General features: G+C 39.5%; 61 protein-coding genes and 1 pseudogene (2 of these 62 running past the window's edge). 26 read left to right on the top strand and 36 right to left on the bottom strand.

Annotated features, from left to right (window positions below; genetic code table 11):
- Positions 1-728: the 3' portion of a DUF58 domain-containing protein gene (locus ACZ5B7_RS14035; RefSeq protein WP_464494219.1), read on the top strand. It extends 631 nt beyond the left edge of the window; only the last 728 of its 1359 coding nucleotides appear in the window; its start codon lies beyond the left edge, outside the window; its stop codon occupies positions 726-728.
- Here the strand turns inward: ACZ5B7_RS14035 and ACZ5B7_RS14030 are convergent.
- Positions 679-1680, bottom strand: a complete 1002-nt coding sequence (locus tag ACZ5B7_RS14030) for a stage II sporulation protein M (protein ID WP_464494218.1) — start codon at positions 1678-1680, stop codon at positions 679-681. The two genes, ACZ5B7_RS14035 and ACZ5B7_RS14030, sit on opposite strands and share 50 nt — an antisense overlap.
- A 101-nt stretch (positions 1681-1781) precedes the next feature.
- Here ACZ5B7_RS14030 and ACZ5B7_RS14025 point away from each other — a divergent pair, with 101 nt between their 5' ends.
- Positions 1782-2585, top strand: coding sequence for an RDD family protein (locus ACZ5B7_RS14025; RefSeq protein WP_464494217.1), 804 nt, complete (start codon positions 1782-1784; stop codon positions 2583-2585).
- Between the two features lie 59 nt (positions 2586-2644).
- Here the strand turns inward: ACZ5B7_RS14025 and ACZ5B7_RS14020 are convergent, their stop codons facing one another.
- Positions 2645-3010: a spore coat protein gene (locus tag ACZ5B7_RS14020; RefSeq protein WP_464494216.1), complete on the bottom strand. Its 366-nt coding sequence runs from the start codon at positions 3008-3010 to the stop codon at positions 2645-2647.
- A gap of 32 nt (positions 3011-3042) precedes the next feature.
- Positions 3043-3327 carry a ferritin-like domain-containing protein gene (locus ACZ5B7_RS14015; RefSeq protein WP_423802371.1) on the bottom strand — a complete coding sequence of 95 codons (285 nt, stop codon included), beginning with the start codon at positions 3325-3327 and terminating at the stop codon, positions 3043-3045.
- Positions 3328-3534: 207 nt separating this feature from the next.
- Between ACZ5B7_RS14015 and ACZ5B7_RS14010 the strand changes: the two genes are divergently transcribed.
- Both ACZ5B7_RS14010 and ACZ5B7_RS14005 read left to right on the top strand, forming a co-directional pair.
- Complete coding sequence (locus ACZ5B7_RS14010) at positions 3535-3915, top strand: hypothetical protein (protein ID WP_423802370.1); 381 nt, start codon at positions 3535-3537, stop codon at positions 3913-3915.
- Positions 3905-4390, top strand: a complete 486-nt coding sequence (locus tag ACZ5B7_RS14005; protein ID WP_464494215.1) for an aminodeoxychorismate lyase — start codon at positions 3905-3907, stop codon at positions 4388-4390. Before ACZ5B7_RS14010 ends, ACZ5B7_RS14005 begins: the two co-directional genes overlap by 11 nt.
- A 45-nt stretch (positions 4391-4435) precedes the next feature.
- Here the strand turns inward: ACZ5B7_RS14005 and ACZ5B7_RS14000 are convergent, their stop codons facing one another.
- Positions 4436-5128: a hypothetical protein gene (locus ACZ5B7_RS14000; protein ID WP_464494214.1), complete on the bottom strand. Its 693-nt coding sequence runs from the start codon at positions 5126-5128 to the stop codon at positions 4436-4438.
- 185 nt (positions 5129-5313) lie between these two features.
- Between ACZ5B7_RS14000 and ACZ5B7_RS13995 the strand changes: the two genes are divergently transcribed.
- Positions 5314-7467, top strand: coding sequence for a sensor histidine kinase (locus ACZ5B7_RS13995; RefSeq protein WP_464494213.1), 2154 nt, complete (start codon positions 5314-5316; stop codon positions 7465-7467).
- Positions 7454-8113: a response regulator transcription factor gene (locus tag ACZ5B7_RS13990; RefSeq protein ID WP_464494212.1), complete on the top strand. Its 660-nt coding sequence runs from the start codon at positions 7454-7456 to the stop codon at positions 8111-8113. Before ACZ5B7_RS13995 ends, ACZ5B7_RS13990 begins: the two co-directional genes overlap by 14 nt.
- Before the next feature lie 47 nt (positions 8114-8160).
- Here ACZ5B7_RS13990 and ACZ5B7_RS13985 read toward each other — a convergent pair whose 3' ends face one another.
- Entirely contained in the window at positions 8161-8415 is a 255-nt protein-coding gene (locus tag ACZ5B7_RS13985; protein WP_464494211.1) for a DUF2533 family protein, read from the bottom strand.
- 95 nt (positions 8416-8510) lie between these two features.
- Positions 8511-9497 carry an MBL fold metallo-hydrolase gene (locus ACZ5B7_RS13980; protein ID WP_464494210.1) on the bottom strand — a complete coding sequence of 329 codons (987 nt, stop codon included), beginning with the start codon at positions 9495-9497 and terminating at the stop codon, positions 8511-8513.
- A gap of 149 nt (positions 9498-9646) precedes the next feature.
- Here ACZ5B7_RS13980 and ACZ5B7_RS13975 point away from each other — a divergent pair, with 149 nt between their 5' ends.
- The 9 genes from ACZ5B7_RS13975 (at position 9647) to ACZ5B7_RS13935 (ending at position 15785) form a co-directional block, all read left to right on the top strand.
- Positions 9647-9808 (top strand): sulfurtransferase TusA family protein, encoded by a 162-nt coding sequence (locus tag ACZ5B7_RS13975; protein ID WP_464494209.1) that lies wholly within the window; start codon positions 9647-9649, stop codon positions 9806-9808.
- 214 nt (positions 9809-10022) lie between these two features.
- Entirely contained in the window at positions 10023-10250 is a 228-nt protein-coding gene (locus ACZ5B7_RS13970; RefSeq protein WP_464494208.1) for a sulfurtransferase TusA family protein, read from the top strand.
- Between the two features lie 52 nt (positions 10251-10302).
- On the top strand, positions 10303-10782 hold the full coding sequence (locus tag ACZ5B7_RS13965; protein WP_464494207.1) for a DsrE/DsrF/DrsH-like family protein: 480 nt from the start codon (positions 10303-10305) through the stop codon (positions 10780-10782).
- Between the two features lie 11 nt (positions 10783-10793).
- On the top strand, positions 10794-11090 hold the full coding sequence (locus ACZ5B7_RS13960; protein ID WP_464494206.1) for a rhodanese-like domain-containing protein: 297 nt from the start codon (positions 10794-10796) through the stop codon (positions 11088-11090).
- Between the two features lie 43 nt (positions 11091-11133).
- Positions 11134-11712, top strand: coding sequence for a sulfurtransferase TusA family protein (locus tag ACZ5B7_RS13955; RefSeq protein WP_464494205.1), 579 nt, complete (start codon positions 11134-11136; stop codon positions 11710-11712).
- A gap of 39 nt (positions 11713-11751) precedes the next feature.
- Entirely contained in the window at positions 11752-12879 is a 1128-nt protein-coding gene (locus ACZ5B7_RS13950; protein ID WP_464494204.1) for an MBL fold metallo-hydrolase, read from the top strand.
- Between the two features lie 329 nt (positions 12880-13208).
- Entirely contained in the window at positions 13209-13592 is a 384-nt protein-coding gene (locus ACZ5B7_RS13945) for a DUF302 domain-containing protein (protein WP_464494203.1), read from the top strand.
- 438 nt (positions 13593-14030) lie between these two features.
- Positions 14031-14807, top strand: coding sequence for a sulfite exporter TauE/SafE family protein (locus ACZ5B7_RS13940; RefSeq protein WP_464494202.1), 777 nt, complete (start codon positions 14031-14033; stop codon positions 14805-14807).
- 75 nt (positions 14808-14882) lie between these two features.
- Positions 14883-15785 carry a redoxin domain-containing protein gene (locus ACZ5B7_RS13935; RefSeq protein ID WP_464494201.1) on the top strand — a complete coding sequence of 301 codons (903 nt, stop codon included), beginning with the start codon at positions 14883-14885 and terminating at the stop codon, positions 15783-15785.
- Between the two features lie 68 nt (positions 15786-15853).
- Here the strand turns inward: ACZ5B7_RS13935 and ACZ5B7_RS13930 are convergent, their stop codons facing one another.
- Entirely contained in the window at positions 15854-16087 is a 234-nt protein-coding gene (locus tag ACZ5B7_RS13930) for a hypothetical protein (RefSeq protein ID WP_423802357.1), read from the bottom strand.
- A gap of 613 nt (positions 16088-16700) precedes the next feature.
- Here ACZ5B7_RS13930 and ACZ5B7_RS13925 point away from each other — a divergent pair.
- Positions 16701-17531, top strand: coding sequence for an SPL family radical SAM protein (locus ACZ5B7_RS13925; RefSeq protein ID WP_464494496.1), 831 nt, complete (start codon positions 16701-16703; stop codon positions 17529-17531).
- 32 nt (positions 17532-17563) lie between these two features.
- Here the strand turns inward: ACZ5B7_RS13925 and brnQ are convergent, their stop codons facing one another.
- A complete protein-coding gene (brnQ, locus tag ACZ5B7_RS13920) occupies positions 17564-18916 on the bottom strand; it encodes a branched-chain amino acid transport system II carrier protein (RefSeq protein ID WP_464494200.1) in 1353 nt (450 codons plus the stop codon).
- Between the two features lie 328 nt (positions 18917-19244).
- Entirely contained in the window at positions 19245-19610 is a 366-nt protein-coding gene (locus ACZ5B7_RS13915; RefSeq protein ID WP_464494199.1) for a c-type cytochrome, read from the bottom strand.
- 627 nt (positions 19611-20237) lie between these two features.
- Here ACZ5B7_RS13915 and xerS point away from each other — a divergent pair.
- Positions 20238-21326: a tyrosine recombinase XerS gene (gene xerS, locus ACZ5B7_RS13910; RefSeq protein ID WP_464494198.1), complete on the top strand. Its 1089-nt coding sequence runs from the start codon at positions 20238-20240 to the stop codon at positions 21324-21326.
- Between the two features lie 587 nt (positions 21327-21913).
- Complete coding sequence (locus ACZ5B7_RS13905) at positions 21914-22339, top strand: universal stress protein (RefSeq protein WP_464494197.1); 426 nt, start codon at positions 21914-21916, stop codon at positions 22337-22339.
- A 203-nt stretch (positions 22340-22542) separates the two neighbouring features.
- Here the strand turns inward: ACZ5B7_RS13905 and ACZ5B7_RS13900 are convergent, their stop codons facing one another.
- The 13 genes from ACZ5B7_RS13900 to ACZ5B7_RS13840 all read right to left on the bottom strand — a co-directional run bounded on the left by ACZ5B7_RS13900 (position 22543) and on the right by ACZ5B7_RS13840 (position 38302).
- Positions 22543-22743: a cold-shock protein gene (locus tag ACZ5B7_RS13900; protein ID WP_213115665.1), complete on the bottom strand. Its 201-nt coding sequence runs from the start codon at positions 22741-22743 to the stop codon at positions 22543-22545.
- A gap of 191 nt (positions 22744-22934) precedes the next feature.
- Positions 22935-23132: a sporulation protein Cse60 gene (locus ACZ5B7_RS13895; protein ID WP_464494196.1), complete on the bottom strand. Its 198-nt coding sequence runs from the start codon at positions 23130-23132 to the stop codon at positions 22935-22937.
- A gap of 124 nt (positions 23133-23256) precedes the next feature.
- Positions 23257-23733, bottom strand: coding sequence for a CarD family transcriptional regulator (locus ACZ5B7_RS13890; protein ID WP_213140075.1), 477 nt, complete (start codon positions 23731-23733; stop codon positions 23257-23259).
- Between the two features lie 167 nt (positions 23734-23900).
- The gene (locus ACZ5B7_RS13885; RefSeq protein WP_213115668.1) at positions 23901-24182 is read right to left on the bottom strand and encodes a hypothetical protein; all 282 of its coding nucleotides are present in this window, start codon (positions 24180-24182) and stop codon (positions 23901-23903) included.
- Between the two features lie 199 nt (positions 24183-24381).
- On the bottom strand, positions 24382-26274 hold the full coding sequence (locus tag ACZ5B7_RS13880) for an ABC transporter ATP-binding protein (protein WP_464494195.1): 1893 nt from the start codon (positions 26272-26274) through the stop codon (positions 24382-24384).
- Positions 26271-27998, bottom strand: a complete 1728-nt coding sequence (locus ACZ5B7_RS13875; protein ID WP_464494194.1) for an ABC transporter ATP-binding protein — start codon at positions 27996-27998, stop codon at positions 26271-26273. Before ACZ5B7_RS13875 ends, ACZ5B7_RS13880 begins: the two co-directional genes overlap by 4 nt.
- Positions 27999-28016: 18 nt before the next feature.
- On the bottom strand, positions 28017-28469 hold the full coding sequence (locus ACZ5B7_RS13870) for a MarR family winged helix-turn-helix transcriptional regulator (RefSeq protein ID WP_464494193.1): 453 nt from the start codon (positions 28467-28469) through the stop codon (positions 28017-28019).
- Between the two features lie 114 nt (positions 28470-28583).
- On the bottom strand, positions 28584-29342 hold the full coding sequence (locus ACZ5B7_RS13865) for a hypothetical protein (protein ID WP_464494192.1): 759 nt from the start codon (positions 29340-29342) through the stop codon (positions 28584-28586).
- Positions 29343-29441: 99 nt separating this feature from the next.
- Entirely contained in the window at positions 29442-31880 is a 2439-nt protein-coding gene (parC, locus tag ACZ5B7_RS13860) for a DNA topoisomerase IV subunit A (RefSeq protein WP_464494191.1), read from the bottom strand.
- A complete protein-coding gene (gene parE, locus ACZ5B7_RS13855) occupies positions 31877-33856 on the bottom strand; it encodes a DNA topoisomerase IV subunit B (RefSeq protein WP_464494190.1) in 1980 nt (659 codons plus the stop codon). Before parE ends, parC begins: the two co-directional genes overlap by 4 nt.
- A gap of 283 nt (positions 33857-34139) precedes the next feature.
- On the bottom strand, positions 34140-34559 hold the full coding sequence (locus ACZ5B7_RS13850; protein ID WP_213140083.1) for a CoA-binding protein: 420 nt from the start codon (positions 34557-34559) through the stop codon (positions 34140-34142).
- 167 nt (positions 34560-34726) lie between these two features.
- Entirely contained in the window at positions 34727-35566 is an 840-nt protein-coding gene (locus ACZ5B7_RS13845; RefSeq protein ID WP_423802343.1) for a sensor histidine kinase, read from the bottom strand.
- 996 nt (positions 35567-36562) lie between these two features.
- Positions 36563-38302 carry a glycosyl hydrolase family 18 protein gene (locus tag ACZ5B7_RS13840; RefSeq protein ID WP_464494189.1) on the bottom strand — a complete coding sequence of 580 codons (1740 nt, stop codon included), beginning with the start codon at positions 38300-38302 and terminating at the stop codon, positions 36563-36565.
- Between the two features lie 163 nt (positions 38303-38465).
- Here ACZ5B7_RS13840 and plsY point away from each other — a divergent pair, with 163 nt between their 5' ends.
- From plsY to ACZ5B7_RS13820, 4 genes are all read left to right on the top strand, one after another.
- Positions 38466-39065 carry a glycerol-3-phosphate 1-O-acyltransferase PlsY gene (plsY, locus tag ACZ5B7_RS13835; RefSeq protein WP_464494188.1) on the top strand — a complete coding sequence of 200 codons (600 nt, stop codon included), beginning with the start codon at positions 38466-38468 and terminating at the stop codon, positions 39063-39065.
- A gap of 120 nt (positions 39066-39185) precedes the next feature.
- On the top strand, positions 39186-39356 hold the full coding sequence (locus ACZ5B7_RS13830) for a hypothetical protein (protein WP_464494187.1): 171 nt from the start codon (positions 39186-39188) through the stop codon (positions 39354-39356).
- 503 nt (positions 39357-39859) lie between these two features.
- Positions 39860-41011: a CapA family protein gene (locus ACZ5B7_RS13825; RefSeq protein WP_464494186.1), complete on the top strand. Its 1152-nt coding sequence runs from the start codon at positions 39860-39862 to the stop codon at positions 41009-41011.
- A gap of 43 nt (positions 41012-41054) precedes the next feature.
- The gene (locus tag ACZ5B7_RS13820; RefSeq protein WP_464494185.1) at positions 41055-41819 is read left to right on the top strand and encodes a CPBP family intramembrane glutamic endopeptidase; all 765 of its coding nucleotides are present in this window, start codon (positions 41055-41057) and stop codon (positions 41817-41819) included.
- 119 nt (positions 41820-41938) lie between these two features.
- Here ACZ5B7_RS13820 and ACZ5B7_RS13815 read toward each other — a convergent pair whose 3' ends face one another.
- The 9 genes from ACZ5B7_RS13815 to acnA all read right to left on the bottom strand — a co-directional run bounded on the left by ACZ5B7_RS13815 (position 41939) and on the right by acnA (position 51629).
- A complete protein-coding gene (locus ACZ5B7_RS13815; protein ID WP_423802338.1) occupies positions 41939-42256 on the bottom strand; it encodes a hypothetical protein in 318 nt (105 codons plus the stop codon).
- A 24-nt stretch (positions 42257-42280) separates the two neighbouring features.
- Positions 42281-42712, bottom strand: a complete 432-nt coding sequence (locus tag ACZ5B7_RS13810; protein ID WP_423802337.1) for an acyl-CoA thioesterase — start codon at positions 42710-42712, stop codon at positions 42281-42283.
- 28 nt (positions 42713-42740) lie between these two features.
- Positions 42741-45032, bottom strand: coding sequence for an AAA family ATPase (locus tag ACZ5B7_RS13805; RefSeq protein WP_464494184.1), 2292 nt, complete (start codon positions 45030-45032; stop codon positions 42741-42743).
- A gap of 112 nt (positions 45033-45144) precedes the next feature.
- A complete protein-coding gene (gene tlp, locus ACZ5B7_RS13800; protein WP_213140092.1) occupies positions 45145-45375 on the bottom strand; it encodes a small acid-soluble spore protein Tlp in 231 nt (76 codons plus the stop codon).
- Positions 45376-45508: 133 nt separating this feature from the next.
- On the bottom strand, positions 45509-45649 hold the full coding sequence (locus ACZ5B7_RS13795; RefSeq protein ID WP_217034550.1) for an acid-soluble spore protein N: 141 nt from the start codon (positions 45647-45649) through the stop codon (positions 45509-45511).
- A gap of 65 nt (positions 45650-45714) precedes the next feature.
- Positions 45715-45846, bottom strand: a complete 132-nt coding sequence (locus ACZ5B7_RS13790) for an FbpB family small basic protein (RefSeq protein ID WP_066304847.1) — start codon at positions 45844-45846, stop codon at positions 45715-45717.
- A 136-nt stretch (positions 45847-45982) separates the two neighbouring features.
- Positions 45983-46519, bottom strand: a complete 537-nt coding sequence (locus ACZ5B7_RS13785; protein WP_423802334.1) for a peroxiredoxin family protein — start codon at positions 46517-46519, stop codon at positions 45983-45985.
- 116 nt (positions 46520-46635) lie between these two features.
- Complete coding sequence (gene abc-f, locus ACZ5B7_RS13780) at positions 46636-48333, bottom strand: ribosomal protection-like ABC-F family protein (RefSeq protein ID WP_464494183.1); 1698 nt, start codon at positions 48331-48333, stop codon at positions 46636-46638.
- A 590-nt stretch (positions 48334-48923) separates the two neighbouring features.
- On the bottom strand, positions 48924-51629 hold the full coding sequence (acnA, locus tag ACZ5B7_RS13775) for an aconitate hydratase AcnA (RefSeq protein WP_464494182.1): 2706 nt from the start codon (positions 51627-51629) through the stop codon (positions 48924-48926).
- A 322-nt stretch (positions 51630-51951) separates the two neighbouring features.
- On the opposite strand from acnA, the gene sspO reads away from it, so the two are divergent.
- Positions 51952-52101, top strand: a complete 150-nt coding sequence (gene sspO / locus ACZ5B7_RS13770) for a small acid-soluble spore protein O (protein ID WP_423802331.1) — start codon at positions 51952-51954, stop codon at positions 52099-52101.
- A gap of 60 nt (positions 52102-52161) precedes the next feature.
- Here sspO and ACZ5B7_RS13765 read toward each other — a convergent pair whose 3' ends face one another.
- The gene (locus ACZ5B7_RS13765) at positions 52162-52431 is read right to left on the bottom strand and encodes a hypothetical protein (RefSeq protein WP_464494181.1); all 270 of its coding nucleotides are present in this window, start codon (positions 52429-52431) and stop codon (positions 52162-52164) included.
- Between the two features lie 113 nt (positions 52432-52544).
- Here ACZ5B7_RS13765 and ACZ5B7_RS13760 point away from each other — a divergent pair, with 113 nt between their 5' ends.
- The gene (locus ACZ5B7_RS13760) at positions 52545-52685 is read left to right on the top strand and encodes a small acid-soluble spore protein P (protein ID WP_213115690.1); all 141 of its coding nucleotides are present in this window, start codon (positions 52545-52547) and stop codon (positions 52683-52685) included.
- A 66-nt stretch (positions 52686-52751) separates the two neighbouring features.
- On the opposite strand, the gene selA is transcribed toward ACZ5B7_RS13760, so the two are convergent.
- Entirely contained in the window at positions 52752-54158 is a 1407-nt protein-coding gene (selA, locus tag ACZ5B7_RS13755; protein ID WP_464494180.1) for an L-seryl-tRNA(Sec) selenium transferase, read from the bottom strand.
- Positions 54159-54260: 102 nt separating this feature from the next.
- Here selA and ACZ5B7_RS13750 point away from each other — a divergent pair, with 102 nt between their 5' ends.
- The gene (locus ACZ5B7_RS13750; RefSeq protein ID WP_464494179.1) at positions 54261-54665 is read left to right on the top strand and encodes an Hsp20/alpha crystallin family protein; all 405 of its coding nucleotides are present in this window, start codon (positions 54261-54263) and stop codon (positions 54663-54665) included.
- Between the two features lie 80 nt (positions 54666-54745).
- Here the strand turns inward: ACZ5B7_RS13750 and ACZ5B7_RS13745 are convergent.
- Positions 54746-54931 (bottom strand): annotated as a pseudogene (locus tag ACZ5B7_RS13745) (Rdx family protein); the annotation flags it as partial.
- A gap of 176 nt (positions 54932-55107) precedes the next feature.
- Between ACZ5B7_RS13745 and selD the strand changes: the two are divergent.
- Complete coding sequence (gene selD / locus ACZ5B7_RS13740) at positions 55108-56160, top strand: selenide, water dikinase SelD (RefSeq protein ID WP_464494178.1); 1053 nt, start codon at positions 55108-55110, stop codon at positions 56158-56160.
- A gap of 32 nt (positions 56161-56192) precedes the next feature.
- On the opposite strand, the gene ACZ5B7_RS13735 is transcribed toward selD, so the two are convergent.
- Positions 56193-57155, bottom strand: a complete 963-nt coding sequence (locus tag ACZ5B7_RS13735) for an L-threonine 3-dehydrogenase (protein ID WP_464494177.1) — start codon at positions 57153-57155, stop codon at positions 56193-56195.
- Between the two features lie 27 nt (positions 57156-57182).
- Positions 57183-57671, bottom strand: the 3' end of a protein-coding gene (locus ACZ5B7_RS13730; protein ID WP_464494176.1) for a glycine C-acetyltransferase. The gene runs 702 nt beyond the window's last position; only the last 489 of its 1191 coding nucleotides appear in the window; its start codon lies off the right edge, out of view; the stop codon is at positions 57183-57185.

Here is a 57671-nt window from a genome sequence, read left to right as displayed (position 1 = left end):
CGAAAATCAGGAGCTTTGTGGTTGGAGATGATCCGCGGAAAATTAACTGGCGGCAAACCGCTAGGCTTCAGGAATTGATGACAAACGAATATGAGCCAGAGCATGGTAAGTACATTACGATTTTACTTGATTGCGGCCGTATGATGGGGGCAGAACTGAAAAAAGGCAACCGCTTAGAAAAAGCCCTGGAAGCTGCCGTAACCGTTGCCGCTGCTGCTCTTCAAAAAGGGGATTATGTGTCCGTTCTAGCTTTTTCAAATGGAATTAAAACTTTTGTTCCGCCGGCAAAAGGGATGGCCCATCTGCAAACCATTCTCCAGACCATTTACCATATAAAAGTTGATGCAGTAGAATCAAACTATGCAGCCGTTCTTCAATATTTGGAAATGGTCCAAAAGAAACGAAGCCTGCTTTTATTATTTAGTGATATACAGACCTTTCTACATGAAGAACACGCCCTTGCCTACCTTAAACAGCTTCGAATGCGGCATTTATTTTTCATGATCGGGGTTGAGGACCGAACCCTGTTGACCAGAACAAAAGCGAAGCCGATTGATGTTCAAGCGGCAATGTTGAAGAGCATTGCCCAGCAGCAAATGCTTTTCAAGAATCGGGAGAAAAAGAAATGGGAAAAGCAGGGCCTTCCAATGATAGAGGCCCGTGAGGAAAAATTAGCGGTTATCGCTGTGTCCCATTATATGGAGATAATGAATCAGAATCTTTTATAGCATGACTGTGTTTCAGTTTTCCAAAAATAATATAAAGAACTAAACCCAAAACAGTCAAGATAGCAACCATATATTTAGCTTCAAGCGAGATGGCTGCCGGTGTGATAAAACCTTCAATGATTCCGGCGATGATAAATAATGGTATAGTTCCAAGGAGCAGCTGAACAGAGCGTTTTCCATGTTCCTTCAATTGGTACCCTCTTGAGTACGAGCCAGGTATAAAGAGCTTATAGCCCATTAACAGACCAGCACCGCCGGCAATAAAAATGGCTGTAAGTTCAATCATGCCATGGGGAACAATATAGGCCCAAAAATCATAGGCTTTGCCGTGATGCCAGAAAAGCGCTGCAAGTGCTCCTATGATAATGCCGTTGTAGATAAGCAAATAAACCGTTAATATTCCAAAAGTTATACCACCAGCGAAAGCTAGTATGGCCACTTTTATATTATTCGTCATGATACTAACCGACATGAGTGAGGAATCGACCGCACCATCCCTACTTCCGAGCTGTTCCGGGTCAACGCCTCGGGCAATTTCTGGAGGAAGAATGGAATAGATATGGAGTGGATCATTCAAGACTGAAAGGAAGCTGCCAATCGCGCCGATTGCAAACAAGATCATCGCGGCCACAACGAATTTCCATTGTTCTAGTAATAACCCGATAAACTTGGCGGCGAAAAAATGACGAATTTGTTTGACGCTTGATACCTGGTCTTTATATAAAAGATTATGCGATTTTGAAACAAGTCCATTCAAATATTGCGTTACTTCGTCATTAGGATAATACGTTTGGCTATAAGAAAGATTCTGCGCCGCTTTCTGATATAGGCGTGAGAAGAGTATAATGTTGTCTCCAGTTATCGTCTTTCTGCCCTTGCTTAATGTTGCGATTAACTGTTCAAGCTGTTTCCATTCTTCACGATGCTGCTTGATAAATTGTTTAACATTCATTTTTTCACCATTCTTTGCCGTTAATCTTTTCTTCTATTCCTTATTATAGTAATTTTGTAGAAAAATAGGAAACTTTATCATCTAGAAAGGGGAGAACCCTGTTGAATCATGAACAAATGGATATTAAAACACCGGAATACGTCTCACTTCAGTTTAGCCTTGCCGGTTTAGGCAGCAGGGCTGCGGCATTTATCATAGATCAATTAATCTTAATGGTGTTTAATATTTTGTGCATTATTTTGGTTATTTTCATCATGAAAGGCATGTCGTCTTTTCCCTTTTTTTTAGAAGAGAATACGGTCCCTTTTGCCATAGCGATTATTGTGATATTTATTATTAATTGGGGCTACTTTTTTGCCTTTGAATTTTTCTATGGCGGCAGAACCCTAGGAAAAAAATGGATGGGTATCAGGGTTATTCAAGAAAATGGACACAGCATTACCTTGCTTTCAAGCTTTATCCGCAATCTAATGCGAATTGTCGATTCTCTGCCAGCGGGGTATTTTCTTGGAATGCTAATGGTGTTTTTTCATTCCAAGCATAAGAGACTAGGTGACCTAGTTGCTGGGACAGTTGTGGTTCATGAACGGGGTACTAAAGCTAAGAAAAAGCCTTCAGGAATTGAGAAAGAAATCCTAAATAGGGGTCTTTCCAAAGAGGAGTTAATCATTGATGAATGGGCGCTAAGATCGTTAGGAATGAAGGAGTGGAAGTTGATCCGTACATATGCGCATCGCTTTGTCCAGCTGCCCGTTACAGAGCGGAAACAACTGACCGGGCAAATTGCTGAGATTATGCTTCCAAAAATCGGTGTGGAAGTAACTGGACACAGTGATATAGAACTTGAAAACTTGCTCCTGTTACTTTACTTACATTTACGTGAGGAATGGGAGTTTGAACTTTAAATAATCAACATGAAACGGGCAGTGATCACGCTGCCCGTTTATTTATGCCGATGACTATTCTATTGAAGTGGGTACGGAAACTGGCTTGAGTAATTGCTAAATTGCTGATGGGCTTGGTTGACTTTCTGCTGTTCCTCGGCCTCAAGTTTATACCATCCATTTTGGAACATGAGTTGGAAAAACTGCCGGCTGCTCTGGTGAGTTTCATTTAACATTTGCAACAGGTCGGCATGCATCTGCTGATGGCTTGCTTCACGGACGGCGATGTTTAAGCTGTCTGTGATATATTTGCAGGTGCTGAGTGCGTCGTTTAAAAAATCACGATCATTCATTTCCGGACCTTTTACTTTCGGCAATTGTCCTGTTTGTGGATTGGCAATCTGGTTAGGATTCTGAGACTGCTGCATTTGCTGATTCTGTGGCATTTGCTGGTTTTGCACTTTTACATACCTCCGTTCTAATGCATTTGCTGTTGCTGCTGCTGCGCATTTTGCAGGCTTGATAATACAGCATTATTATTAACTTGTAGATGAGACAACAATTTTTGATAGTGCTTTTGATGCATTTGTCCTGCTTGGTCAAGAGCTTGCTTAACATCCTGATTAGTTGCGTGCTCAGCTAAAAAATGTAGCTTTTTAAATGCGAGAAGCTCCCAGGACATGGCATCTTTTAAATACATAAGATCTTTGGTTGTGATCGCCTGAGGCGGTTCTGGTATCGGTACTTGATTGGTTTGCACCATAAAATCTCCTTTCAAAATTCATATCAATTCATATTTATAATGAACTATTTTCCTTTTTATTATGTAAATATCGTTGTTTTGCATGGCGCTTTTTGTCAAATCCATGCGACTTTTGTTGTGTTTGAAAAATAGGAGTCGAAAAATATAAGTTTGGGATGTATAATAAGAACTTGTGATACTAATAGAATGTGAAAGGAGACTGTCTTAATGGAATGGACATTAACCACTTTGTTTGTTGTATCCATTTTGCTGCTGATATTCTCAATCCTGAAAGAACGTCAAACTGCTAAGAAAAACCATAAAGAAATTGACCTTGTTCATATATCTGTGATGAAAGAAATAAATGGGATGCAAGAATCACTTCGCAACATGGAACTTGATTTGGAAATTGTCACAAAAGAGACGGGAGTTCAGCTATCCACGGAGGAAAAGATATTAAAGCGTGAAGTACTAGACTTATACAGACGTCAATACTCCATTGATAGCATTGCTCAACAAAAACAGGTTTCCGAAAATGAAGTCAAGCAGATTATCGCTGTTTACCAATCATCACAAGCTGAAGGGAGACTGGTTGCCAATGAAGGTTAACCTAATCAGCAGTTTTTCAGCGGGTCTTCTATTGGCGACAGGTATCTGCACCATTGCTTATTTTTCAAGCGACAGCCATGTTTCAAAGGCGGCAGGACAGCCAGCATCAAATCAGGCTTCTGTATCAAAGGATGAAATGAAAAAGCAGCTTACCGACGCAGGATATATTGTGCAAACAAAAGATGAGTATAACAAAAATCTAGATGCCGCGAAAAATGGTACGGCTCAACAAGAGGCTGCCCCTCCAGCGAATGCACAGCAGCAAAATGTATCACAAGCAGTCATTAATGTTGCAGACGGCATGACAAGCATTGATGTCGGGAGAATGCTAGTATCAGCTAATCTTGTTCCTGATGCTTTCCAATTCTCAAAAGATATCGAGGCGAGAGGACTGCAAAACAAATTACGACCAGGTACATATACCGTTGATAGCGGGATGTCATATGACCAAATCATAGCGGCTATTTTTCATTAGAAGAAAAAAGACACTTTCCAATCGGAAGGTGTCTTTTTTATACCACTATTTTTCGATTTGAATCATCTCATTATTATTGCTAGCAAGAGATTTTGATTTATTAAATGCCAAGACGCCGCCAAACCATACAAAGACTAGATGAATATAGGCGAAGGAAATCTCAAGCAAGTGAATATGAACTGGAACGACAAAGCTGACAATTTGAATGGCCAATACAACTAAGAGAAAGATAGCTGGCGCTTTCGGTAAAACTTTTGCTTTTAATGAAGAGATACCCAACAATAATAGACCTAAAAGAATTCCTGGAACGAGCGGGATGAAAACAGCCAGCTGAAGCGGATATTTATCAACAGCCATATTGTTAAGAAGATCGCTGACATGCTGGAGGTCTGCTGAAGTATGAACGAAATCAAAGATAATCGGATAGGCAATAATTTGAACTGGACCATGAAAAATTTCAAGCATTAAACCGGTGAAGAGAAGAGGAAAGGCAAGCCAGCCCCACCATTTCAATCCAGAAGACTGTTTTAAAAATAAAGCAGGCAGCCCCATTAAAATAAACGTAGATGCATAGGATAAAAGAACGTGAATATTGACAGCACTTTTTAGGAAATTGGGAATATCTTTTACCGATTCAGGAACATCACCCAAATGAATTAATTGTCCCGTAAATCCCATAATCCCCCCTAACAATAACATGATTCCGCTAAACTTAAGATATCCCTTTGGAATACTCATTTTTCATTCCTCCTGTTTGATTTAATTATCTTCACATGAATCATACCATCCCATTACTTCCCGGCCGATAGAGGGTTTTTTTCCCGAAAACAAGGAAATCAGAAGGGAAGAAAAATAAATATTTACAGAAAAATCCGATTTTTGCTACAATTTTCCTATCACAGATGAACAGGAGCGTTACGATCATGGAAGCTTCTCAAAATCAATCCATAGCAAAATGGAAGGCCTATACAAAGTGGGGATTGTTAACATTTATTTTGCTTACTATAATCCTCTTTACAATAAGTATCCCAGTCTATTATCACTACATAAAAGACCAATGTATTAACAAATCCTGTGAAGCATTTTATAATCCTCCCCCTGGGACAAAGTGGCTTGCGGTTCAAGGAATAAGTCCATCCGAATACTCAGTTGCATATGTAAGTATTTACGTGCTGTTCGGGATTGTATTTATTACGGCTGGATTGATTCTATTTTGGAAAAAATCAACTGAGCTTATGGGGATGCTTGGGAGTTTTATGCTTGTTTCTTTGGGAGGAACCTTTACACCGATAATGGAGGGGTTAAAACTCAGTTCACCGTTTTTGGTTTACTTGGTTAATTTAATTGGAGCAGGCGGCATGGCGGCTTTTATCCTTTTCTTTTTTCTGTTTCCAAATGGAAGATTTGCTCCGAAATGGTCCAAATACCTTTGTTTTCTGCTCATCATCTTGCGTATTCCAGGGATGATTTTTCCAGATACATTCGTTGATTTAGAGTATGTATCAAAGCTATGGGGATTTGGTTCTTGGTTTATTCTGTGGATTGGCAGTCTCCTGACTGTCCAAATATACCGCTACAAATATGTAATGGCGCCGTTGGAGAAGCAGCAGGCAAAATGGGTTGTTTACGGTGTGGTCATGGCACTTGCCGGCTTATTTAGCGTGACCGCCATTTTTGTAAGTAATGAAAAATCCATATCATCAGACCCCTACCAATTGTATTATATAGAAATTGCCGTTCACACCTTCATGATTCTGATTCCAGCTGCGATCTTGATTGCTATGATGAAGCATCGGCTCTGGGATATTGATTTCATCGTCAATCGTACACTAGTATATGGGATCATGACCGTTAGCACCGTTTTATTTTATGTCCTGGCTGTTTGGTATTCCGGGTTACTGCTGCAAACGAATAGCCATTTAATCAGTTCCCTAATTGCGACAGGGATCGTGGCGGTTTTATTTGCACCGATAAAGCAAAGGGTCCAACAATTTATTAACAGAAGGATGTATGGGGAAAATGACGACCCATACTCTGTCCTGCTTAGGTTAGCACAGGAACTGGAAAACCCTATGGAGCCTGATTCCGTATTATCTTTGGTAGTGAAGACAATCAGAGATTCGCTTAAGGTTCCATATGCCTCACTTTCCGTATATCAAGATGGAAAGGTGATTATGACGGCAGAGGAAGGCACTGATAAAGGGGTTCCACTAACGTACAATTTACTATATCGAGGAGAAGAAATGGGCGTTTTGAAACTATCACCACGTTCACCTGGTGAGGCGCTCACTGTATCCGACCGAAAATTTTTGGATATGCTTGTCCGCCAAGCAAGCGTAGTTGTTCATAGCGCAAAAGCTTCCATTAGTTTAAAGCTTCTGGCTGCTGATTTACAGGAATCTAGGGAAAATCTTGTTTTGGCTAGAGAGGAAGAAAGAAGGAGGCTTAGAAGCAATCTTCATGATGGGCTGGCACCACGGCTCGCTGCACTTGCCTTAACTGCCGCAGCAGCTGAAGACCTGGTCGAAAGTAATCCGAATGCCACTCGAAATATACTAGGGGAATTGCGTAGTACCATACGCCAGACTGTTTCAGAAATTCGCAGCCTGGTCTATGACTTACGTCCGCCAACATTGGATGAGATGGGCTTGATTGGGGCCATTCATGAGCAAATAAAGGCGTTGTCCTTTAGCATTTCGGAAAAAATCAGCTTTACATTAAACGTACCCGAAACTATGACTGTATTACCCGCTGCAGTAGAGGTTGCAGCTTTTCGAGTCACAACAGAAGCAATTGTTAATGTGGTAAGGCATTCTAAAGCAAAAAACTGCATTATTAGTATTTCTGTTAATGGAAAAGGATTGCAGATAAATGTGGAAGATGACGGGATTGGAATCCTTCCATCAAGAAAAAGAGATTCAAAGAATGGAGGCATTGGAATCGGGTCCATGAAAGAAAGAGTAAACGAACTGGGCGGAAGTTTCCTGCTTGGAACAAATATATACGGCGGAACAACGATAACCGTATCTTTACCGATAAATTCCGATAATATGGGGGAGAGAGATGAAAAAGCTTAAAATCCTAATTGCTGATGACCATCCTTTATTTCGGCATGGTGTGAAAACACTCTTTATGACAACACCCGAAATAGAGGTTGTGGGTGAAGCGACATCTGGAGAAGAAGTAATCCAGTTTGCTCAAAAATTAGAGCCAGATGTCATCCTAATGGACCTGCGAATGCCTGGCTGCAATGGAATTGAAGCAACCAGAGAGATCATGAAAGATAATTCAAATACACAAATTTTAATATTAACCATGTTTCAGGACGATCATTCTGTTTTTGCAGCCATGAAGGCTGGGGCAAAAGGTTATGTCCTAAAAGATGCGGAGAAAGACGATTTATTAAATGCGATTAAAACAGTGGGGAATGGCGGGGCTATTTTTAGCCCGGGAATCGCTTCGAGAATGATTGACTATTTTTCGATGGCACGCCCCGCAGCACCGAAGGAGGCCTTTCCGGATTTGACGGAACGAGAAAGGGAGGTGCTTTACCTAATGGCTGATGGCTTGAACAATTCTGGGATAGCCGCGAGGTTAAAAATAAGCGGAAAAACAGTATCTAATTATGTCACAAACATCCTAAATAAACTTCAAGTGGCTGACCGGGAGGAAGCAATCGAATTGGTAAAGGAATCACGGTTAGGGAGAGAGGACGAGGATTAAAATACAAAAAGACACTTTTCACCTGTTGGGAAAGTGTCTTTTTGTGGCTAACGTAATTTATTCACATACTCCTGTACCATTTCAGGTGTAACATTTTTTCTAATCGATATAATCCGTAAATTTATCTTATTCATTCTATTTGTCACTTCATTAATTTTATAAGTAGAAAAGGGTTTACCTTGTTTGCATAATTCAACTGCTTCTTCAATATACATTTCCCGCTGCTGATCTAGAGCCAAAAACTCCTGATACGATTTATTTTGATTATTTGCATGCTTGATTAAATCCTTATGTACACTCATGTTTTCACTCCTAAAAAAGACGATATATCAATAATATCATCCTTTTAGATGCTAAACTAGTATTTTAACTGAGTGTACTTTTACCTAAGGTAAGGCTATACTGTTACGTGGTAGTGACAAATACTCTGCAGTTTCTTCATTGTTACTTTCTTCTTCGCTTCCAAATAATCCAGATGGCCGATAATTTCCGACATAACTAAAGAAAATTGTTCATTATAGGTATTTTTATATAATACCTGCGCAATTTCATTGGCTGTAGAATGACCAGATTGGATATATCTCAAGATGAGCTCAGATTTTTCTTCAATCCGCTCTAATCGCTTATGAATAAGTGCTTTCGGATCTTGAATGACCGCTCCATGCCCAGGGAAAACAGAATCAATATGGATAGCTGCACATTTATTTAAGGAATCAATCTGCTGACTAATAGTTGGCAATCTGCTTCCGTTTTCATCAGGCTCAACAATGGCATTACTTGAAATGTGTTCAATTAATAAATCGCCGGCAAATAACTGCTTTCTTTGTTGATCCAAAAAAGCCAACTGATCAGGGGAATGTCCAGGGACTTCCAAAATAGTGAAACCAAGGAATTCATTGTCTGTTATTTCTGTAATTTCTGCACGCATGGCTTTACCCTTATTACGCAGTAAGGCTTTCTTTAAATAAGCAATTTGTTTCTCACCGGTTTCCCCGCATCCCATTTCATAATAAAGCTTTTCGAAAAATTCAACCCGCATTTCCATAAAATCTTTGTCTCTTTTTAAGCGGGGAATGGAAAGGGGAGAAGCATATACGGGAATGGGATGGGCATCGACAATTCTGTCTACCAAACCAACATGATCAATATGATGGTGTGTTAAAATTATTTCGGTTAAATCCTGTAAGACCAAGCCATTTTGATTCAATGCCAGGTTTAGTGCCTCCCAATGAGAGTCGGTATTGTACCCAGCATCGATTAATGATAACGACTTTTCTTGTTTAACAAGAAAAAAATTGACCGTTTTTAACCCTCCAAGCTTCTCCGGAATCGAAATCGGTATGACCAAGCTGCAGTCCTTTTTTATATCTAACAAGATGTACACCTCACTATTTTCAATTAAATTTTAAATAATATATATTTTTTGAACGTTTGTTTAAAACAATAATATTCATATTATACAAAAAATTCTAAAATATGTATAGTAAATATATCGGAAATACCTATAATTAGTTCCTTTCTACCTAGGTCCTTTTGTGGCATTTAATTGAAGGCATTGAAAGTGGTCAGGTTTTAGAACTTCATGTAACAGATCGAGGGGCTTTAAACGATTTGCCTGTATGGTCTCAAAATGCTGGACATATCATTTTGAAAACAGAACAAGATGATAAAGTCATTAAATTTTGGGTTCAATAAAAATAAAAACGTTTAAAGAAAACGCACTTTCTTTTCCTGTAATTGAAAGTGTGTTTTTTTTAAAATTTATATGTTGACAATATACCTATTAGGGTATAGAATCAATATTGTTCGAAAGCAAATATGGATTTGAAAAGGGTTATTGCCCTCTTTTATTTTTCAAAAAATTATACCCTTATGGGTAATTGAATAGACAATAGGAAGGAATTCTTTAATGAATATTACAAAGGTTTTAGACGCAAAAGGACTTGCATGCCCAATGCCGATTGTAAAAACAAAAAAGGCAATGAATGAGCTGGAATTAGGGCAGGTGTTGGAAATCCATACAACAGATAAAGGTGCAAAAAATGACTTAACAGCCTGGGCCAAGTCTGGTGGACACGAAGTATTAAATTTTGAAGAAGAAAATGGCGTGATAAAATTTTGGATTAAAAGAGGATAAATTTTTTAACTATCAATATACCCTTACAGGTATTGAAAACAGGAGGTTTACAATGACTGAAAAGAAAAAAACAACGATTGTCTTGTTCAGCGGTGATTACGATAAAGCAATGGCAGCCTATATTATCGCAAATGGTGCTGCAGCATATGATCATGAAGTCACCATTTTCCATACATTTTGGGGGCTCAATGCTCTCCGCAAGGATGAAACCATTCCTGTGAAAAAAGGCTTTATGGAGAAAATGTTTGGAAAGATGATGCCGAGAGGTGCTGACAAAATGGGTCTTTCTAAAATGAACTTCGCTGGATTCGGTCAGAAAATGATCAAGGATGTAATAAAGAAACATAACGCGCTTGAACTGCCGCAATTAATTGAAATGGCACAAGAACAAGATGTAAAACTGGTTGCCTGTACGATGACAATGGATTTATTGGGTCTTAAGGAAGAGGAACTTATGGATCACATTGAATATGCAGGAGTGGCTGCTTATTTGGCAGATGCCGAAGATGGTAACGTAAATTTGTTTATATAGGAGGATGCACAATGAGAGAAATGACTGCAAAAGAAGTAGAAAACTTACTAAACCAAGGAAAAAAATTAAACATTATTGATGTTCGCGAAGTTGATGAAGTGAAAGCAGGCAAAATTCCTGGTGCCATCAATATACCATTAAGGCTGGTTGAGTTTCGTATGCATGAGTTAGACAAAACAAAAGAGTATATCATGGTTTGCCGTTCCGGTGGAAGAAGCGGCCGTGCCAGTCAATTTCTCGAAACCTACGGTTTTAACGTCATTAACATGGCCGGCGGAATGCTGGCTTGGGAAGGTAAAGTAGAATAATCTTTGCAAAAAATACCCTTGCAGGTAAAACAGGAGGACAATCATGACAAACATGAAGGCAAATGTCGTATTAGATGCTAAGGGCTTGGCATGTCCAATGCCCATCGTGAAAACGAAAAAAGCAATGAATAACCTTGAAGCAGGGCAAGTTATCGAAGTTTTAGCAACCGATAAAGGTTCAAAAGCAGATATGAAAGCTTGGGCTGAAAGCACTGGGCACCAATATTTGGGGACTATTGAAGAAGGTGGAGTGTTAAAGCATTACCTGAGAAAATCTTCAAACGATGAAACAATTGAGAAAAAACATCCAAATGTCATAAATAACGAAGATCTTGAAAAGAAACTTGATTCTGCCAATGACAACATTATTTTACTTGATGTAAGAGAATCGGCAGAATACGCGTTTAACCATATTCCACAGGCTATTTCGATTCCTTTAGATGAATTAGATGAGCGTTTATCTGAATTAAACAAAGAAGATGAAATTTACGTGATTTGCCGGACTGGTAGCCGCAGTGATTTTGCTGCACAAAAATTAGCGGAACAAGGGTTTAAAAAGGTAATGAACGTCATACCCGGTATGAGTAAATGGACAGGAAATACCATCGGATTAAATAAATAATTTTTTTAGGTAAAAACATACCTTAGGGGGTAACAAAAGATGACAGTAACTGTTATGACAGCAAAAGAAGTAACGAAAAAAGTTTTTAACAAAGAAAAACTGTTTATTTTCGATGTCCGTAATGAGTCTGACTTTCAAGATTGGAAAATTGAAGGTGACAACTTCAAGTACTTAAATATTCCATATTTCGAATTACTTGATGGTGTAGAAGAAATTCTAGACAGTATCCCAACTAATCAAGAAGTGTTAGTCGTTTGTGCGAAAGAAGGGTCTTCCGTTATGGTCGCGGAAATGCTGTCTGATGCTGGCCTCGATGTTTCTTACCTACAAGGTGGCATGAAAACGTGGAGTGAGCATCTAGAGCCTGTTAAAGTTGGAGATTTAACTGATGGAGGGGAACTATATCAATTTGTTCGAATTGGAAAAGGCTGTTTGTCTTACATGGTAGTTTCGGGCGGCGAGGCAGCGCTGATTGATGCAACTAGGATGACCGATATTTATCTTGATTTCGCCAAAGAAATCGGAGCAAACATTACTCATGTGTTTGATACACACCTTCATGCTGACCATATTTCTGGCGGCCTCAAAATTGCCCAGACAACAGGCGCCACGTACTGGCTGCCTCCAAAGGATGCAACGGAAGTTACGTTCGAATATCAACCGCTAGAAGATGGTAATCTTGTGACAATCGGAAGTACTACAATTGATATCAACGCCCTATATTCTCCTGGTCATACCATCGGTTCCACTTCCTTTGTTGTGGATGGCAATTTCCTGCTTTCAGGTGACATTTTATTCATCGATTCAATCGGACGGCCTGACCTTGCCGGAAAGGCCGAAGATTGGGTTGGCGATTTAAGAGAAACTTTATATAATCGATATAAAGAATTATCAGAAGAACTGGTTGTTCTTCCGGCCCATTTTATGATTATTGACGAATTAAACGAAGATGGCAGTGTATCAGAAAAATTAGGAGTACTTTTTGCCAAAAACCACGGCCTTAATATAGAGGATGAAAATGAATTCAGAAAGATGGTAACAGAAAACCTGCCGCCGCAGCCAAACGCGTATCAGGAAATCCGTGAAACCAATATGGGAAAAATCAATCCAGATTTCGACCAGCAGCGGGAAATGGAAATCGGTCCTAACCGTTGTGCGGTTCGATAATGAGGTGACTTAACAATGACTGAGGAAAAAAAACAAATAAACGATTGCAACACAACTGGATCTTGAGGAATTAGCAAAACTAATGTTTCTGGAGATGGTAAACAGGCTAAACAACCGATACCTATATGACCAGGCACGTTAGTCTGGCTCCTGGCAGGAGTCATTTACCTAATTTTTAGAGCGTTTATGTGATTCTTTTTCTAAAGAGTGTGACATTTTAAGGTCATGCTCTTTCTTTCGATTTTTAGTAATTGTTAAATATAGAATATGGAATACTGTACGTGGTGGATTAAAATCGGAAATAGAAAAACAGAAGGAGGAAGAAACGAATGTTTGATTTTACGGTAGTTACAAATAAAAATATCGAAAAGGCCATTCAATCTTTAGAGGAAAACCTAAAGACAGAAAAGTTTGGTGTTTTGTGGAAGTTTGATATCAAGGAAAAGCTTCAGGAAAAAGGGCTGGAGTTCGATAAAGAATTTAAGGTGCTGGAGGTGTGCAACCCAGTCGAGGCGCAAAGAGTGCTTACTGAAAATGAAATGGCTGGATATTTTCTGCCGTGTAAAATTGTTGTGTATGAGAGTGAAGGAAAAACAAAAATTGGCATGCCCAAACCAACAGCACTAATCAGTCTTTTACAAGACGAAAAAATGAAACAATTTGCAGGTGACATAGAAGACCGCTTAATACATTGCATAAAGAAAAGTATTTAAATTGGAGGACAAAAAAGAGCCTCGATCAACGAGGCTTCCTATTCACAATACAAATAAACTATTAACCACATACATCCCCATAGCGTACCTTGAACGACATTTTAATGAATTTCCCAAAAGGCAGATTCACTTAGTAGCTTCCAATTTTCTTAAAAAAAATATGGGGATACGTATTTTAAGGAAAAAGGGTTTTAAGGTTGTAAGCTATACCATTGTTAAACCAAACAAATTTATTTTAAAGAAAAACTCAATAGAAAAATGCTGTTAAATTAGTTTTAATGAGATAGAGTACATCTTCATATTTTTTTATAAATCCGAATACCCGTACAGGTATAAAATATTAGGAGGTTTCCATGCAATGTTAGAGGCGGTATGAGTGCCTTGCATTAACAATAAAGGCTTCCGATTAGAGGTCACTTTCCTAAAAAGGAGGACATCATGGATATCAGTTTACTCATTACGCTTTTCCTAATTGGCTTCGTCGGCTCTTTTATATCAGGGATGTTGGGCATAGGCGGGGCCATCATCAATTTCCCGATGTTATTGTATATTCCCGCTTTACTTGGGGTTGGCCATTTTTCAGCACACGAGGTTTCCGGAATTACAGCCATCCAGGTTTTCTTTGCCACAATAGGCGGTGTAATGGTTTACCGCAAGGGTGGATTTTTGAATAAAACTCTGATAGCTTATATGGGCATTAGTATTTTACTAGGAAGTTTTATTGGGGGATTCAGTTCTACTCACATGCCGGAAAGCGGAATCAACATCGTATATGGTATTTTAGCGTTAATCGCCGTTATTATGATGTTTGTACCTAAGAAGGGCGTAGATGATATTCCGCTCGATCAAGTGAAATTTAACAAATGGATTGCTGCAATGTTTGCTTTCATTGTAGGAATTGGGGCAGGTATTGTCGGTGCAGGAGGGGCATTTTTATTGGTGCCGATTATGCTTACCGTCTTAAAAATACCGACGAGAATGACGATTGCCTCATCTTTAGCCATTACACTTATTTCTTCAATCGGTGCAGTCACCGGAAAAATATCAACGGGACAAGTACCAATTATGCCTGCAATTATCATGGTAGCAGCCAGTCTTCTTGCCTCTCCGATAGGGGCAAATGCCGGAAAAAGGGTGAATACTAAGGTTTTGCAAATAATCATGGGGATATTAATCCTGGCCACTGCAGTGAAGACGTGGATGGAAATTTTATGATAAAAAGGGCTAATTAAGCCCTTTTAACATACCCCTTATAGTATAATAAGTAAAAACCTTAAAAAGGAGGGCGCTATGCAAGTAATACAAATTGGTTCACTTGCTATTTCGGTAAAATGGCTGATTCTCGGCGTTGGTATACTGATTAGCCTCTTTGTCATCAAATTTTGGGTAAGAAAAACACATGAAGGGGAGTTACATAAGAGAGTATTTGATTTGTTGGTAAATACACTTATTTTAGGGTTTTTTATTTGGAAGGGAAGTCTACTCATTCTTGAACCATCCATTGTAATAAAAAGTCCATTATCCTTGTTGTATTTTACTGGAGGAAGCAAGGGTCTGATTCTTGCCATGATCGGGTCCCTTATCTATTTCGTTTTCAAAGGACGGAAAATAAGTATTCCCAATTCGCTTATCAAAAAAATCCTAGCAGTAACTGCTTTATCAGGGCTGATTGGATGGACAATGTATGATTTTGCTTTTTCACAAACTAAGCTTGATAAAACCGTACAACAAGGGGAGACAGTGCAACAAAATTCTGATGAAATTGGAATAAAAGAAGGAAATAAAGCTCCCAATTTCCAATTGGAGAATATAGAGGGGCAACAAGTTCAACTGTCTGACTTTAAAGGGAAAAAAGTAATCTTAAATCTATGGGCAACCTGGTGTCCGCCATGTAAAGCGGAAATGCCTCATATGAAAGATTTTTATCAGGAACAAAAAGGTAAAGATGTTGAAATTGTTGCTGTAAATCTAACCACATCAGAGAAGAATCCAGATAGAGTAGAACAGTTCGTGAAGGATTACGGTTTAACCTTTCCTGTCTTACTTGATGAAAGCGGAGAAATAGCTGACGTATATCAAGCCATTACGATTCCAACCAGTTATTTCATCGATACAAATGGGCTCATTCATAAAAGAATAGTTGGACCAATGGATAAAGAGATGATGACAGATTTGATTAATGGCATGAAATAAATACTAGGCTATTGAAAAAAAGCACATTCTAAGCGGGAGCCTTCTTCTTAGAACGTGCTTTTTTTAAATTAATTGTTAATCATACAATTAGTACTTGATTCTTTTTTCATTTGAGTTACACAATCCTTATGCATTTCTTTTAATTGTTTTTCACTTAACTGCGGGTGTTTTTCCTGCATCATCGGGAGCATTTCTTTGAAATCTCCCACCTTGCAAGCAATCTGGTCACTGGCCGCCAAAACACCAGTTCCCAATCCCAGCAATAGGATAAGGGTAAATGCACTTGTTGCTATCTTTTTCATTTTAATCCTCCTTTGAATTTGCATTTCTAATTACAATTTAATTATATAATGGTTTTTCACATACGGAGTGGGGTAAATTTGACAAGTTAGTAAACTTTAGAAAAGTAAACACATTCTCGTCAAATTTTTAAGCATTTTATTACTTTCTAACACCGCGATAGGTTAAAATAAAAAGGTGATTATTAAACAGGAGGAATTGAATATGAACATCACAGACCAGGCTCGTGATCTGTTAAAACAAGTGTTCAAAGAAGAGAATGCCAACAACATTCGTATCTTTTTTGAAGGCTATGGCTGAGGGGAGCCAAGAATTGGACTGGCTCTGGATGAGCCGGATGCAGACGATATAATCGTCACAATAAATGAAATCACAGTGGCAATTGACCCTATCATTGAACCTAATATAGAAGGCCTAACCCTTGACCGAAGCGGAGATGGAAAAGGCATTTCTTTGATTGGCAATACGGGTGCATGCTGTTAGTAAAAAAGACCTGTCCAGGTCTTTTTTGTTTTTATTGACATAAATTTATCAGCTTAATGAAAAAGAAAGTTTAGGAGCGGGAGATAAGTTGATACACTGGAGAGAAGGGAGGAGAAATAAACGAGTATGGAGATGAATACGAAAGAAACATTATCTAAGAGAATCCTTACAGCAGCAAATGGGTATTTGGATGTTGGGTTTACACATTCATTGAATCCATATAGCGGTTGTGCCTTTTCTTGCAAGTATTGCTATGTTAGAGAAATGCCCCTCCAAAGATTCAAAGGAATTCCTTGGGGAGAATGGCTTGATATAAAAACAAATGCAGCGGAGAATTACCAGAATGAAATGATAAAACTTCGCAAGAAAAACAAACCGGTGAATATTTTTATGTCTTCTGCAACAGAACCGTACCAACCAATGGAACGAAAAGCAGGTATCACACGGGGCATACTGGAAGAAATGCTGGAAAACCCGCCTGATTTTCTTCAAATCCAAACACGGAGCCCACTCATTACAAGAGATATCGATTTATTGTTAAAATTAAAAGTCAAATGTAATACCCTTGTTTCCATGACGACCGAAACAGATAGAGAAGACGTAAAGCAAATTTTTGCACCATATGCACCTGGAATTAAATTGCGGTTAAAAGCGGTAAAAGAAGTTCACGATGCTGGAATATCCACCCAGGCCTCGATTTCTCCCGTTTTGCCATTTACCCCGGATTTCCCAAAAGTTTTGGATGGCATCGTGAATCATATTTGGATTGATACTCTTAATATTGGTGATGGTTCGATGGGAAAGCGCTCGGCGAGGTTAGAAATGCCGGCCGTATTTGAAGAGCACGGATTTTCAAAATGGTATCAAAAAGATTTACATGTAAGGGTCGAAAAGTTTTTTAAAAAATATTTTCCTAGTGAAATGATAAGAGTTTCTAAAAGTGAAGCTTTCCTAAATAAATAAGACCACCCATTTTACTGGGTGGTCTTATTGTATTATTGAATTGCAGCTTTTTTGGACCCCGTTGGCCAGAAATAGCCGATAATCGCACCAACAATTGCTGGTAATATCCATCCAAGACCAATACTGTAAAGCGGTAAATATTCAATGTACGAAGCTTTAATGGCTTCGAATAAAGAATTGGTGGCCCCAGGTAAGCTGCCAACTAACGTGCTGTAACCATCGAAGAAACTTACGCAAAAGGTAAGGAACATAGACGCTGCATATACACTTTGCTTATGTTTAAAAAATGATGAGCTAAGTGTTAACAAAATCAGTACAATCGCCAAAGGATACAATAGCATTAATACTGGAACAGCATATTGAATAATATTGTTTAAGCCAAAATTAGCGATGATAAATGACACAAGGCATAGGATAAGTACGAACATTTTATAACTTACTTTTGGAAAAACACTATTGAAAAATTCACTACACGAGGTAATGAGCCCAATGCTTGTTTTTAAACATGCCAGAACAATAATAATAGCAAGGAGGATCGTACCGAATTGTCCAAAGTAATGCTGGGCGACCTTAGCAAAGATTAATCCACCATTATCAAATGTACCGATGGAAGATACGCTCGATGCCCCCATATACGTAATAAGGCCGTATATCAGCATCATTAGTGCCATAGCGAAAATGCCTGATTTCCATGTTGCTTTTGCAATTGTCTTCCTATCGGTGATCCCTTGTCCTTTAATAGCATTGATGACAACAATACCAAAAGCTAATGACGCAAGGGCATCCATCGTGTTATAACCTTCTTTAAAACCAGTTATAAATGCCAATTTGCTGTAATCACCTGTTGGTGGTCCAAAGTGACCCATAGGTTTAACGATCGCGATAATAATTAAAAAGAATAAAAATACTAAAAATGCAGGTGTTAGATATTTTCCAATATAGTCAATAATTTTAGCAGGATTTAATGAGAAATAGTAGACGATTGCAAAAAATACGAAGCTAAAAAGCCCAAGATATAAACTGGCCTGCTCTGGATTAAGAAATGGCTCGAAGCCGACCACGAAAGGTACTGTTGCTGTTCGTGGAATCGCGAAAAATGGACCTATGGTTAAGTAAAGGGCCATGGCGAAGACGACTCCAAACTTTGGATGGACCCGATTTGCTAATTCACGAAGTCCATTACTTCCAGATAGCCCGAATGCTAAGATCCCCATAAATGGCAAACCAATGGCTGTTACTAGAAAACCAATTAAAGCTGGCCAAAAGTTAGTACCAGCGACCTGTCCCATCTGAATAGGGAAGATCAGGTTTCCTGCCCCAAAGAACATACCAAACAGCATTGTACCAATGACTGCGTATGTTGAAAATGATATTTTTTGATGCATGCATGTTGCTCCTTCTAGATGAATTTCATTTATTTTAACATCGTTTAGAATAATTGGCTATCATGGATTGATTGCTGGAGAAGTTGGCATTAAAACGTTTTGGACATCTAAATGGCAAACATATCTGAAATAGGGGAAGGAGGACATGGAGATCTAGCCAAGTTTAATAATATTACTGAAATTCAGACAACCAGAGGAGGATGAAGAAAAAGGGAAGGAGGAATTGGCTCATGGAAACAATGCGCTTAAAATTAAGTAAATATAGGCAAAAATAGGAAAGAGGGAACTTGATTTCATTTAAGTTCCCTTTTTAATTTTTTTATCGGAATTATTTTAATGTTTTCAGCCATGCAGCCATTCCTGGCGCATCCTCTTTGGACACCAAACCAGCTGGCATACCGCCTCGGCCGTGTTGGATGATGTCCTCGATCTCCTTATCCGATAAACGGGAACCCACTCCTTTTAAAGAAGGCCCAACTCCGCCTTGGTATTGATCCCCGTGACAGCCTGCACAGGTGTTCTTATAGATGGATTCACCGTCCACTTTGGATATCGTTCCTTTTCCTTCTTGGCCTTCAGTCTTTGCAGGCGTCTCTTGTGCCTCTTCTTTCTGGTCTTGCACATTGCTGAGTACAAAAAATCCACCAATTCCTATCACTAGGATGGCTAGGGCAATCAAAACAGTATTTTTCATAAAATCGCCTCCTAATTATCCTTTTTCGGTACAAGAAATAAAAATGATGTGCAAACTCAATCTAACCTGACAAACAAAAGGATTTTTGGTGCGACCACTTACCAAAATACCCTTTGATATAAGTATGAGCAGATAATTGGAAACTACGCATGAAAGAGGAAAACTGCATAGATTGCCTTTGATTCAGAAAGAGCACCTATTGAAATGATTTTGAAGGTGGATTTGTACGGAACTACAGTATTGCTGGAGGAAGTAGGGAAGGTCATAGCTCCTAAAGGCGTTGGTGTGAAAATTTCCAGTTAGTCTGGACACAGAATGCCTCAATTAGGAACTGAAATTGATGAGCAGCTGGCAACAACACCAACTGAAGAACTCCTTAGTTTAGAAGTCCTTCGGCTAGAAAACATCAAGGATACGTTGCACGCTTAACAAATGGCGAAACGGTGCACTGTGAAGCGCGTATGTTTGAATCTTTACGGTGGGGGGAAAAGGGCGCTCGTATCAATTCTATTTCTCCAGGGATTATCGCACCAAGGAAACCATTCGAAGTCGACCTCTATATAATTACGTAAAATATAAATTTGACGAAATAATCCTTAGGAGGTAAAATATAGTAGAGGTGTTATTATGGTAAATCCAGCAAAACAGGAAAATTTCAAAAAGCTCCAGGCAATGCTTAATGAACTCCCTTGGTATGTTGAAGAATACATAAATCATAAATTACGAAAACTTTCTACTGCATCGTTGTTCAACTATTGTCACGACTATAAAATCTTCTTTAACTGGATGATTACTGAGCAATTATGGTCCGGCAGCATCAAAGAGATCCCATTGGAACGTCTTGAAAAAATGACAGTCATTGAAGTCGAAGGATTTTTAAATTTTCTTCATTACGAATTAAATAACAAAGAATTAACCGTTAACCGTAAATTATCTGCGTTGAAATCCCTTTTTAATTACCTGCAAAACATCGCGGAAACACCGGATTTGGAACCCTATATTAATCGTAATGTCATGGCGAAAATAGAGTTTAACGAAGTTAAGGAAAGTTTGGAAACGAAGGCAAATAAAATGGAAGGCAAAATTCTGCTTGGGGATGAATATGAGCGATTTCGTCTGTTTGTCGCCCATGAATACGGCGAAATCAATAAAGAAAACAAAAAAATCTTCAATTTTCATCAATTAAATAAAGAACGTGATACCGCGATTGTATCGTTGATTTTAGGTTCTGGATTACGTCTTTCTGAGCTAATTGGTTTAGATCTTGAAGATATTGATTTCAGTAAGTATAGTGCACGAGTGATTCGCAAAGGAAATAAAGAACAATTTGTTTATTTTAGCCAAACGGCCATGGATGATTTACAAGAATACCTAGCAATCAGGATTCCTAAATACCAGGTTGATAAAAATATGAAAGCATTATTTGTGGCTGCTCCGATTGGTCCAAAAGGCAAAACAAGAAGGCTGACAGCGCGATCAGTGGAAAAATTAATTGAAAAATATGCAACTGCGTTCGGTAAACCATCATTATCAGTTCATAAATTACGGCATTCATTTGCAACCAGATATCATGCGGAAATCAACGATGTGCCAAAATTACGCCGTCAATTAGGTCATTCATCGATTCAAACTACGATGATTTATACGCATATTAAGAATGATGACTTAAAGATTGCTGTTGATAAGATGGATATGCCGAAGGAACAAATAGATTAAAATGATAAGAAGGCTGTATTAAATAGCAGCCTCCCCCTTGTTTTATTTCAATTATGAGTTTACATAATATATTTATAGTAAATATAATTTGTGGTATCTCAATTCTAGAGTATACTTAAGATAGTGAGACGAAACAAAATTTTTAGTTATTATTTTTTTTTCAGTAATATATATACTCATATTTCTTTGCTGATTCGCAGCTAACTCACTTTAGCCCCTTAATAAATAATAAATTTGCGATTAAAATTACTTTGAGTTTGAACTTATATTTCAGCTTATTTGATTTGCCTCTTCCCTAAAATATCTAGCTAGTTTCATCCGAAAAACCAACAATTGTATAATTGTTGAGATCTTGCTTATCACTCCCATCAGCCAGCGATTTGAAAAATGCCTCCCCTCCTCCCTCTTTGTTTTTCTCTAAAGAATGATTACAACATCTATCTCTAAAATCTATTACATTATTTATTGTTCGGAAAAAAAGCTGCCTCACAAAAAGCAGGTATTTCTGTAGTAGAAGCAAATTCTTCAATAAAATAATGTATACTTAAATACATAAAAAAATAAATATATTTATTGGGGATGATCCTATGTTTAATCGGATTCTTGTAGCCATAGACGGTTCTAAAATGAGTGAAAAAGCATTACAAACCGCTTTAAAATTTGCTAATGGAAGATATTCTAAAATTGGTGTTATCCATGTGGAGAAAAACTTGCAAATTGTCGATGGGATGCCAATAAAAACAATTGATAATATATATACTGACCAAGAGACAAAAGGCCGTGATCTATTACAACAAGCGGTTACTCTTGCAGAAGAAGAAGGAATTGAGATAGAATCCCATTTTGTAATGGGAGAACCGGCGATTCAAATTGTCAAAAAAGCAGATGAATTAAACTATCAGCTGATTGTCATAGGGAGCAGAGGGTTGGGGAATATTAAAGGGTTAATGCTCGGAAGCGTCAGCCAGAAAGTTTCCCAGCTAGCGCATTGTCCTGTTTTGATAATTAAATAGTATAAAAAATGATCCATAAAACCGTCTTGTGCCAACAGTTCTTGATGTTTCCCTCTGGTCTATTCTCTGCCTACTCTCCCCTTTTAAAAAGGGATTATAACGGGAATCAGCTATCAAGTTATGTGGAAATTTAATATAGCAATTAAATAAAAAAGGGCTGCCCCTGAAAAGTTACACTTTTGGGACAGCCTCTTTTGGTTTTGTTAAGCTTTACGAACGTTTGATGCTTGTGGTCCGCGGTTACCTTGCTCAACGTCAAAAGTAACTGATTGACCTTCATCTAATGTTTTGAAGCCTTCGCCTTGAATCGCTGAGAAATGTACGAATACGTCTTCTCCACCTTCACGTTCGATGAATCCGAAGCCTTTTTCGCCATTAAACCATTTTACTTTACCTTTTTCCATTGTGTTGCCTCCTAGTGTGTAAATACACACAATGTAATACTATCCTTGCTCTCAGTGATGATCAAGACGAAAAGTTCAAACTTATACCAATCCTTTACACCGAACAAAAATAATTCTTTTTAATTATCGCATTCTTTGTAAAAAATTGCAAGAAGACGAAAAATTTATCATATTGTTAAACTTTGAACTGACTATTTGTTAAATATAATCATTGCGGTGTATTTTGTATCTGGATAAACCCCATATTCTGTATGTGTGCTTACAGCAAGAGGAACAGAATTGTATTTAACATCTATCAGCTTTCCTTCCTCTAATGTACCAAGAAAATCATTAACACCCCGTATAAGTTCTGCAAAGTCTGTGCTTTGAAAACCTTTTGCCTCGTACATTTATTCTTCCTCCCTTTATAGAAATTACTACAATATACTTTAATAAACATAAGAAAAAATCCCTTTTAAACAAAAGGGGTTTCTTATAGATTAGGCGTTAAAGTTAAACTTTGAAATAAAGCATTTATCCAACCTTGTTATTTATTAAATCTATTGCTTGATTTTCAGTTATACCTCTAATTAAACCTAGTTCACTGATAAAAATCCTTCGTGCACTCTCCAGCATCTGCTTTTCGCTTGAATTGAGCGATTTATTTTTGTTTATTCTCATTAAGTCCCGTACAACTTCCGCGCCTTCTTGGATATTACCTGATTTAAGTTTTTCCAAATTAATTTTGTATCTTTCTTTCATCGAAAGGGTTGTATCGGTTACACCATGATAAAAAATGTCCAATACGTTTTCAAGTGTAATCAAATCGGTAGCTAAACGAATTCTTGATTTTTCTACTTTTGCGATAGGGATCATGACTTGCATTTTATTGATTCGCATATTTATTATATAATACTGCTGTTTTTCACCTTGAATTTCCTTTACTTCTATTGCTTCAATAACTCCTGCTCCCTGCATTGGATAAACGATGCAATCACCAACTTGAAACAACTAACCACCTCCAAATTTAGTACATCTTAAGTATACCATACGATTAAAAAATAACAAAATTTTTAATTATATCATCTATTTTTAGTTTATGTCAACATTTTTTCCCTGATCTGTTATTAAAAAAACAATGGGCTAGATGCCCATTGTTCGTTGTTTAGTATTTTGAATTAATGATTATTTTCCATTTCTATAATCAAAGTTTCAATTTGTTCCTGTGAAAGCTTTTCACGTTCAATTTCAACATCGTTACCGTAGCCAATCAAAACTAGATCATCATGATTTGATAAAGGTTTTCTTCCCCTTGGTACAGATTCTGTGTATTTTTTCCATTCACCATTAATCTTAGCAAGTGATACATCACCTCTTTTCATCATCAAGCCATCTATACTTTTCGGCATCTTTAAACCTTTAATAAATTGTTTTTTTGAGAAATAAAAATCTTCTTCCATTTGTTCATCTCCTTAATGTTAATAGTATATGTCAATTACGCCATAAACCATTTATGAATATTTATCGTTTCGGTAACTAAACTGCTCCGCTACTTCAAAATGTCCCACAATAGCCGGCTATTTCAATCTAATTGCACAAAAAAAAGCGCTTTGGCAGCTGCTTCACTAGGAAAGCAGTCCTTAGCGCTTTTTTGTAAATTTATCCTGCATTTTTCATACGTCCACCAGAAAACTGACTGTTGTATAAATCAGCATAGAAACCGTCTTTCTCCAACAATTCCTGATGATTTCCCTTTTCAATGACTCGGCCGTTATTCATGACTAGAATGATATCTGCGTCGCGGATCGTTGATAGCCGGTGGGCTATGATAAAGCTTGTGCGACCCTTCATCAAATGATCCATCGCCTTTTGTATCTGGACTTCGGTCCGAGTATCAACGCTGCTTGTAGCCTCGTCAAGGATTAACATCGCCGGATCTGCAAGAATCGCCCTAGCAATCGTTAAAAGCTGCTTTTGGCCCTGAGAAATATTCGAAGCTTCCTCATTTAAAATGGTATCATAGCCGTCAGGCAATGTGCGGATAAAGTGGTCTGCATTAGCAGCTTGTGCAGCAGCAACAATCTCCTCTTCTGTTGCTCCATCCCTTCCATACGCGATATTGTCACGAATTGTGCTGTTAAAGAGCCATGTATCCTGCAGCACCATTCCAAATAAGCCGCGCAGGTGCTCTCTTTTCATATCCCGTGTATCGATTCCATCAATCAAAATTTTACCGGAATTGATTTCGTAAAAACGCATTAATAAATTAATAAGGGTTGTTTTACCTGCGCCAGTCGGACCAACAATGGCAACCTTTTGCCCTGGTTTAACTTCAATGTTCATATCTTCGATTAATAATTCATTTTCTTTATAACCGAAAGAAACATGTTCGAATTTAACTTCACCCATCGGGGCATCAAGCCTTTTGGTAGTGGAGGCCTCAGGTATCTCTTCTGTTTCATCAAGAATTTCAAACACCCGCTCTGCGCTAGCCACCGTTGACTGAATCACGTTGGCAATCATCGCGGTCTGGGTAATCGGTTGGGAAAATTGTCTAGCATATTGGATAAATGCCTGAATGTCACCAATTTCAATCGCTTTTTTTGTGACCAATATTCCGCCTGCCACAGATACAAGTACATAACCGATGTTATTGATAAACGACATGAATGGCATAATTAACCCAGACATAAATTGCGCCTTCCAGCCAGCTTGATAAAGTCTTTCGTTGATTTCTTCTAATTGGTCAATCGACTTTTGCTCACGGCCAAATACCTTAATAACCTTATGGCCGGTATACATTTCTTCAACATGTCCGTTTAGCTGGCCAAGCGCCTTTTGTTGTCCCTTGAAATAGGCTTGTGAACGTTTGGCAATATTTGCTGTCGCAATAAAACTAAGCGGCAGTGTCACCACCACGATCAATGTCATTAGTGGACTAATTGAAAGCATCATCACAATTACACCAATTAAGGTAACCACTGAGGTAATCAGCTGCGTTAAGCTTTGCTGCAAGGTGGTGCTAATGTTATCAACATCATTAACCGCCCGGCTAAGGATTTCACCATGTGTGCGCGCATCAAAATATTTTAATGGCAGACGGTTTAGCTTTTCTTCTACTTCCTTACGAAGCTGGTAAACTGTTTTTTGTGCAACTCCTGCCATAATATATTGCTGAATGTATGCAAAAACAGCACTTAAAATATAAAGCCCAATTAATAATATTATGATATGCCCGATGTATTCAAAATCAATTTTTGCTCCAGGTACACCACGAAACTTCATCATTAAGCCTTCAAATAACTTGGTCGTCACTTTCCCCATGATTTTTGGGCTGACAATGGCAAATACCGTACTGATGATGGCCGTGATTAGAACCGCTATAAGCTGCATTTTATATGGCGTTAAATAGGTAATTAACCGCTTCAGTGTTCCTTTAAAGTCCTTTGCTTTTTGAACAGGGGCACCCATTCCCATAGGACCAAATCCGCCGCCAGGCCCCCGAGGACCAGGTCCTTGTTGAGGTCTATGATTCTGTGAATCTTTACTCATGCGATTTCCTCCTCAGAAAGCTGAGACATGACAATTTCACGATAAACTTTGCTGGTTTCCATCAGCTCTTTATGTTTGCCAATTCCAGCAATTTCGCCATTATCAAGGACGATAATCTGGTCCGCATCGATGATGGTGCTGACGCGCTGGGCAACAATTAATACAGTAGATTGCTGCGTTTCTTCTTTTAATGCCGCCCGAAGCTTGGCATCTGTTTTAAAATCTAAAGCAGAAAAGCTGTCATCGAAAATATAGATTTCCGGTCTTCGGACCAGCGCGCGAGCAATGGATAAACGCTGTTTCTGCCCGCCCGAAACATTTGTTCCGCCTTGGGCAATCAGCGTGTTGTAGCCTTCAGGCATTTCGTTTATAAACTCTGCCGCTTGGGCAATTTCAGCGGCATGACGCACTTCTTCATCCGATGCTTCTTCTTTGCCGTATCGAATATTTTCCGAAATAGTCCCTGTAAAAAGAACGGCTTGCTGCGGGACAAAGCCAATTTTTTTGCGAAGTAAATCCTGAGTCATTTCTCGTACATCGATTCCGTCAACCAACACTTTGCCGCTGCCAGCGTCATAAAAGCGAGGAATCAAATTAATAAGCGTTGATTTACCTGAGCCGGTTCCACCGATAATCGCGGTGATTTCACCTGGCCTCATTTTAAAAGAAATATTCGAAATAGCAGGCATTTCAGCTCCTGGATAGGAAAAGCTGACATTCTGAAATTCAACCTCCCCATTGCTGCTTACTTGGGGACGGGGAATTGATGGATTTTTAATATCAGCCGTTGTATCTAGCACCTCAATAATTCTTACTGCTGATACAGAAGCTCTTGGAATCATCACAAACATCATCGATAACATCAAGAAGGAGAACATGATTTGCATCGCGTATTGGATAAAGGCCATCATGTCACCCACTTCCATGTGCCCATTACTGATGCGGATGCCGCCAAACCAGATAATCGCTACTGTAGTCAGGTTTAGGATAATCATCATCGTAGGCATCATGACGGCCATCAGTTTATTGACCTTTATCGCGGTTTGGGTAAGATCCCAGCTGGCTTCGTCGAATCGCTTCTTCTCATGCTCGATTCGGTTAAAGGAACGGATCACACGAATTCCAGTTAAATTTTCCCGTAAGACGCGATTTAGGTTATCTAGTTTTACCTGCATCGATTTAAATAATGGAATAGCATTTCTTTGTACAATTAAAATAATGATAATTAATATGGGAATCGCCACAGCGAGAACTAAAGAAAGTTTGGTGTCTTTGGATAAAGCCATGATGATTCCGCCGATGCACATCATTGGAGCCATGACCATCATTCGTAGCATCATGATTAACACCTGCTGTATTTGCGTAATATCGTTTGTTGTTCTCGTGATAAGTGATGCTGTTCCAAATTGATCAAATTCCTGTAAGGAAAAATCGCCGACATGGGAAAAGATTTTACTTCGCAATAATTTTCCGAAACCTGAAGCGGCTTTGGCGGAAAAAAAGCTCGCACTAACAGAGCAAATCATGCCGCCTGCCGCGACGAGGAGCATGAACCCGCCAATTTTCCAAATATAATGCGTATCGCCGGTTACTACACCCTTATCAACGATATCGGCCATTAATGTCGGCAGATACAGTTCAGACAAGGATTGCAGAAGCACTAGTACCAAAACAAACATAACAGGGAACTGAAATGGTTTTAGGAATTTTGCTAATTTCAGCATTTTGGTCATCTCCATTTCTTATTGACGATAGGTATGCTCGAAATAGTTAAAAACTTTATTGAGAAGTTCAGCAAGCTTCTCACTGTCGTCTTCCCCTAAATAATCAATTAAACCTGCAAAGGTGTCGGTAAAAGCTTTTCTTGCTTCGTTCGTTACTTCGATGCCTTTTTCTGTTAGGTGAATATTAACAGCGCGTCGGTCAACTGGGTCGGTGTTGCGTTCAACAAGGTCATCCTTTTCAAGCTTATTGATAATCTGCGTAACTGTTGGAGACGTAACTCTAAGAATACTGCTAATCTCAGAAACCTTCATATCCGGTTTCTCTTCGTTTGTTTCATGCCTTATTGCCATAAGAACCTTGATTTCACTAGGATTATAACCGGCTATTTGCCGATCGTGCCATCCGGACTTTCTAAACTGTGAAAATGCTCTCAGAAGTTTTTGCGTGGTATTTGCATTATAATCCGTCATTTTTTCCACCTCCTATAAAATAGATAGGTTACTAATTTATTTACCAACCTAAGTATAATTCGTATACAATTTTTCGGTCAATCAAAAAACACAGGGGATTCCTGTGTTTTTATCCTAAACCTCTTCTTTTTTTACTTCTACCTTAACTAATTTCCATTTTCCATCTGAGTAAGACCAGATAGACTCCACAAATGCAATGGTATCTGCATTCGCAATTCCGGTAACTCTTTGAATACCTTTTAACCCCAATTTTCCCCCATCTAATTGGATAGGTTCAAGACTGTTAAAAGGATTCACCATTAATTCGGTTGGTTCATTCAGTTTACCTTTTCGATAAAGCCCCATTTTTTTATAATAATCCTTTCGATCTCTTAGGTCGAAAAGATAGGATTTACCTGTAGCGTTAATTTTTATTTCTGCTTTATAGCCATCTAAAAAATGAGTTTCCATATCAAGAGGCTCAGAGGCTGTTAGATCTTTTTTTTGAAAATCTTTAAGCGTATATAAAAATGTATCGACGATTCCGCCGCTGCCGCCTGTATATACTGTGGCAAATACATCCTTAACACTATCATGATTAATATCCGCCAGCTGCAGTGCTGCTTTTGCTCCACTTTCCAATGGAATTGTCGTAGTTTTCCCATCTGGAGTATTTATTTCGATGAAAATTTCTTTTAGGTAACTATTTTCATCATCCTGGTAGGGTTCCCCCTTTAATTGGATAACCTCGTTTTTTCCATCACCTGTGATATCTTCTTCCTCTTTCGATATCGTAATCACTTTTGCTTTTTCTTCAATGGCATAAACAACTGTAATGGCAGAAAGTGAAACCATAAAAAAAGCAAAAACAGCTAAAAGCGTTTCTTTTTTCATTTTAATCCCTCCCCATACTGATTATTTGTTAGTATGCCCAAGAATGGAAAAAAGATGAAAAAAAAGACCCTCTTTTTTAAGAGAGTCCTTATGAAAATATTATTCAGCTGGGATTTCTTTACCTTCGACCTTCCAAACTCTTGTCACCTTTCCGTTTACTCCTTCATCTAGAATGAAAGAACCATTGGAGTAGCGGTCACTAAATTTAATGTCTGAAGTTTTTATTGTCTCAATATAGCCTTTTTCTGTCAGTATAAATATTTCATCCTGATCCTTAGCAGCAACATAGCCCATTATTCGGTGAGGATTGGCTTTTAGTTCGCGAAGAATCACAACGCCCCGTTTTGCTCGGGATGCTTTATCAAATTCACGTAGCTTCATTCGTTTCAATGCACCGCGCTGGGTGGCCACGACAATGGATTCGGTACTGTTTGGCTCAAGAACCTGACCGCCAACCACGTAATCGCCATCTTTCAGATTTATACCTTTCACCCCGGCGGCCCTCTGTCCGACGATGCTTACTTCTTCCTCGTCAAACCATAAAGCATAACCTAAATGTGAAATCAGGAATATTTCCTTTGTACCATCTGTTAAATGGACATCAATTACCTGATCATCATCTTTCAGATTCACGCCAACCAGCGGTTTGGAATAGCGCTGGGCATGATATTGCTTCAGTTCGGTTTTCTTAACCATACCGTTTCTGGTGATAAATACAAGGAACGCGTTTGTCTCAAAATCCTTTACTGGTATGGCTTGGACAATATCTTCATCGCGGTCAATTGGAATAATATTTGCGATATGCTGACCCATGTCCTTCCAGCGGATATCAGGAAGTTCATGAACTGGGCAATATAAGTAATTCCCTTTATTCGTGAACAGGAGCAGAACATCCTGTGTATTCATATCAAGCTGCGCTAAGATTCGGTCTGTTTCCTTCATGGCAAAATCCTGACCGTTGGAAGCGGCATAAGAGCGCTGGCTCGTCCGTTTGACATAGCCATGTTCAGTAACCGTCACAATGACATCTTCACTTGGCACCATAACTTCTAGGTTGATTTTCAGCTCTTGAATTTCTGCTTCAATCTTCGAACGTCGTTCATCAGCAAAGCGTTTTTTCACTTCTTTTAACTCTTTTTTAATAACGGAAAGAAGCTTTTTCTCACTATCTAATATGCTAGTCAGTTCTTCGATTTTTTTGGCCAATTCTTCCGCTTCATTTCTTAAAGCCGTAATGTCGGTATTTGTTAAGCGATAAAGCTGTAAAGAGACAATTGCTTCTGACTGAAGCTCTGTGAACGCGTATTTCGCAATTAAGTTATCTTTTGCATCACGCTTATCTTTTGATGCCCGAATCGTAGCGATCACTTCATCAAGTATGGATAAGGCCTTCATTAAGCCTTCAACAATATGCTGACGGTCCCTTGCTTTGTTTAAATCAAATGTTGTTCTTCTTGTCACGACTTCTTTTTGATGTTGAATATAGGCGTCCAGCAGTTCGCGAAGCCCCATTTGTTTTGGCCGTCTATTATGGATGGCGACCATGTTAAAGCTGTAGGAAATTTGCAGATCGCTGTTTTTATATAAATAGTTCAAAACTCCTGCTGCATCGGCATCTTTTTTTAGTTCTATGACGATTCTAAGGCCGGTTCGGTCTGTTTCATCACGAACTTCTGAGATTCCTTCGACTTTACGGTCGAGGCGGAATTCATCGATTTTTTTCACGAGATTGGCTTTATTGATCTCGTATGGAATTTCCGTGACGACGATTTGCTGTCGGCCGCCGCGGACATCTTCAATTTCCGCTTTCCCGCGAACGATGGTTTTTCCTTTACCAGTTTCATAAGCTTTTTTAATCCCGTCGATCCCTTGGATAATTCCGCCGGTTGGAAAATCCGGTCCTTTTATCACTGTCATTAATTCATCGACCGTGATGGCTGGGTTATCCATTTGCATGATGACACCGTCAATGACCTCACCCAGGTGGTGCGGCGGAATATCAGTCGCATAACCGGCTGAAATCCCTGTTGATCCGTTTACGAGCAGGTTCGGGAACGCTGCCGGCAAGACGGTTGGTTCCTTAGATGTATCATCAAAGTTAGGAATCAAATCGACAGTATCTTTTTCGATATCACGCAATAGTTCAGCAGCAATTGCCGAAAGCCGCGCCTCAGTATAACGCATCGCTGCCGGCGGATCCCCGTCAACACTGCCGTTATTTCCATGCATTTCTACCAGGACATTGCGAACCTTCCAGTCCTGGCTCATCCGCACCATCGCTTCATAAACAGACGAATCGCCATGCGGGTGGTAGTTACCAATAACATTACCAACGGTTTTGGCGGCTTTCCGGAAGCCTTTGTCATGGGTATTGCCCTCGACATGCATGGCATATAAAATTCTTCGCTGGACCGGCTTTAAACCGTCTCTAGCATCTGGCAAAGCGCGGTCCTGAATAATGTATTTACTATAGCGGCCAAACCGGTCGCCAAGGACGTCCTCTAGAGGTAAGTCGCGGAATTTTTCACTTGCACTCATCCTTCAACCCCCTCTTCTGCAACAGAGATATTTTCATTTTCTAAAATCGTATCGTCTTCTTCCAATCCGAACGCGACGTTACTTTCAATCCATTTGCGGCGCGGTTCAACTTTATCGCCCATTAGCGTGGTGATCCGGCGTTCTGCACGAGCAGCATCGTCAATTTTCACACGAATCAGCGTCCTAGTTTCTGGGTCCATCGTTGTTTCCCAAAGCTGGTCGGCATTCATTTCGCCAAGACCTTTATAACGCTGAATAATATAACCTCTGCCGACCTTTTTGATGGCTGTCTGCAGTTCATCTTCATTCCAGGCATACTCGATGATTTCTTTCTTGCCTGTGCCGCGGCTGACTTTAAAGAGCGGCGGAAGGGCGATGAACACTCGGCCCGCTTCTACAAGCGGCTTCATATAGCGGTAAAAGAACGTCAGCAAAAGAACCTGGATATGCGCTCCGTCCGTATCAGCGTCTGTCATAATAATGATTTTGTCGTAGTTGATATCTTCAATATTGAAATCAGAACCGACTCCGCCGCCAATAGCATAAATAATCGTGTTAATCTCTTCATTCTTAAAAATGTCGGAAAGCTTGGCCTTTTCTGTGTTAATAACCTTACCTCTTAACGGCAATACAGCCTGGAAACGGCGGTCGCGGCCTTGCTTTGCTGATCCCCCGGCGGAATCACCCTCCACCAAGTAGAGTTCATTTTTTTGCGGGTTGCGTGATTGGGCAGGTGTCAATTTCCCTGACAATACTGTTTCAGTGCGCTTGCGCTTTTTCCCGCTTCGGGCATCTTCACGCGCTTTTCTGGCCGCTTCCCGTGCCTGATAGGCTTTTATCGACTTTTTAACAAGCAGGGAACTGATGTCTGGATTTTCTTCCAAAAAGTAAGAAAGATGCTCGGAAACAACAGAATCAACAGCCGACCGTGCTTCGCTTGTCCCTAATTTCCCTTTTGTCTGACCCTCAAATTGCAATAATTCTTCAGGGATACGAACGGAAACAATCGCAGATAATCCTTCACGAATATCGGCACCATCAAGATTTTTATCCTTTTCCTTCAGCAAACCAACCTTGCGCGCATAATCGTTGAATACCCTCGTCATCGCCGTTTTAGCACCAACCTCGTGGGTACCGCCATCCTTTGTGCGGACATTGTTGACGAATGACAGAACATTTTCAGAATAGCCATCATTAAATTGGAAGGCGAAATCGACTTCAATGCCATTATGCGTGCCTTCAAAGCTGAATACAGGATGAAGAGAATCCTTCTCCTCGTTTAAATAGGCAACAAAAGCCTCTATTCCATTTTCGTAATGGAAAACCTCATGAAGATTGTTTCGATCATCGATGATTTCTATTTTTAAGCCTTTTAATAAAAAGGCAGATTCTCGTAATCGTTCACCCAATGTTTCAAAATTATAAGTGGTAGTCGAAAAGATTGTGGTGTCAGGCTTAAAATGAATCGTTGTTCCGCTTTGATTGGTTTTGCCAATCTTTTCGAGTGTTGTAACAGGCTTACCGCCATTCTCAAAACGCTGTTCATAAACAAAGCCGTCTCTCTTAATGGTGACGATTAACCATTCTGACAATGCATTAACGACAGAAGCACCAACCCCGTGCAAACCGCCGCTTGTTTTATATCCGCCTTGGCCAAATTTTCCCCCGGCATGCAGTACTGTTAAGATGACCTCCGGTGTCGGTTTCCCCATTTTATGCATACCCGTCGGCATCCCGCGGCCTTTATCGATGACACTGATCGAATTATCTTTGTGTATTTTGACAATGATGTGTTCACCGAAGCCTGCAAGCGCTTCATCGACAGCGTTATCGACAATCTCATAGACGAGATGATGCAGTCCTCGTGAATCGGTGCTGCCAATGTACATTCCAGGACGCTTTCTGACTGCTTCTAGTCCCTCTAGTACCTGTATGGCATCATCATTGTATTCAAAAGCTTGTTGATTTCTTGCCACTAAAAATACCCCTTTCATCCCTACAAAAAGAAAACAATTCTAAAAAACACATTCCTGCTATCTATAAAAAATGTATTTTTCTTTCCGTAATCAATACTAGAACAAATGTTTCATTACTTAATTTTACCATAAGTTCATTTGGCGTCTATGCTTTATTTTAGCGATTTATTTCGATTTAGCAAATAAGTAATTTTAAACAATCGTCTTTCGAACGGTTAATTCTCCTATATTTTGGACAGAAAAAATAAAAAGCTGCCAGTATCGTTAGCAGCTTTTTTTCATGTTATCTTGATCTTGTTAAAGCATGGATAACCTTAATGCAGCGGTCCATAATGACGGTGTAGCCCTTTTCCTTTAAAAATTGATAGGCTTCTTCATTCTCGAGTCCTTGCTGAGCCCAAAATACGTCGGCATCGATTTCAACAAATTCCTTTGCCACATCGAATAATTGCTCGGAGCGGCGGAAAACATTGACAATATCTACATGGCCCTCAATATCCTTTAATGATTTTACAGCCTTTACACCGAGCACTTCATCGATCGTCGGGTTTACGGGGATGATCTCGTAGCCCGCCTTTTGCATGACCTCGGATACTTGATAAGAAGTCCTGTCAGGTTTATCGCTTAAACCTACCACAGCAATCCTTTTCGCTTTTTTTAAAATAGCACCCATTTCTTCAAGGCTTGGGTATTCTACTGCCATTACCTTCACTCCTACAAACTTTGTTTTTCTTATTGTATCTTAATTTACTATAATTATAAAGAAAACTCGCCGATTGGCGAGCCCCTAAGGGCGGTTCATGAGGCGTAGTTGCACTTATACTTTTTATTAGCTAAAAATGAAAAGCTTCCAACGAATCGGAAGCCAACTTAAATCGGGTTCAGTTCAGGTCTGACAGCGGAAGTAACCTTAGGGACCGAAATGCAAACACTGACCCCCTCACCATTATTTTCAATAGAAATATTGCCGCTCATATTTTCTAGCATGGTTTTAGCCATATAAAGGCCAAGTCCAGTTCCATGTCTTCTCGATGTGAAATAAGGGTCAAATACCTTAGCTAGCAAGAAAGGTTCAATTCCCCCTGCGTTATCTTTAAATTCTGCCGTAATATACTTATCTGATTCGCAAATTTTTATGATAATTTTTCGGTTCTTTATGTCCTTCTCCACAAAAGAGTCCCTAGCGTTCATTAAAAGACTTAGGACAATTTGACTGAAATCATTTGGGTACCCGTAAGCCATTTGCTCTCCCCTGTACATAAAGTCCACTTGAATCCCGTGGTTTTTGAGACAAATTGAAAAGATTGACAACGCATCCTCAATGGCTTCACTGACAGAGAACAGATTTTTCTCAAGATTAGGCTTATAGAATTTCCGAAAATCATTAAATGTCCTTGACATACTTTCAAGCTGAATCATGCTTTCTCTTGTAAATCGATCGACGTATTGACCGTTTATTTCACCATATTCCAAGGCAGCTCTGATATCTTGGATTAACATTAATAAACTGTTTACAGGCTGGCGCCATTGACTGCCAATGCCAGCAATCATTTCGCCCATCGCTGCCATTTTTGCCTGCTGGATTAAAATAAGATCTTTTTCCTTATTCTTGGCGATTTCCTCTTGTAACCGGTTTTCTAACATTTTGTTGATTGCTTCATATTGTTCAGCCAGCTCTTGATAGTTTGTATTTTCCTTTTCATTCCTCATGTTTTTTCACCCCTTAGTGAACATAGTAGATATATAAAACCGACCAAGTGGATTAATATTGGGCGGTTATTCTTTATGTTTCTATATTTATTTTAGCTAAATTATAGAAAAACAGATACATACCTTCCAACGAATTAACAAATGGTTTGAAAATTCTCCATATTTCTGTAAAGAAATTGCCTTTAAATCTCCCTATTTTATTGGATAAAAAAACAAAAAACCGGCACTTGCCGGTTCAGATTGTCGAGAAAGGGTATTATTATCCCTGCTAAAGGACCTGTTGATTTCCGCTCCGGGCACTCGCTTTCCGCGGGGAGGTCCTGGAGCCTCCTCGGCGCTTTGGCGCCTCCGGGGTCTCCAGTGACCTCTATATCCCGCAGTAGTCGAGTGCCCTCGCTCCAATCAACAGGGAGGCAAATCAACCTAAGTATTGCAACACACATTTTCCATCCAATGGAACTTTTAAACCTAAAATCCAACGGTAAGGCAATGTTCGTTTTTTTCTCGTTCTAGTTGTCTTTCGGAACAAATACCAAAAAAATACCCATTTAACGTCATTTAAAAGTGAATGTGGGATTAGATGAGGGTCCATTGTCCTTGATATAAAAAGGATGAACTTTTTTCACATCTGGAACAATTTCATCAATAGAAACAAATTCATTTTCATTTTGGCTAAACTCTTTTGGCTAAACATAAACTCACCACTTATTTTATTGAAGTTGAGGGACTTTATTGAAACACCTGTTGATTGGCGCGGAAGGCACGAAGACTCCTGCGGGAGTACGGGGCAGGGGAGACCCCACAGGCGCTTAAGCGCCGAGGAGGCTCCCCGTACCGCCCGCGGAAAGCGAAGTGCCTGGAGCGCCAATCAACAGACTTGTTGAAAAGCTTTGAAATAATATTATTATAACGAATTAACGCTGTTAATTGTTAAAGTACTTGGATAAATAAAAGGCTATCGGTGGTTTTTCGACAGCCTGAACCGGTAAATGCCGGTTATTCGTTTTTGGTGATATTTTTTTCTGAAAGGGTGTTAAGAGCAGTCCATGCCGTTTGGTCAGCGAAAAGTCTTGACCAGCTTCCGACACCGGCTAATTGATATTTCACTGCCATCTCAGCCCGCTTCTTTAAAGACATTTCATCTTCAATCCAAATTTTATAATTGGCCTTCTCTGTTTCATCATAGTATTCCGCATAATTTTGCCCGCTTTCCTCATCATAGGCAGGCTGCAATCCTCGTTCGGTCAGCCATGCCTTCACCTTCTCCATAGAAAGCGCCTGAGCAATGACCTCTTTCGTACCATCAGCTTTCATTTGTTCTTTCCATAGTCGGGCGTACAATGGAACCCCTAATATAAGTTTCTCCTTCGGCACCTCCGTCAGCAGGTTTTGCAAATTGCGCTCAACCCATGGAAGACTGGCCACACTGCCAGGGCCGGTAGCTCCGGTATGTTCATCATAAGCCATGATCATTAAATAATCCGCAATCTCAGCAAGCTTTGGCCTTTCATAGAAAGAGGACCAATTGTTATTCTCACCAGCAGAAAATGTAATATCCATCGATACAGTTAATCCCGCTTCATGCAAATATGGAGCTGCCTCCCTTATTAATTGTGTAACCAGTGGCCCGTCCTCAGGATTCACATTTTCGATATCAAAATTGATTCCCTGCAGCTGATACATTTGGCTAAAATAAAGCAACTGCCGAATGATCTTCTGTCGGGTTTCAAAATCCTTGAAAGCTTTGTTTGTCAATACCGGGTCAAAGGAATTAGAAAACAATCCCCACACATGGATTCCCTTCGCCTGAGCCCACTTGCTATATTCCAATGATGCTAGGTTTTTGATGGAACCATCTTCTCCCGCCAATGAGAACCAAGTTGGAGAAACCACATTGATTCCAGCCATTTCAGGAATCGCAGCGGCATTTGGATTCTTTGTATAAACGGCTTCCCATGTCAAATCGATTGGCCCGGTTATTTTCGGCAGTTGAAATGATTTACTTTCACGGACAATCGAAATTTTCACAGATTTCTCTTTTTTTACATACTCTTTTTTGATATAGCCGCCGATACCGTTTGCCTTCCTGACAAGATAAAAATCTTCCTTTTCTCCCTCGATTGAAACAGCTTCCTTTTGGTTCACTTCTGCAGTATAAGGGGATTGCCACGAAGCTTTTGTCCGAAGCCTGAGCTTTTCCCCGTTGATATCTTTATCTATAATTCTTCCAGTTTGATATGTTTCCCCGTCTTGCTGAATCCAAATGGCACCGGTTTGTGGAAGCCTATGATACTGAATCGGGTAAAAAGCAAGAATGGAGTCAAGAGCCAGATAGATATCGCCGTCCATCGATTTGATAGGCGAAAGCTGTAAAGAAACAGGCTTTTCGTTGACAAAATACGTTAACGAATCGGTCGGCATTTGCACGACTTTATCTTTAGTAGTAATAATGACAGATTTCGATTTTTCATCATAGGTAATGGAGTGGTCCATACTTTCTTTTAAAAAATGGAATGGAACATAGATATTGTTCTCTTCAATTAAAGCATTGCCTTGCTGAGCCCCTTTAAATAAAATAGGGCTGCTTCCGTTAAAATAGACCTTTTTCTCTTCTGATGCAAAAGGATAGAAAAATAAAAAAATCGAGGAAATAATCAGGAAAATGCTTCCTGCCAATCCTCCCAGCAGCCATTTTGGTGAAATTGGCTTACTTTTTTGATATTCTATTCGAGCCATAAATATTGTTCCTCCCCAGATACTATCGTACGGTATGACATATGAAATGGAAAGACATTTTTATAGGAGTTTTGACTCATAAACTATTTAAGAGATAGTGTTTTTTCAAAATAACATGGTAAAATAGAAGAACTGGATTCTTTTTTTGGAGGAGAAATAGTTAATGATTCAAATTATCGTTGTTCTAATCCTTGCTTACCTGCTCGGCTCCATCCCCTCTGGCTTAATTGTCGGGAAAGTTTTTTATAAAACCGATATTCGCCAGCATGGCAGTGGCAATTTAGGGGGAACCAATACATTTCGAACACTTGGAGTGAAAGCGGGATTAGCCGTTACCATTGCTGACATTTTAAAAGGGACCCTAGCAGCAGCACTGCCCTATCTGATTCATGTTGATATGAACCCACTGATTCCAGGAGTACTGGCTGTTATTGGACATACATACCCCATCTTTGCGGGGTTCCGGGGTGGTAAAGCGGTTGCTACATCTGGCGGCGTCATTTTGTTCAGTGCCCCAATCTTGTTCGTGACTCTGGTAGCAGCTTTCTTTATAAGTCTTTACATTAGCAAATATGTTTCTTTATCATCAATGATCGCTGGAATTATCGGTATTATATATGTCATTACCATGGGGTTCTTACAAAAATGGGACATTCCTTTACTTATCGTAATCACCCTGTTGGCATCATTCGTCATTTACCGGCACCGTGCTAATATTCGTAGAATCGCGAATAAGACAGAACCGAAAATAAAGTGGCTGTAAAGGAACCTCATTGGTTCCTTTTAAATTTTCATATAAATTTCATATTCCTTCCATTCAGTAAGTAATTTTATAAAGTAAAATAAAAATAGGAAGATAGCTTACTGACTGGAGGGAAACAAGATGAAAAAAACTGCCCAGGACTATATTTACAATAGTGTTGTTTCCGATAGTAATGACGTAAACGAGTTTATAATTGAATTTTTATCCGGGGAAACGAGTGAAGGTTCTCCCGTCAAGGTCACAAGAAATTTTGAAGAATTAATCGAGTTTTTTGAGGAAATGGAAGATTAAAAAAAGCGGAGCCCTTTTTAGGGCCCCGCCTTTTTTAAATTCAACTACGCCTCTGTCTTCGTCCTATCGGCGAGTTTTCATTTATACCTTTAACAATTGAAATTTTTTATTGCCCATTACATCTTCAACATAATCTAGCTTTGTATGGTCAAAATACACAAAATCCTTTTCATGAATGATTATAATCAGATCCTCAAACTCAAAGGTGAGGTCTCCTTTAATTTTCCGCTCCTCCAGAGACAGATTTAACTTTGGCCCCCCTCAGCCAATTCCCATACTTAAACGCAGATAAAGTTCCTCATCCACCGTTTTCTTCTCGTTATTAACGGTTTTAATTAATACTCGGTACGCCGCTTCCGTTACTTTAAACAATTTAATCACATCCTCGTTAAAAAAAATGTTGTCAAAATATGTTTTAATTTGCCAGATAATAATTTATAGTATTATCAAAGAATAAAAAGATACACAGAACAATTAAACCAAAATAATAATAGGAGAAGAATATGATGAAAAAATCCATTATTCCGTCCTTGTTGATTATTATTGGCTGTTCTCTCCTTGCCACTGTCCTCATGATTAAACAACAAAGCCAATCTAATCATACCGCAAAAGTTTACGCAACAACAATTCACAAGTCCCGGCCCATGGAAAACCTCCAGCATTCGTTGACACAAAAAATAACGGTTGGTGCCATCGGGGATATTCTAATTCACAGCCCTGTATATCAGGATGCCTTTAACGGGGCGAGCTATAATTTCGACCCAATGTTCGAAAACGTGAAAGCGCTTTTAGAAAAACCTGATGTGCTTACTGCCAATCAAGAAAGCGTTCTTGGCGGCACAGAACTTGGACTTTCCAGTTATCCGACCTTTAATAGTCCACACTCGGTTGCCGATGCATTAGCTATGAACGGTGTTGATATCGTCTCCAATGCAAACAATCATTCATTGGACAAGGGTGAACGCGGAATTCAGTCGGAAGCAGCTTATCTAAATGCGATTGATCTCCCCTATGTCGGCAGCTTTATCGATGAAAAGGATAGGGAAACATTAAGAATTATTGAGAAAAACGGGATTAAACTGGCATTTCTCTCCTATACATACGGAACCAACGGAATTCCTGTACCAAGAGGAAAAGACTATCTAGTCAACCTGATTAACCGTGACCATATGCAAGAAGAAATTCATCGTGCCAAAGACAATGCAGATGTGGTAGTTGTAAGTATTCATTGGGGTAATGAATACCAGCGAATCCCGACCACCGACCAAAAAGATCTGGCCCGATTTTTGGCAGGAGAAGGGGCTGATATCATCTTCGGCTCCCACCCGCATGTTCTTCAGCCGATGGAATGGATTAATAATCCAGACGGCAGAAAAACCTTTGTAGTTTATTCTTTAGGCAATTTCATTTCCGCCCAATACGGTGATTATAAAGATATTGGCGGAATGGCCGAAGTTGAGGTTACCAAGCAGACGACGGAACAAGGAAGTACACTTGTACTTTCAAATCCTAAATTTTATCCTACATTTGTAACGAGGAATCCGAATCGAGATTATCGTGTGGTGCCGCTTGAGTCAGCCGGGACGTTTGGTCTTTCGAAAGCTGAGCAAAAATATCAAGAAATCCAGCAGCATATGGTACAATGGCTCCGATAGGTCGGGGCCTTTTTGTTTGAGTAAAAGGCGTATGGGGGGATTTATGGTGCTGCAAAAAAATGTCATTGGCATCATTTTAGGCTTTATATTTATGATCATGACTTTTCTTTACACAAGAGGCATATTTACTCCATTTTTTGCTTGCATGATTGTATTGCTGCCGTTCATTGCCTTTTTGAAGGAAGAAAGCAGAGTTTTCACGTGGATCCTGATCACGTTTTTTCTTGGAAATCTGATGGTCGGTTACGCTAGTCAATTCCTTGAACGTTTTCGATTGTCTGCCTTTTCTTTTGTGATGTTTAATCAACTTTTATTTCTAATCCCAATCTTCATGATTCACTATGTTTTAATTAAATTTAGCCGAAAAATGTCCATCTACTTTGGGAGGCCTTCTATTTCTTCATCCGCCCAAGTTTTTTATATAATACTTTCTATCATTATTTTATTAAGCTTTCCCACCCTTTTGTATATAAACAAAATGCCCGTCAATGGGCAGTCCTTTTTATATATTCTGGTGTTCTCGATTACCTATGCTGTATTGCAGGAAGTGTTGTGGAGAGGGCTTCTCCTTCCCCATTTTAGACTCACTGCAGGCAATAAAATAGGGGTCATCATGACAAGCATCGCCTTTGGCTTCAACACTTCATTATTTAGCCAAACCTTCACAATAACCATCCTGTTTATTTTAATCGGATTCCTTTTTGCTATTATTACAGTAAAAACAAAAAGTATCTATCCTTCCATCTTCATTCATGCATCGATAATCGCTCTCCTGCTGATCAGCGGGTTGATGGTGCTTCCTATATAAATGAAAACTCGCCGATTGGCGAGTCCCTTAGGACGAAGACAGAGGCGTAGTTGAATTTATGCGTTAAGTATAAAGTTCGAGAGAATTTTATACTTATTAGCGAAAAAAAGGCTCACTTATTATTCAAGTGAGCCTTTTTCTTTATGTTCCCAAATATGTTCTAACTGTCCCTCTTGAATTAAAATTCCCTTTTGCCTAGGGCCGATTAAATCAAAATGAGAATAGCCATCCTTGCGGTGATGGATCCATTCCTTCTTTAACCCATATCTTTGGCCCCAGGCAGCCAGCCTATCCAAATCCTCGCAGCCAACCTTTGTGACAGTTTTATAGCCGGGGAAGCGGTCGTCAAGCCAATAATGAGTAAGAAAGGCGATTTCCCCAGAATCGATTTTTCTTTTCCATTCATTAATGTCCCGTTTTTTAATGCCAAACGCCAACCTGATTACCTCCTGGGTCTGTGATTAGTCCCGTTTCTTTATTTCCTCGTATTTCAAGTGCCATTCCGGAAATGCTTTTTTAAATGATGTCGGCCGGAAATTTTCTTTTTTCACAATAATGTGGGTCGAAGTACCTTCAGCGCATACTTCCTCATTTCCATTTATTATTGTATAGCCGTAAATCGTCTTAATTCCATCGTTATGGGCGACCCAGGTTTTTACGAATGCTTGATCGCCGTACCGTAATGGTTTTTTGTAGGTGATTTGAATATCATAAACCGGCGCATAGTAACCGGCTTCCTCCATCGATAAATAGTTATAGCCAAGGTCTTCAATTAACGCTGTCCGTCCCAATTCAAAGAACTTCAGATAATTGGCGTGATAAATTACGCCCATCATATCTGTGTCCGCATAGTACAGATGTATTTCCCTTTTAGAAATAAAATAGTTCTCCATTTCTTTCTCGTCCCCTTCATCGTATCTTTTACATTATCTTTTTAAGCGCCGCCTCTGCATCCTCCGCTTCAAGTAGCTGTGCTTTTTCCAATAGATTTTCGCTGTGTTCAATATTGATTAATCTTTTGGCCTGGGCCTGAATCATTTCATCAACCAGGTTTGCTGCCATCCGTCCGTTTCCTTTGAAAGCATCCTTCGCAATAGACTGTATAAGCATACCTTTAGCTTTTTCTGTAAGTTTATATTGATAACTTCCAGCATAAGAAACGATAATCTCCAGCAGTTCCTCAGGTGAATAATCAGGGAAAAAGAAAAACTTTTTAAACCTTGAACGGAGCCCCGGGTTGCTTTCCAATAATTCATTCATTTCAACAGGATAACCCGCTAAAATGACAACCAGATTATCATTATGCTTGGTCATTTCATCAACAAGCGTATCGATTACTTCTTTTCCAAAGTCTCCTGCTGTAGACCCAAGGAGGGCATAGGCTTCATCAATGAACAGGACCCCGCCAAGAGCCTCCCTAATTTTCTTCTTGGACTTACCGGCCGTTTGCCCTACATATCCTGCCACAAAATCCGCTCTGCTCGTGACAATTAAGTGACCTCTTTTTAAAAAACCGCATTCCTTTAGCAATTCAGCATAGATTTTAGCTACAGTAGTTTTTCCTGTTCCCGGATTGCCGGTAAATACGGAATGCAGTTGAATGGGTACGGTCGGGAGACCATTGTTACGACGGTATTGCTGCATTTTTACAAATGAAACTAATGAACGAATTTCTTCTTTTAATGGCCCAAGACCTATCAAGGCATCAAGCTGATCCTGAGGGGACTCTTTACCTTCGGGCTGATCTAAAAGAAAATCTTCCTTTGTTAAAAGGATAAATTTCAAAATTTCATCTTCGCTCTTGTTTTCTGATCCTTTTTTAAAAATGGCATCCAACACGATATTACGAGCTGTTCTAGCATTTCCGAATGATTCGTCCACCCGCTCGAGATCAAGACGATGTTTGATTTCCACCTTTGCTTCCTCTGTTAGCAAATAGTCATTATCAGCAGCCGCCATTTCGGCGATTTGGATCAACTCTTCATTTGAATAATTTGGTAAATGAATCATATTAGATTGCGGGAAACGGCTGCGAAGACCCATATTAGCCTCTAAAAAGCTGCGCATTTCTTCGGTATATCCTGCTAATATTACCGCAAATTTCCCGCCGTACTCCTCACTTGTCATCAAGGCAACCAAAGTGTCGATGGCTGCTTGTCCATAATCATTTCCACTCTGGCCATCCCGCTTCAGACTATAGGCTTCGTCAATAAATAACACGCCGTCTTTTGCCCTTTCCACTGCAGCTCGGACGTTTTCTTCAGTTTGGCCGACAAAGGAGCCCACAAGCTGCGAGCGGTTGGTCTCAACCACTTTTTCCTGTGGGAGGACGCCCAGTTCATGATAGATTTTGGCAAGCAGCCGAGCGACCGTTGTTTTTCCAGTACCCGGATTCCCGGTTAAAATCATATTTAGGCTGAATTCATCCTTTATTTTAAAACCAAGCTCTTTGCGCTGTTTTTGGTATTTTAACACTTGATAAAAATCATTTACTCTTTTTTTAACCGTGGCCATACCAACCATATCATTCAGCTGATCCAACGCCTTTTTTTCAGACTGGCTTTCAGGATTACTTTCAACAAATAGCTCCTGCCATTTTCCTTTAATTTTTTCGAGGTTGGCTAAATGATTTTTTAAATCCTCATAGTAGACAGAGGTATGGAAAACACCTGTAATCGATTGATCATATTCTTCGGCAGCCTTTAATAATTGGGCGGTTTCTCCAATTGCCGAGGATAATAATACATATAGCTGATGATAAGGTTCAGTCTGATCCATCCGTGAAGGAGTTCCAGACTTTGATTCAAGATCGTGCAGTGCATCCTCTGCTTCGGCTAAAAAGCTTTTACATATTTCTATGTATTCCTCTGCAATTTTCTTCTTTGCAGTTCGGTTATCGGTCTCCCTTATTGGTGGAAATATGAGTGGAGCGATGATATCCTTCATTTTTTTCCAGTCAGCTTGAAAAAGATATTCCGTTGCCTTTTTATTATCAGGATCCAACTGGAGAGCTTTTTTAAGCAATGGGACGGCTATGCTGTCTTGGTTATTACGTCCAAGTCTTGATAATGCCGCTGTGGTCAATAGGTCCGATAAGATTAAAGGATTTCTTTCTTTTTCCAAAGCAGCAATAATTGGCCCTTCATCCTTGATGGTTCCGTTATGCTGAAGCTCCATTTTCCAATTCTTTATTTGGTTCATTTCATGTTTCAATAGGATCAACTCTTCATAAGAAATTCCCTTCTATCTTAACATATCGGGCTTGATAACATAAAATTTACGAATCAAAAAAGGACCGTCCTTGATGAACTGGTCCTTCTCTTTTTTATCCTTGAGTGTTATTTGCTTCATCCTTAATTTCTGAACGGAAAGATTCGATGCTTTCCTGTCTGCGCTGATTTTTTTCTTGAATTTGTTGGCGCTGTGTTTCGCTGTCAGTAAAAGACATAGACTCTTCAGCCGCTTCCATATTTTGAATCGTATTTTCAATCATGTTTTGCAGTTTCTCAACATTATCGCTGCGATCATCTGGGTTTGGTTTGTTGTTATAAGGCATGTTAACTCCTCCTAAGAAATTGTTCATGTTACAGATATAGTTTGTATCCAAGGCAAAAAAATATCACAGAAAAAATTGCATTATCAAAATAAAAAGACCCTGCGCAAGTGCACACGGGTCTTGGATTTCTATTTTATTCGCCTTTAGTTTGCATAACCTGGGCGTGTTGGCCGGATGTATCGCCCATTTGATTACCCTTATTCGCAGTTGAACGTCTTGGCTGCGTCCCCACATGTGTAGGACGGAAGCGTTTTGTTTGATAACCTTTACCCATTCTAATCCCCCCTTACTAACATTTTGTCCAAAGAGGGCAGATGAATGAATGGTAAACTTTTTTAATTACTCAGCTTTACCGAGGCGCTTTGCTTCAATGCGCTGTTCAATTTTTTCCATTGCAGCACGGTCTTTTAAAAGTTGTGATTTATTTTCAGATACTAGTTCTGCAAAAGAACGTTTTCTTGGCTTTCTCATTTGTATCACCTTCCTTATGTCCTATTCTAACAGTTATTATCACCAATAACGGTTTAAATTATTACAACTTTTTGAAAATTTAATTCTTTATTTTTTTTATAAAAAAAAAAAAAACGCTGGATGTTTAATCCAACGTTTATTTCAACTTGCTTGTAAATTCTTTCATTTCCTCAAGCTTCATGGAACCAACGAATTTATTTTGAATGACTCCTTTGCTATCAATAAAATATGTCGATGGAATTGATAGGACTTGATACTTTTCATTTACTGCATCCTCAGCGTCAAGCAGGATTGGGAACGTTATTTTATATTCATTAACAAATCCTTGTACATCCAATTGCGGGTCGATATTTACTGCTAGGATGGTTATATCGTCACCTGCTTCTTTATGAAGCTGTTCCATATCAGGCATCTCTGCTTTACATGGCGGACACCAAGTCGCCCAAAAGTTCAGCATAACTTTTTTACCTTTTAAATCAGATAGCTTGACGGTTTCTCCAGTCAATGTTTTTAGTTCAAAATCAGGTGCTTTGGCACCGATTGCCGGGCCGTTTTGAGCAGCTGCTGTCGGGCTTGCGGTTTCGGGTTTCTCTGCCTTTTTATTTACTGCTTGGACGATTGCTACGGTTAATAATGATATCAATAACACGGCAGCAATGACTTTCTTCATCATCCCGAATCTCTCCTTTATACATAATCCAATTACCCTGATTTTACACTATAAACTCAGTTGAAACAAAGCATACATATTTCGATTTTGTGACAGTTAAGGGAAGAACCCTGAAGCCGTTACCCAATTAGATTCCTTTTCTGTTTTAGCAATTCATTAAATTCTCTATCTAATAGAGGATATTTTGGATTTTGGCGGTCAATAAGTGCTAACTCCCCAAGTACTGCGGCAATTTTGTTTTCAATTACCATTAGGATTTCTTTTTGGTCCCCTTCAACTTTTTTATTCTCTTTATCAAAAAACTCCTCCGGTCCCATTTCAAATCGTTTTATTTGCTGTTCTTCAAACACCAAAAGCCGATTACAAAGTTTATTTAAAAAATAATAATCATGAGAAACTGTGATAATTGTCCCAGTAAACTCAGACAATGTTTTTTCAAGCTGTTCTCTACTGGGCAAATCCAAATGATTAGTCGGCTCATCCAGAATTAAAACATCATAGTCTTTCAATAACATATCAACAAGCTTAACCCTGGTCCGTTCACCAAGACTTAACGTTCCAATAGGTTTTGTAATGAATTGTTCCTTAAGCCCCAGGTTGGCAAGCAGGGTTCTTGCTTTAAAAATGTGATCGCGGTCGGTTAATCCCAATGCTTCGATTGCTGTTTTTTCAACAGGTAAATCAGCAACATCTTGGCTTAAGTAAGCAATTCTTAACGAATCGCTCTTCCACAATTCTCCGTCAGTCCGTGAAACCAATCCCATAAAAATTTTGATTAACGTTGTTTTCCCACAGCCATTTTCGCCAATGAGTCCAATCCGCTCTCCATAATTAATGTAAAATTGAGAATTTCGGAAAAGGTATTTGCCCTCAAAAGCCATGGACAGTTTTTTTGCCTCAATGATGCGCTTTCCTCTTTTTCCGTAGCTGTCAAACTCAAATTGAAGCTTTGCTTCTTCAAGAGGTTTATCTACCTTGTTTTTGCCCAATTCACTCTGCAGTCGTTTCATTTTTGACTTTATTTGTGCGTCACGCTTCTTTGCTTTGACTCGGTGATATTCCTTAAAACCTTCCTCTTTTGTGGAGGTTTTATGCGCTTTATCCGACCAGGATTTTAATTGGTCCATTTGCTCTTCTACCCGCTCAATCTGACGCTGCTGCACTTCGTACTGATGCTGTTGGTTCGCTCTTTTACGCTCCTTCTCCTTACGGTATTCACTATAATTTCCTTGGTAAAACTGATGCTTTCCATCCTCCAACTCAAAAACCTGGTTAACTGTTTGATCAAGAAAATGTCGGTCATGTGAGATAATTAAAACAGAACCCGGAAATTTTTCTATTTCAGAAATTAACCAATTAACTCCTTTAAGGTCTAAATGGTTTGTCGGTTCATCCAAAATTAACAGGTCCGGTTTTGAAGCCCATATACTAGAAAGGGCAAGTTTTAGCTTTTCGCCTCCGCTTAAATGCTCCAGCCTTTCATCCTGCCAATTTTGGACCTTTTTCAACCCTAACTCGCTGGCGAGCTGAAAAACCTTACATATTTTTAAGGATTCCTGAAAATCATTTACTTCATAATCAATTGATTGAGATAAGTAGCCGATTTTCAGATCAGGTGATTTTTCTATGTGGCCCCGATCCGGCTCTTCCTTCCCCAAGATGAGATTGGCCAATGTCGTTTTGCCGCTGCCGTTGTATCCAACAAGACCTATTCTATCGCCAAATTTTATTTCAAACTGGATATTATCTATAATTCTTCGTGAATGAAAACTCTTTTCTAATCCTTTTACACTTAAGATAACATAATTTTTGTTCATAAAAAAACTCCCTCCATGAACCTGAAGAGAGTGAAATGTCTTATTAAAGCAACACAAAATAAACCTATATGAAGGTTATTAGCAGCTTATAATCAGGACAAAAAAGGACAGACTTATCCCATTCTTCAGGTTCAACATTTTTCGTTTTATTCGAATCATGTTCTGAAAAATAAGATTAAAACTTCATCGGTCCTTTGTTCATTCCTTTACGATTGATTAATCCAATTTTAAGCAAGTATAAGCAGAATTGTCAACAAAATTCAAAATGAGGATTTATGGATTACTTCTGGTTTTTGTTATTATCTTGTTGTACTTGATTTTGACCTTCTTGTTTATTCAAATGATCTGTTTGCCTTCTATAAACATTTCTTCGATTTGGCGAATAATAATTTACATTATTGGGTCTTACTTGTTTAGATGACTTGCCACAACCACATGCCATATTACTCACTCCTCTTTCTGATATTCGTAAAAACACGATAGGTATTATGTGATATTATATGGTGCTAATAAGTGAGGTGCTTGGACAAATATAAGAAAACGCAAAAAACACCATGCGCATTCACGCATGGTGTTTTACTATTCTAGCATTAGCCTTGTAATCTTTCACGAAGAACCATTTGCAGGATTCCACCGTGACGGTAGTAGTCGATTTCAACTTCAGAGTCAAAACGTACAACTACTTCAAATTCCTTCTTGCTGCCATCTTCAGCAGTAGCAGTAACTTTTACAAGATCACGCGGTTTTACGTTCTCATCAACTTGAACTTCAAATGTTTCCTTGCCAGTTAAACCAAGTGATTCTGCGTTGTCGCCTTCTTTGAATTGAAGTGGAAGAACGCCCATTAATACAAGGTTTGAACGGTGGATACGTTCGAAGCTTTCAGCAAGAACAGTTTTGATGCCTAATAGGTTTGTACCTTTTGCAGCCCAGTCACGGGAAGATCCCATTCCGTAGTCTTTTCCAGCAAGAACCATTAAGCCAGTGCCTTCTTCTTTGTACTTCATGCAAGCATCGTAAATGGACATAACTTCGCCTGTTGGCCAGTAAGTTGTGAAGCCGCCTTCTGTGCCAGGTGCGATTTGGTTACGGATACGGATGTTTGCGAACGTACCGCGCATCATAACTTCGTGGTTACCACGGCGGGAGCCGTAAGAGTTGAAGTCACGTGGCTGAACGCCTTTTTCCAATAAATATTTACCAGCTGGAGTATTTTTGCCGATCGCTCCTGCAGGTGAAATATGGTCAGTTGTTACAGAGTCACCGAACTTACCAACAATACGAAGTCCAGTTAATGGCTCAACTTCACCAGGATCTTTAGATAGACCTTCAAAGAATGGAGGATTTGCAATGTAAGTAGAATCCTCATCCCAAGTATATAATGGCTCGTTGCTTGTCTTGATTTCATTCCAGCGCTCGTTGTCGCCAAACACATTCTCGTATTCTCTACGGAACAGCTCAGGTGTAACAGTTTGTTTTACTACTTCATTTACTTCAGCAGTAGTTGGCCAGATATCCTTGAAGAAGACGTCGTTGCCGTTTTTGTCTTTTCCGATAGGATCTTTTTCAAAGTCAACGTTAACTGTTCCAGCTAATGCATAAGTAACAACTAGCGGTGGTGATGCTAGGTAGTTAGCTTTTACAAGCGGATGGATACGTCCTTCGAAGTTACGGTTACCGGAAAGAACAGATGTAACTAATAGGTCGTTCTCCGCGATTGTTTTTTCGATTTCTTCTTTTAATGGACCGGAGTTACCGATACATGTTGTACAGCCGTAACCAACAAGGTTGAAGCCAATTTGCTCAAGGTATGGAAGTAAGCCGGAATCACGAAGGTAACCAGTTACAACCTTAGATCCTGGTGCCAAAGATGTTTTTACAAACTTAGGAACTTCCATTCCAAGTTCTACAGCTTTCTTCGCAACTAGACCTGCACCCACTAGAACATATGGGTTAGAGGTGTTTGTACAGCTTGTGATAGAAGCAATCGCAACAGCACCTGTTTTGATTTCTGCTTCGTCACCGTTGTTAAATTTAACGGTTGCAGACTTTTCAAGCTCATCAGAACCTAAGCCGAAGCCTTGATTGCCTTGAGGAGCAGAAACAGCTTTCACGAATTCTTCCTTCATTTGTGAAAGTGGAATCAAATCCTGCGGACGCTTAGGACCAGAAAGATTTGCTTCGATTTCAGCAAGGTTGATTTCGACTACGTCAGTATAAACTGGCTCATCAGCTGGTGAGAAGAATAAGCCGTTAGCTTTGCAATATGCCTCTACAACTTTGATTGCTTCTTCATCGCGGCCTGTTAAGCGCATATATCCAAGTGATTCCTCATCGATTGCGAAGAATCCGCAAGTTGCACCGTATTCAGGAGCCATGTTTGCAACTGTCGCACGGTCAGCAAGCGGTAATGAAGGAACGCCTGGTCCGTAGAATTCAACAAATTTACCAACTACGCCATGCTTACGAAGAACTTGTGTTACTTTTAATGCAAGGTCAGTAGCAGTAGCACCGTTTGGCAGTTCACCGGTTAATTTAACCCCTACAACCTCTGGTACTGGGAAGTAAGAAGGCTGTCCAAGCATGCCTGCTTCTGCTTCGATACCGCCAACGCCCCAGCCAAGAACGCCAAGACCATTGATCATAGTTGTATGAGAGTCAGTACCTACAAGTGTATCTGGATAAGCTTCAAGCTCGCCGTCAACTTCAGCAACATGAACAACATCAGCCAAGTACTCAAGGTTAACCTGGTGAACGATACCAGTTGCAGGAGGAACTGCGCGGTAGTTATTGAATGCTTTTTGTGCCCAGCTTAAGAACTGGTAACGCTCAGCATTACGTTCGAATTCTAAATCCATGTTAACTTTTAATGCATTTTCGTTACCATATGCATCAACCTGTACAGAGTGGTCGATAACAAGGTCAACAGTTTTTTCAGGATTAATTTTGTCTGGGTCGCCGCCAAGGTCTGCCATTGCTTTTCTTAAGGAAGCAAGGTCAACGACTGCAGGAACACCAGTGAAGTCCTGAAGGATTACACGGGAAGGCTTGAAAGGTACATCTACCTCTTTAAGTTCATCTGTTCCCCATTTTGCAAGATTTTCAACATGCTCTTTTGTAATAACACGGCCATCATATTGGCGGAGCACGGATTCAAGTAATACTTTTACGGAATAAGGCAATTTGGACACGTTGCCAATGCCTGCTTCTTCCAAAGCGTTTAGACGGTAATAATGATAAGTTTTGCCGTTTACGTCAAAGGAAGATCGTGCGTTAAACACATCATTTTTCGCCATGGTAGTAACCCCCTTATACGTCATAAAAATACAAAAATCGAAAAGTTGAAAAATCCCCATCCGGCTTTTACTTTTCTCACAAAAATAATCTTAATACAACCGATTACATAAGTAAATAACAAGAAAGTTATTGTGATTGATAAGTTTTTCTTATGGTTTTTTATGTAATTTGTTCGGAATATTTTGAAAAAACTATCATTACCTATGTAAAATTTTCTTTTGCCATCCGAAGGATTCCCTCTTACATTATGGCAAAAAAACTTTTATTTGTCATTAATTTCGTCCGAATGGAGATAGTAATTTTAACAGGAGGTGAAGGTTAATGGCAAAAAGAAAGGCGAAGCATGTCATACCAGGAATGAATGCAGCTGGTGCGCAAGGTATGGGTGCAGGCTATAATGAAGAGATGGCCAATGAACCCCTTACAGAAATGGAAAGACAAAACAATAAAAAACGTAAGAAGAATCAATAAAGATGCTTCCATTGCTTGAAATGGATTGAAAAAGCGGGACGGGATTCCCGCTTTTTCTTATTAATGAAAATCATTTACCTCAGTAACAATTTGTTTTAGATCCTGCTGGAATCTCTCAAGCTGTGCCCTTTGTGTTTCAGAAGCCACTTCGAGCGCATTCTCAATTTGCTGGTAAGCCTCATTCACTTCGTTTTTTAAATGCTTTAATTGATGTCCATAGCCAGCACTGTCGCTGACAATCGTTTCGAAAAGTCCCTGCGCATTCTCAAACCCCTGCTGAGCAGCTTGAAAAGCTTCCTGTTTATTCTTGTTATAAGGATTTCTTTGCATCTTTAGGATTCCCCCTTAAATTGTTTACCCATTAAATTGTACAGAACGAAAAAAAATATTCAGCACATAAAAAGAATGATTGACCGCATCCTAACTGATGAGGAGGGATAATGATGACCAACAAAAATGACGGGACAGATATGCGCAGAAATGCCCCAAAACAATCCGGCCAGCCGGAGCCTTTAAGCGGGTCAAAAAAAGTGAAAAATCGCAACCATACGCGTCAAAAACATAATTCAAGCCATGATATGTAATTTAACGATTAGCTAAATGAAAAAAGCATCGATTCAGAATTCACTGAAACGATGCTTTCATTTTTCTTAAATATGTAACAATGTATCAAGGAGCTGCTCCTCTTCCTCCTTAGTAACAGTCCTCAGATCAATTAAAAATTCATCCTTTTGAATTCTGCCAATGATAGCAGGCTTAGACTCCGTTCTTAACTTCCTGCCAAGCTGCTCGGCCGTTAAGGATTCATGCCTTAAGGCTATAACCCTTGCAGGCAATTCCACATCCGGCATAGTGCCTCCTCCGACCTGACTTGTAGCTTGAAAAATATTTGCCTGAAAAGCAGTTGTCCTTTGTAACAAATTTGTAACAAAGTTTGCTGCCCTTTCGTCTAATTCATTGACAGAAATTAATAAATCACGGATGACCGGAATATTTTTCATTGTCTTTTCACCACGGGCATAATCTAGTAATGTACCCTCAAGCGCCGCAAGTGTCATTTTATCAACCCGCACCACTCGCGCAAGCTGGTGTTTTTTCAATCGATCAATAATTGCCTTTTTCCCAGCAATAATTCCTGCCTGCGGGCCTCCTAACAGCTTGTCCCCGCTAAATGTGACAACATCCGCACCCATTCCGATCACTTCTTTGACTACCGGCTCGTCCCCAATTCCATGGTTTCTTAGGTCAAATAACGCACCGCTCCCTAAATCCTCATAGAAAAGGACATCTTCACGGGTTTTTGTAAGCTGAATTAATTCCTCTGACTCAACCGATTTTGTAAAACCAATTACCTTAAAATTACTGGTGTGAACCTTCATGATGATAGCCGTGTCGGGCGTCACCGCATTTTCATAATCATAAAGATGAGATTTATTGGTTGTCCCAACTTCGATTAATGTCGCACCGCTCTCCTCCATGATCGAAGAAATTCGAAACGATCCGCCGATTTCAACAAGCTGTCCTCTTGAAACAATGACCTCTTTATTTTTGGCCAAGGCTCTTATGACGAGGTAAACAGCAGCAGCATTATTATTCACGACCATCGCCGCTTCGGCCCCAGTAATCTCTTTAATCAAGGCTTCAACATGACTATGGCGAGAACCACGTTCCCCTTCATTTAACTTATATTCAAGATTGGAATAGTTTTGAGCTACTTCCACTACATGTTGAATAGCGGCATTGCTTAACCTAGCCCTGCCAAGGTTGGTATGTAAAATCGTGCCTGTTGCATTAATAACTTTTTCTAATGTATAGGAAAGCTGTTTTTTAATTTTATATTGCAGTTGTTGAAAAATTTCTTCAATAAACGATTCCGTTCCAGGCAATGGCCCTAGCCACTGTTGGCGAATGATTGCTTGTCTAGTCTCATCCAGAATGTCTTTTAGAAGACTAGTCAGGGCCGCTGCATCAAGCTGATTTTGTTCAATCAACACTTTAAACTGTGGGTGATGTTGAAGCTCATGTACAGGTGGAATGCTCCGCAAGGTTTCTTTCATGCAATAAATATCTCCTTAAAATCCTTCTTTTGTCCTATTATAGCATTTTTAACATTTTTCGGCTCCTTGAATAAAATGAAACGTGTAAGGAGGAATAATATTTTGAAAAAGAAAAACCTGCCTCGAAATTCTGTAGTAGATTTTGAGAAAATGGAAAAATGGTTAACAAATTATTTTTTGGATCCATCTACAACCCATTGCGATTTATATCAATTCAGAATTGATATATACGAAACCGAAACAGATTGGATTGTTGAGGCATCATTAGATGAATATGTCAGTTCGGAGATTAAAGTAAAAACTGATAATACACAGCTTGTCATTACAGCGCAAAAACATTCTTACACATTCCCATCACGACATCCAAAAAAGACCCGCACAATTGACTTTCCTTTCTCTATAATTAATCATTGTATAAACGCTTCCTTTCAAAATAATGTTTTAGAGATCTTTATATCAAAAATAAATAATGGTTCAGGAAAAAATCGGTATATTACGCTGCCTTGATTTACTTTTTTATTAAGTAGTTTACATAATAAAATTACCGGCAATTTAAAACCCTCACAGTACAAATGTGAGGGTTTTCGTTATTTTGACTCCATGATTTTAATAATGTCTTCTGTATCTGGGAATAACCCTATTTCATCTTTAGAATAGATTTTTTCCCCGTTCACGGTAACCTCGAAGATTCCTCCCGAGGCTGGTATCAATTCCAATTTTGAAATATCACGCCGGAAATGCGTGATCAGCTCCTCCGCGAAACTCGCGGCTTTTGGTGCGTAGTTTCACTGCATGCAAAATTCAACAATTACATGAAAGTTTTTCATTGATGACCTCCTGCTTTTCATTATGTATATGGTAGAAACATTTTATCTTTTCAACTATTATTCCGCAAATGTTTTGCACCTATTAGTATAATAGGTATACTATTTAATGGGAGGTGTACATAATGAGTGAGCAGGAAAAGATTCGCCTAACCTCTTTATCAACTAAGGCTGGTTGAGGCTGTAAAATTGGTCCAGAGGACCTGACGCAAGTTTTGCGTCTTTTACCAAAACAAGACCCAGTTCCCGAATTACTTGTCGGGAATGAAACTAGCGATGATGCGGGTGTGTATCAATTAACGGATACGATTGCGCTGATTCAAACTGTAGACTACTTTACTCCAATTGTGGACGACCCGTATATGTTCGGCCAGATTGCAGCCGCAAATTCATTAAGCGATGTGTACGCGATGGGTGGAGAACCGAAGACTGTATTGAATATCGTCGGCTACCCTATAAAAAAACTCGGAGCGGATATGCTTGCAGATATTTTACGCGGTGCTGCAGATAAAGTTAAAGAAGCTGGGGCCCTCACGGTTGGCGGCCATTCCATCGATGATCAGGAACCGAAATTTGGGTTATCCGTGACAGGAATTGTCCATCCGGAAAAAGTTTGGAAAAATGTCGGTGCAAAGCCAGGAGATATCCTTATATTGACAAAACCAATTGGCGTTGGAATTTTGACAACCGGGATTAAAAGAAGTGCCGTAACTCCGGAGCAAGAACAAGCCGTGACAGAAACAATGGCAATGCTGAATAAAACCGCTGCTGAAGAGCTCTTCCCATTTACTCCAAGTGCTGTGACCGATGTGACCGGCTTTGGCCTGTTAGGACACGGAAGTGAAATGGCACGAGGGAGTGATGTGAGCTTTGAAATTTCATTTAACCAGGTGCCTATTCTTGAAGGGGCCATCGAATTAGCGAAAAATGGCGTAGTCCCTGGCGGCTCTAAGTCTAATCATAAATGGATATCTGATGAGGTTGTGTACGAGGACATTCTTCCTGAAGAGCAGCTTGTTCTATGTGATGCGATTACTTCTGGGGGTTTGCTTGTCTCAATTAACGAAAAAGATGCAAAGCTTTATGTGGATAGCTTACATTCACGTGGATTGGCAGATGCCTCTATCATTGGACGGGTAACCGAGAAAAATGACAAATTAATCTATGTGAAAAGATAACAGCGAAGCTTTGAGAGCTTCGCTGTTTTTCTTTAACTTGGGATTTTCAATTGAAATTTTTGGCTTAATTTATCAAGCATATCTTTGGTCATTTTGTCTAAATCATAGTCGTATTTGAAGCCCCATTCTTGCTTAGCAGCGCTGGAGTCGATAGAATTTGGCCAGCTTTCGGCAATTTTTTGACGGGCTGGGTCTACATTATAGTTTATTTTAAAACCAGGTATATATTTTCTGATGCTTGCCGCGATTTCTTCCGGGTCGAAACTCATCGCAGACACATTAAAGGAATTACGGTGTTTCAACTTAGAACCATCCGCTTCCATTAAATCCACGATGGCATTCAATGCATCCGGCATATACATCATGTCCATATAGGTGCCTTTATCGATATACGACGTATAGCGCCCATTTTTTACTGCTTCATAATAAATTTCCACAGCGTAGTCGGTAGTACCGCCTCCAGGAAGTGCCACATAGGAAATCAATCCAGGGAAACGCAAACCGCGTGTGTCAACACCGAATTTTTCATAGTAATAATCCGCCAAAAGTTCACCGGCTACTTTATTGACACCATACATGGTGGTAGGGCGCATAATCGTATCCTGTGGCGTATTGTCTTTCGGTGTTGATGGACCAAAAGCACCAATTGAGCTTGGGGTGAAAAATTGTGCATTCATTTCGCGAGCTGTCTCTAGCGCATTTAACAGTCCGCCCATATTCAAGTTCCAAGCGAAAACTGGTTTTGCTTCGGCAGTGGCTGACAATAGGGCCGCTAAATGCATCACCGTATCCACCTTATATTTCCGGGCCGTCTCCACCATTGTTTTACCATCGGTCACATCGACCACTTCAAATGGACCACTTAATGCCGCTTCGCTGTTGTTTTTCTTTATATCAGTAGCAATAACATTGTCCGATCCGTAAATATCTCTAAGCTTTAAGGTTAATTCAGAACCGATTTGACCTAAAGCACCCGTTATTAATATACGTTTCATCTATATCATCCTCTGTCAGTAAAATCTTTAAATAATTCCTAATTCCTTGCCGACTTTTTCGTAAATGGCGATGGCCTTATCAAGCATTTCTTTCGTATGGGCTGCTGTCGGCATATTGCGGAGCCGTCCTGTCCCGCGAGGAACTGTCGGGAATACGATCGCCTTTGCATAAACCCCTTCTTCATTTAACCGTCTGCTAAAATCCTGAGTTAATTTTTCATCGCCAATGATACATGGAGTAATCGGCGTTTCACTGTTTCCAATATTAAAGCCCAAGTCCTTTAATCCTTTTTTCAAATAGTTTCCGTTTTCCCAAAGCTTTTTATTAAGCTCAGTACTTTCCATTAAAATCTCGATTGCACGTTTGCTTGCAGCCACATCAGCAGGTGTTAGGGAAGTGGAAAATAAGAACGGACGGCTGCGAACCTTAAGCCAATCAATTAAGTTTTGCTTTCCGGCAACATAACCACCGACAACTCCGATTGCTTTTGATAGAGTACCAATTTGAAAATCGAT

The organism is Neobacillus sp. S1115 (genome assembly GCF_055385565.1).
The sequence above is the reverse complement of the archived record's forward strand: the minus strand, read 5'-3'. Positions and strand labels throughout refer to the sequence as shown.

What these genes read in the sequence shown, in the direction of transcription:
- ACZ5B7_RS14030 (WP_464494218.1), bottom strand. Translation starts at nt 1,680, where the DNA reads ATGAATGTTAAACAATTTATCAAGCAGCATCGTGAAGAATGGAAACAG.
- ACZ5B7_RS14020 (WP_464494216.1), bottom strand. Translation starts at nt 3,010, where the DNA reads ATGCCACAGAATCAGCAAATGCAGCAGTCTCAGAATCCTAACCAGATT.
- ACZ5B7_RS14015 (WP_423802371.1), bottom strand. Translation starts at nt 3,327, where the DNA reads ATGGTGCAAACCAATCAAGTACCGATACCAGAACCGCCTCAGGCGATC.
- ACZ5B7_RS14010 (WP_423802370.1), top strand. Translation starts at nt 3,535, where the DNA reads ATGGAATGGACATTAACCACTTTGTTTGTTGTATCCATTTTGCTGCTG.
- ACZ5B7_RS14005 (WP_464494215.1), top strand. Translation starts at nt 3,905, where the DNA reads ATGAAGGTTAACCTAATCAGCAGTTTTTCAGCGGGTCTTCTATTGGCG.
- ACZ5B7_RS14000 (WP_464494214.1), bottom strand. Translation starts at nt 5,128, where the DNA reads ATGAGTATTCCAAAGGGATATCTTAAGTTTAGCGGAATCATGTTATTG.
- ACZ5B7_RS13995 (WP_464494213.1), top strand. Translation starts at nt 5,314, where the DNA reads ATGGAAGCTTCTCAAAATCAATCCATAGCAAAATGGAAGGCCTATACA.
- ACZ5B7_RS13990 (WP_464494212.1), top strand. Translation starts at nt 7,454, where the DNA reads ATGAAAAAGCTTAAAATCCTAATTGCTGATGACCATCCTTTATTTCGG.
- ACZ5B7_RS13985 (WP_464494211.1), bottom strand. Translation starts at nt 8,415, where the DNA reads ATGAGTGTACATAAGGATTTAATCAAGCATGCAAATAATCAAAATAAA.
- ACZ5B7_RS13970 (WP_464494208.1), top strand. Translation starts at nt 10,023, where the DNA reads ATGAATATTACAAAGGTTTTAGACGCAAAAGGACTTGCATGCCCAATG.
- ACZ5B7_RS13965 (WP_464494207.1), top strand. Translation starts at nt 10,303, where the DNA reads ATGACTGAAAAGAAAAAAACAACGATTGTCTTGTTCAGCGGTGATTAC.
- ACZ5B7_RS13960 (WP_464494206.1), top strand. Translation starts at nt 10,794, where the DNA reads ATGAGAGAAATGACTGCAAAAGAAGTAGAAAACTTACTAAACCAAGGA.
- ACZ5B7_RS13955 (WP_464494205.1), top strand. Translation starts at nt 11,134, where the DNA reads ATGACAAACATGAAGGCAAATGTCGTATTAGATGCTAAGGGCTTGGCA.
- ACZ5B7_RS13950 (WP_464494204.1), top strand. Translation starts at nt 11,752, where the DNA reads ATGACAGTAACTGTTATGACAGCAAAAGAAGTAACGAAAAAAGTTTTT.
- ACZ5B7_RS13945 (WP_464494203.1), top strand. Translation starts at nt 13,209, where the DNA reads ATGTTTGATTTTACGGTAGTTACAAATAAAAATATCGAAAAGGCCATT.
- ACZ5B7_RS13940 (WP_464494202.1), top strand. Translation starts at nt 14,031, where the DNA reads ATGGATATCAGTTTACTCATTACGCTTTTCCTAATTGGCTTCGTCGGC.
- ACZ5B7_RS13935 (WP_464494201.1), top strand. Translation starts at nt 14,883, where the DNA reads ATGCAAGTAATACAAATTGGTTCACTTGCTATTTCGGTAAAATGGCTG.
- ACZ5B7_RS13930 (WP_423802357.1), bottom strand. Translation starts at nt 16,087, where the DNA reads ATGAAAAAGATAGCAACAAGTGCATTTACCCTTATCCTATTGCTGGGA.
- ACZ5B7_RS13925 (WP_464494496.1), top strand. Translation starts at nt 16,701, where the DNA reads ATGAATACGAAAGAAACATTATCTAAGAGAATCCTTACAGCAGCAAAT.
- brnQ (WP_464494200.1), bottom strand. Translation starts at nt 18,916, where the DNA reads ATGCATCAAAAAATATCATTTTCAACATACGCAGTCATTGGTACAATG.
- ACZ5B7_RS13915 (WP_464494199.1), bottom strand. Translation starts at nt 19,610, where the DNA reads ATGAAAAATACTGTTTTGATTGCCCTAGCCATCCTAGTGATAGGAATT.
- xerS (WP_464494198.1), top strand. Translation starts at nt 20,238, where the DNA reads ATGGTAAATCCAGCAAAACAGGAAAATTTCAAAAAGCTCCAGGCAATG.
- ACZ5B7_RS13905 (WP_464494197.1), top strand. Translation starts at nt 21,914, where the DNA reads ATGTTTAATCGGATTCTTGTAGCCATAGACGGTTCTAAAATGAGTGAA.
- ACZ5B7_RS13900 (WP_213115665.1), bottom strand. Translation starts at nt 22,743, where the DNA reads ATGGAAAAAGGTAAAGTAAAATGGTTTAATGGCGAAAAAGGCTTCGGA.
- ACZ5B7_RS13895 (WP_464494196.1), bottom strand. Translation starts at nt 23,132, where the DNA reads ATGTACGAGGCAAAAGGTTTTCAAAGCACAGACTTTGCAGAACTTATA.
- ACZ5B7_RS13885 (WP_213115668.1), bottom strand. Translation starts at nt 24,182, where the DNA reads ATGGAAGAAGATTTTTATTTCTCAAAAAAACAATTTATTAAAGGTTTA.
- ACZ5B7_RS13880 (WP_464494195.1), bottom strand. Translation starts at nt 26,274, where the DNA reads ATGAGTAAAGATTCACAGAATCATAGACCTCAACAAGGACCTGGTCCT.
- ACZ5B7_RS13875 (WP_464494194.1), bottom strand. Translation starts at nt 27,998, where the DNA reads ATGCTGAAATTAGCAAAATTCCTAAAACCATTTCAGTTCCCTGTTATG.
- ACZ5B7_RS13870 (WP_464494193.1), bottom strand. Translation starts at nt 28,469, where the DNA reads ATGACGGATTATAATGCAAATACCACGCAAAAACTTCTGAGAGCATTT.
- ACZ5B7_RS13865 (WP_464494192.1), bottom strand. Translation starts at nt 29,342, where the DNA reads ATGAAAAAAGAAACGCTTTTAGCTGTTTTTGCTTTTTTTATGGTTTCA.
- parC (WP_464494191.1), bottom strand. Translation starts at nt 31,880, where the DNA reads ATGAGTGCAAGTGAAAAATTCCGCGACTTACCTCTAGAGGACGTCCTT.
- ACZ5B7_RS13850 (WP_213140083.1), bottom strand. Translation starts at nt 34,559, where the DNA reads ATGGCAGTAGAATACCCAAGCCTTGAAGAAATGGGTGCTATTTTAAAA.
- ACZ5B7_RS13845 (WP_423802343.1), bottom strand. Translation starts at nt 35,566, where the DNA reads ATGAGGAATGAAAAGGAAAATACAAACTATCAAGAGCTGGCTGAACAA.
- ACZ5B7_RS13840 (WP_464494189.1), bottom strand. Translation starts at nt 38,302, where the DNA reads ATGGCTCGAATAGAATATCAAAAAAGTAAGCCAATTTCACCAAAATGG.
- plsY (WP_464494188.1), top strand. Translation starts at nt 38,466, where the DNA reads ATGATTCAAATTATCGTTGTTCTAATCCTTGCTTACCTGCTCGGCTCC.
- ACZ5B7_RS13830 (WP_464494187.1), top strand. Translation starts at nt 39,186, where the DNA reads ATGAAAAAAACTGCCCAGGACTATATTTACAATAGTGTTGTTTCCGAT.
- ACZ5B7_RS13825 (WP_464494186.1), top strand. Translation starts at nt 39,860, where the DNA reads ATGATGAAAAAATCCATTATTCCGTCCTTGTTGATTATTATTGGCTGT.
- ACZ5B7_RS13820 (WP_464494185.1), top strand. Translation starts at nt 41,055, where the DNA reads ATGGTGCTGCAAAAAAATGTCATTGGCATCATTTTAGGCTTTATATTT.
- ACZ5B7_RS13810 (WP_423802337.1), bottom strand. Translation starts at nt 42,712, where the DNA reads ATGGAGAACTATTTTATTTCTAAAAGGGAAATACATCTGTACTATGCG.
- tlp (WP_213140092.1), bottom strand. Translation starts at nt 45,375, where the DNA reads ATGCCTTATAACAACAAACCAAACCCAGATGATCGCAGCGATAATGTT.
- ACZ5B7_RS13795 (WP_217034550.1), bottom strand. Translation starts at nt 45,649, where the DNA reads ATGGGTAAAGGTTATCAAACAAAACGCTTCCGTCCTACACATGTGGGG.
- ACZ5B7_RS13790 (WP_066304847.1), bottom strand. Translation starts at nt 45,846, where the DNA reads ATGAGAAAGCCAAGAAAACGTTCTTTTGCAGAACTAGTATCTGAAAAT.
- ACZ5B7_RS13785 (WP_423802334.1), bottom strand. Translation starts at nt 46,519, where the DNA reads ATGATGAAGAAAGTCATTGCTGCCGTGTTATTGATATCATTATTAACC.
- abc-f (WP_464494183.1), bottom strand. Translation starts at nt 48,333, where the DNA reads ATGAACAAAAATTATGTTATCTTAAGTGTAAAAGGATTAGAAAAGAGT.
- acnA (WP_464494182.1), bottom strand. Translation starts at nt 51,629, where the DNA reads ATGGCGAAAAATGATGTGTTTAACGCACGATCTTCCTTTGACGTAAAC.
- sspO (WP_423802331.1), top strand. Translation starts at nt 51,952, where the DNA reads ATGGCAAAAAGAAAGGCGAAGCATGTCATACCAGGAATGAATGCAGCT.
- ACZ5B7_RS13765 (WP_464494181.1), bottom strand. Translation starts at nt 52,431, where the DNA reads ATGCAAAGAAATCCTTATAACAAGAATAAACAGGAAGCTTTTCAAGCT.
- ACZ5B7_RS13760 (WP_213115690.1), top strand. Translation starts at nt 52,545, where the DNA reads ATGACCAACAAAAATGACGGGACAGATATGCGCAGAAATGCCCCAAAA.
- selA (WP_464494180.1), bottom strand. Translation starts at nt 54,158, where the DNA reads ATGAAAGAAACCTTGCGGAGCATTCCACCTGTACATGAGCTTCAACAT.
- ACZ5B7_RS13735 (WP_464494177.1), bottom strand. Translation starts at nt 57,155, where the DNA reads ATGAAACGTATATTAATAACGGGTGCTTTAGGTCAAATCGGTTCTGAA.